The sequence below is a fragment of the Streptacidiphilus neutrinimicus genome (assembly GCF_000787815.1).
GTDB classification, from domain to species: domain Bacteria; phylum Actinomycetota; class Actinomycetes; order Streptomycetales; family Streptomycetaceae; genus Streptacidiphilus; species Streptacidiphilus neutrinimicus.
The window spans coordinates 52,747-108,832 of sequence record NZ_BBPO01000017.1; the positions used below are offsets into that span (position 1 = coordinate 52,747).

Annotated in this window: 54 protein-coding genes and 1 pseudogene (1 of these 55 cut by a window edge); 20 read left to right on the forward strand and 35 right to left on the reverse strand. The window is 71.7% G+C overall.

The features are described from left to right. Window positions 1-613, reverse strand: a 613-nt coding sequence (locus TR48_RS13795) for an AfsR/SARP family transcriptional regulator (protein ID WP_042366637.1), incomplete at its 3' end; no start/stop codon positions are given. Between the two features lie 90 nt (window positions 614-703). Here TR48_RS13795 and TR48_RS13800 point away from each other — a divergent pair. Next, window positions 704-1,507: an HAD family hydrolase gene (locus tag TR48_RS13800; protein WP_236652134.1), complete on the forward strand. Its 804-nt coding sequence runs from the start codon at window positions 704-706 to the stop codon at window positions 1,505-1,507. Between the two features lie 39 nt (window positions 1,508-1,546). On the opposite strand, the gene TR48_RS43200 is transcribed toward TR48_RS13800, so the two are convergent. Next, window positions 1,547-2,167: a hypothetical protein gene (locus TR48_RS43200; protein ID WP_042366642.1), complete on the reverse strand. Its 621-nt coding sequence runs from the start codon at window positions 2,165-2,167 to the stop codon at window positions 1,547-1,549. Window positions 2,168-2,277: 110 nt separating this feature from the next. Next, complete coding sequence (locus tag TR48_RS13810) at window positions 2,278-4,020, reverse strand: sensor histidine kinase (RefSeq protein ID WP_052442657.1); 1,743 nt, start codon at window positions 4,018-4,020, stop codon at window positions 2,278-2,280. A 138-nt stretch (window positions 4,021-4,158) separates the two neighbouring features. Here TR48_RS13810 and TR48_RS45495 point away from each other — a divergent pair. Together TR48_RS45495 and TR48_RS13815 are read left to right on the forward strand one after the other, a co-directional pair. Beyond that, a pseudogene (locus TR48_RS45495) lies at window positions 4,159-4,440 on the forward strand (BRO family protein); the annotation flags it as partial. Window positions 4,441-4,449: 9 nt separating this feature from the next. Beyond that, complete coding sequence (locus TR48_RS13815; protein WP_052442658.1) at window positions 4,450-5,001, forward strand: hypothetical protein; 552 nt, start codon at window positions 4,450-4,452, stop codon at window positions 4,999-5,001. Here TR48_RS13815 and cydD read toward each other — a convergent pair. The 9 genes from cydD to TR48_RS46340 form a co-directional block, all read right to left on the reverse strand. Then, window positions 4,988-8,482, reverse strand: a complete 3,495-nt coding sequence (cydD, locus tag TR48_RS13820; protein WP_042366646.1) for a thiol reductant ABC exporter subunit CydD — start codon at window positions 8,480-8,482, stop codon at window positions 4,988-4,990. The two genes, TR48_RS13815 and cydD, sit on opposite strands and share 14 nt — an antisense overlap. 19 nt (window positions 8,483-8,501) lie before the next feature. Beyond that, window positions 8,502-9,497, reverse strand: coding sequence for a cytochrome d ubiquinol oxidase subunit II (gene cydB / locus TR48_RS13825; protein WP_042366648.1), 996 nt, complete (start codon window positions 9,495-9,497; stop codon window positions 8,502-8,504). A gap of 13 nt (window positions 9,498-9,510) precedes the next feature. Beyond that, complete coding sequence (locus TR48_RS13830) at window positions 9,511-11,052, reverse strand: cytochrome ubiquinol oxidase subunit I (RefSeq protein ID WP_042366649.1); 1,542 nt, start codon at window positions 11,050-11,052, stop codon at window positions 9,511-9,513. 354 nt (window positions 11,053-11,406) lie between these two features. After that, window positions 11,407-12,852, reverse strand: coding sequence for a sensor histidine kinase (locus TR48_RS13835; protein WP_369405577.1), 1,446 nt, complete (start codon window positions 12,850-12,852; stop codon window positions 11,407-11,409). A 73-nt stretch (window positions 12,853-12,925) separates the two neighbouring features. Then, window positions 12,926-13,633, reverse strand: a complete 708-nt coding sequence (locus TR48_RS13840) for a response regulator (protein ID WP_042366651.1) — start codon at window positions 13,631-13,633, stop codon at window positions 12,926-12,928. A 109-nt stretch (window positions 13,634-13,742) separates the two neighbouring features. Continuing rightward, window positions 13,743-14,330: a hypothetical protein gene (locus TR48_RS43205; protein WP_161789825.1), complete on the reverse strand. Its 588-nt coding sequence runs from the start codon at window positions 14,328-14,330 to the stop codon at window positions 13,743-13,745. Next, window positions 14,323-15,537 (reverse strand): ABC transporter permease, encoded by a 1,215-nt coding sequence (locus TR48_RS13850; RefSeq protein WP_042366655.1) that lies wholly within the window; start codon window positions 15,535-15,537, stop codon window positions 14,323-14,325. Before TR48_RS13850 ends, TR48_RS43205 begins: the two co-directional genes overlap by 8 nt. Next, window positions 15,534-16,283, reverse strand: coding sequence for an ABC transporter ATP-binding protein (locus TR48_RS13855; protein WP_042366657.1), 750 nt, complete (start codon window positions 16,281-16,283; stop codon window positions 15,534-15,536). The genes TR48_RS13850 and TR48_RS13855 overlap by 4 nt, the downstream gene beginning before the upstream one ends. Beyond that, entirely contained in the window at window positions 16,280-17,629 is a 1,350-nt protein-coding gene (locus TR48_RS46340) for an efflux RND transporter periplasmic adaptor subunit (protein WP_052442659.1), read from the reverse strand. Before TR48_RS46340 ends, TR48_RS13855 begins: the two co-directional genes overlap by 4 nt. Window positions 17,630-17,821: 192 nt before the next feature. Between TR48_RS46340 and TR48_RS41915 the strand changes: the two genes are divergently transcribed. After that, on the forward strand, window positions 17,822-18,382 hold the full coding sequence (locus tag TR48_RS41915) for a hypothetical protein (protein WP_042366658.1): 561 nt from the start codon (window positions 17,822-17,824) through the stop codon (window positions 18,380-18,382). 189 nt (window positions 18,383-18,571) lie between these two features. On the opposite strand, the gene hisC is transcribed toward TR48_RS41915, so the two are convergent. After that, complete coding sequence (hisC, locus tag TR48_RS13870) at window positions 18,572-19,663, reverse strand: histidinol-phosphate transaminase (RefSeq protein WP_042366660.1); 1,092 nt, start codon at window positions 19,661-19,663, stop codon at window positions 18,572-18,574. Window positions 19,664-19,993: 330 nt separating this feature from the next. Here hisC and TR48_RS13875 point away from each other — a divergent pair, with 330 nt between their 5' ends. The 3 genes from TR48_RS13875 (at window position 19,994) to TR48_RS13885 (ending at window position 23,756) form a co-directional block, all read left to right on the forward strand. Then, window positions 19,994-21,193, forward strand: coding sequence for a LacI family DNA-binding transcriptional regulator (locus TR48_RS13875; RefSeq protein WP_063770982.1), 1,200 nt, complete (start codon window positions 19,994-19,996; stop codon window positions 21,191-21,193). A gap of 293 nt (window positions 21,194-21,486) precedes the next feature. After that, window positions 21,487-22,626: a metallophosphoesterase gene (locus TR48_RS13880; protein ID WP_084729383.1), complete on the forward strand. Its 1,140-nt coding sequence runs from the start codon at window positions 21,487-21,489 to the stop codon at window positions 22,624-22,626. A 221-nt stretch (window positions 22,627-22,847) separates the two neighbouring features. Next, a complete protein-coding gene (locus TR48_RS13885) occupies window positions 22,848-23,756 on the forward strand; it encodes a hypothetical protein (RefSeq protein ID WP_042366663.1) in 909 nt (302 codons plus the stop codon). Window positions 23,757-23,845: 89 nt separating this feature from the next. Here the strand turns inward: TR48_RS13885 and TR48_RS13890 are convergent, their stop codons facing one another. Together TR48_RS13890 and thiC are read right to left on the reverse strand one after the other, a co-directional pair. Further along, complete coding sequence (locus TR48_RS13890; protein WP_042366665.1) at window positions 23,846-24,874, reverse strand: aspartate-semialdehyde dehydrogenase; 1,029 nt, start codon at window positions 24,872-24,874, stop codon at window positions 23,846-23,848. 751 nt (window positions 24,875-25,625) lie between these two features. After that, window positions 25,626-27,467 (reverse strand): phosphomethylpyrimidine synthase ThiC, encoded by a 1,842-nt coding sequence (thiC, locus tag TR48_RS13895; protein WP_042366748.1) that lies wholly within the window; start codon window positions 27,465-27,467, stop codon window positions 25,626-25,628. Window positions 27,468-27,683: 216 nt separating this feature from the next. On the opposite strand from thiC, the gene TR48_RS13900 reads away from it, so the two are divergent. Continuing rightward, entirely contained in the window at window positions 27,684-29,075 is a 1,392-nt protein-coding gene (locus TR48_RS13900) for a YibE/F family protein (protein ID WP_236652136.1), read from the forward strand. 111 nt (window positions 29,076-29,186) lie between these two features. On the opposite strand, the gene TR48_RS13905 is transcribed toward TR48_RS13900, so the two are convergent. Continuing rightward, on the reverse strand, window positions 29,187-29,387 hold the full coding sequence (locus TR48_RS13905; RefSeq protein WP_042366667.1) for a hypothetical protein: 201 nt from the start codon (window positions 29,385-29,387) through the stop codon (window positions 29,187-29,189). A gap of 147 nt (window positions 29,388-29,534) precedes the next feature. After that, entirely contained in the window at window positions 29,535-29,852 is a 318-nt protein-coding gene (locus TR48_RS13910) for a cupin domain-containing protein (RefSeq protein ID WP_042366753.1), read from the reverse strand. Between the two features lie 62 nt (window positions 29,853-29,914). Between TR48_RS13910 and TR48_RS13915 the strand changes: the two genes are divergently transcribed. Beyond that, entirely contained in the window at window positions 29,915-30,292 is a 378-nt protein-coding gene (locus tag TR48_RS13915) for a phage holin family protein (protein WP_042366669.1), read from the forward strand. A gap of 14 nt (window positions 30,293-30,306) precedes the next feature. Here the strand turns inward: TR48_RS13915 and TR48_RS13920 are convergent, their stop codons facing one another. Then, window positions 30,307-30,723 (reverse strand): SsgA family sporulation/cell division regulator, encoded by a 417-nt coding sequence (locus tag TR48_RS13920; protein WP_042366755.1) that lies wholly within the window; start codon window positions 30,721-30,723, stop codon window positions 30,307-30,309. A gap of 101 nt (window positions 30,724-30,824) precedes the next feature. Further along, entirely contained in the window at window positions 30,825-31,583 is a 759-nt protein-coding gene (locus tag TR48_RS13925) for an IclR family transcriptional regulator (protein WP_052442660.1), read from the reverse strand. A 229-nt stretch (window positions 31,584-31,812) separates the two neighbouring features. On the opposite strand from TR48_RS13925, the gene TR48_RS13930 reads away from it, so the two are divergent. After that, a complete protein-coding gene (locus TR48_RS13930) occupies window positions 31,813-32,307 on the forward strand; it encodes an NUDIX hydrolase (protein WP_236652137.1) in 495 nt (164 codons plus the stop codon). A gap of 33 nt (window positions 32,308-32,340) precedes the next feature. Here TR48_RS13930 and TR48_RS40410 read toward each other — a convergent pair whose 3' ends face one another. Continuing rightward, entirely contained in the window at window positions 32,341-33,477 is a 1,137-nt protein-coding gene (locus TR48_RS40410) for a globin domain-containing protein (protein WP_161789826.1), read from the reverse strand. A 1-nt stretch (window position 33,478) separates the two neighbouring features. Here TR48_RS40410 and TR48_RS43210 point away from each other — a divergent pair, with 1 nt between their 5' ends. Both TR48_RS43210 and TR48_RS41920 read left to right on the forward strand, forming a co-directional pair. Beyond that, complete coding sequence (locus TR48_RS43210) at window positions 33,479-33,727, forward strand: hypothetical protein (protein WP_161789827.1); 249 nt, start codon at window positions 33,479-33,481, stop codon at window positions 33,725-33,727. A 75-nt stretch (window positions 33,728-33,802) separates the two neighbouring features. Then, on the forward strand, window positions 33,803-34,042 hold the full coding sequence (locus TR48_RS41920) for a hypothetical protein (protein WP_042366672.1): 240 nt from the start codon (window positions 33,803-33,805) through the stop codon (window positions 34,040-34,042). Window positions 34,043-34,410: 368 nt separating this feature from the next. Here the strand turns inward: TR48_RS41920 and TR48_RS13945 are convergent, their stop codons facing one another. From TR48_RS13945 to TR48_RS13970, 6 genes are all read right to left on the reverse strand, one after another. Further along, entirely contained in the window at window positions 34,411-34,782 is a 372-nt protein-coding gene (locus tag TR48_RS13945; RefSeq protein WP_042366674.1) for a thioredoxin family protein, read from the reverse strand. Further along, on the reverse strand, window positions 34,766-35,218 hold the full coding sequence (locus TR48_RS13950) for a MerR family transcriptional regulator (RefSeq protein WP_084729373.1): 453 nt from the start codon (window positions 35,216-35,218) through the stop codon (window positions 34,766-34,768). The genes TR48_RS13945 and TR48_RS13950 overlap by 17 nt, the downstream gene beginning before the upstream one ends. Window positions 35,219-35,328: 110 nt before the next feature. Next, window positions 35,329-36,336 (reverse strand): MBL fold metallo-hydrolase, encoded by a 1,008-nt coding sequence (locus TR48_RS13955; RefSeq protein WP_042366676.1) that lies wholly within the window; start codon window positions 36,334-36,336, stop codon window positions 35,329-35,331. A 158-nt stretch (window positions 36,337-36,494) separates the two neighbouring features. Further along, the gene (locus tag TR48_RS13960) at window positions 36,495-37,859 is read right to left on the reverse strand and encodes a serine hydrolase domain-containing protein (protein WP_042366763.1); all 1,365 of its coding nucleotides are present in this window, start codon (window positions 37,857-37,859) and stop codon (window positions 36,495-36,497) included. 161 nt (window positions 37,860-38,020) lie between these two features. Continuing rightward, the gene (locus TR48_RS13965; RefSeq protein ID WP_042366678.1) at window positions 38,021-38,302 is read right to left on the reverse strand and encodes a hypothetical protein; all 282 of its coding nucleotides are present in this window, start codon (window positions 38,300-38,302) and stop codon (window positions 38,021-38,023) included. 206 nt (window positions 38,303-38,508) lie between these two features. Next, entirely contained in the window at window positions 38,509-38,970 is a 462-nt protein-coding gene (locus tag TR48_RS13970; RefSeq protein WP_236652138.1) for a GatB/YqeY domain-containing protein, read from the reverse strand. A gap of 448 nt (window positions 38,971-39,418) precedes the next feature. Between TR48_RS13970 and TR48_RS13975 the strand changes: the two genes are divergently transcribed. Both TR48_RS13975 and TR48_RS13980 read left to right on the forward strand, forming a co-directional pair. Continuing rightward, a complete protein-coding gene (locus TR48_RS13975; RefSeq protein ID WP_052442661.1) occupies window positions 39,419-40,006 on the forward strand; it encodes an SsgA family sporulation/cell division regulator in 588 nt (195 codons plus the stop codon). 185 nt (window positions 40,007-40,191) lie between these two features. Beyond that, window positions 40,192-40,923 (forward strand): helix-turn-helix domain-containing protein, encoded by a 732-nt coding sequence (locus TR48_RS13980; RefSeq protein WP_042366680.1) that lies wholly within the window; start codon window positions 40,192-40,194, stop codon window positions 40,921-40,923. Here the strand turns inward: TR48_RS13980 and TR48_RS13985 are convergent. The 3 genes from TR48_RS13985 to dnaB are packed head-to-tail and all read right to left on the reverse strand — an operon-like array spanning window position 40,894 to window position 43,589. Then, window positions 40,894-41,346 carry a VOC family protein gene (locus TR48_RS13985; protein ID WP_042366682.1) on the reverse strand — a complete coding sequence of 151 codons (453 nt, stop codon included), beginning with the start codon at window positions 41,344-41,346 and terminating at the stop codon, window positions 40,894-40,896. The genes TR48_RS13980 and TR48_RS13985 overlap by 30 nt on opposite strands. A 51-nt stretch (window positions 41,347-41,397) precedes the next feature. Continuing rightward, window positions 41,398-42,018 (reverse strand): HD domain-containing protein, encoded by a 621-nt coding sequence (locus tag TR48_RS13990; RefSeq protein WP_042366684.1) that lies wholly within the window; start codon window positions 42,016-42,018, stop codon window positions 41,398-41,400. Window positions 42,019-42,041: 23 nt separating this feature from the next. Further along, complete coding sequence (gene dnaB, locus TR48_RS13995; RefSeq protein WP_042366686.1) at window positions 42,042-43,589, reverse strand: replicative DNA helicase; 1,548 nt, start codon at window positions 43,587-43,589, stop codon at window positions 42,042-42,044. Between the two features lie 358 nt (window positions 43,590-43,947). On the opposite strand from dnaB, the gene TR48_RS14000 reads away from it, so the two are divergent. Continuing rightward, entirely contained in the window at window positions 43,948-45,282 is a 1,335-nt protein-coding gene (locus tag TR48_RS14000) for an MATE family efflux transporter (protein WP_042366688.1), read from the forward strand. Between the two features lie 108 nt (window positions 45,283-45,390). Here the strand turns inward: TR48_RS14000 and rplI are convergent, their stop codons facing one another. The 4 genes from rplI to rpsF form a co-directional block, all read right to left on the reverse strand. Further along, the gene (rplI, locus tag TR48_RS14005) at window positions 45,391-45,837 is read right to left on the reverse strand and encodes a 50S ribosomal protein L9 (RefSeq protein WP_042366690.1); all 447 of its coding nucleotides are present in this window, start codon (window positions 45,835-45,837) and stop codon (window positions 45,391-45,393) included. 19 nt (window positions 45,838-45,856) lie between these two features. Then, complete coding sequence (gene rpsR / locus TR48_RS14010) at window positions 45,857-46,093, reverse strand: 30S ribosomal protein S18 (protein ID WP_030254746.1); 237 nt, start codon at window positions 46,091-46,093, stop codon at window positions 45,857-45,859. 83 nt (window positions 46,094-46,176) lie between these two features. Further along, window positions 46,177-46,755 (reverse strand): single-stranded DNA-binding protein, encoded by a 579-nt coding sequence (locus TR48_RS14015; RefSeq protein WP_042366694.1) that lies wholly within the window; start codon window positions 46,753-46,755, stop codon window positions 46,177-46,179. A gap of 130 nt (window positions 46,756-46,885) precedes the next feature. After that, entirely contained in the window at window positions 46,886-47,176 is a 291-nt protein-coding gene (rpsF, locus tag TR48_RS14020) for a 30S ribosomal protein S6 (RefSeq protein WP_042366696.1), read from the reverse strand. Between the two features lie 266 nt (window positions 47,177-47,442). Here rpsF and TR48_RS14025 point away from each other — a divergent pair, with 266 nt between their 5' ends. The 3 genes from TR48_RS14025 (at window position 47,443) to TR48_RS14035 (ending at window position 50,144) form a co-directional block, all read left to right on the forward strand. Beyond that, window positions 47,443-47,772, forward strand: coding sequence for a hypothetical protein (locus TR48_RS14025; RefSeq protein WP_042366698.1), 330 nt, complete (start codon window positions 47,443-47,445; stop codon window positions 47,770-47,772). 141 nt (window positions 47,773-47,913) lie between these two features. Continuing rightward, on the forward strand, window positions 47,914-49,032 hold the full coding sequence (locus tag TR48_RS14030) for a lipid II:glycine glycyltransferase FemX (protein ID WP_042366700.1): 1,119 nt from the start codon (window positions 47,914-47,916) through the stop codon (window positions 49,030-49,032). A 77-nt stretch (window positions 49,033-49,109) separates the two neighbouring features. Next, entirely contained in the window at window positions 49,110-50,144 is a 1,035-nt protein-coding gene (locus TR48_RS14035; RefSeq protein ID WP_042366702.1) for an alanine racemase, read from the forward strand. A gap of 75 nt (window positions 50,145-50,219) precedes the next feature. On the opposite strand, the gene TR48_RS14040 is transcribed toward TR48_RS14035, so the two are convergent. Continuing rightward, window positions 50,220-51,845: a glycosyltransferase family 87 protein gene (locus TR48_RS14040; RefSeq protein WP_052442662.1), complete on the reverse strand. Its 1,626-nt coding sequence runs from the start codon at window positions 51,843-51,845 to the stop codon at window positions 50,220-50,222. A gap of 140 nt (window positions 51,846-51,985) precedes the next feature. Beyond that, entirely contained in the window at window positions 51,986-54,616 is a 2,631-nt protein-coding gene (locus tag TR48_RS14045) for a transglycosylase domain-containing protein (protein ID WP_052442663.1), read from the reverse strand. A gap of 499 nt (window positions 54,617-55,115) precedes the next feature. Between TR48_RS14045 and TR48_RS14050 the strand changes: the two genes are divergently transcribed. Both TR48_RS14050 and TR48_RS14055 read left to right on the forward strand, forming a co-directional pair. Further along, window positions 55,116-55,724, forward strand: coding sequence for a PadR family transcriptional regulator (locus TR48_RS14050; RefSeq protein WP_042366703.1), 609 nt, complete (start codon window positions 55,116-55,118; stop codon window positions 55,722-55,724). A 131-nt stretch (window positions 55,725-55,855) separates the two neighbouring features. Further along, window positions 55,856-56,086, forward strand: the beginning of a protein-coding gene (locus TR48_RS14055) for an inositol-3-phosphate synthase (protein WP_042366706.1). The gene runs 852 nt beyond the window's last position; 231 of the gene's 1,083 nt are visible here — the first part of the coding sequence; it begins with the start codon at window positions 55,856-55,858; its stop codon lies beyond the right edge, outside the window.

The window sequence follows — 56,086 nt, forward strand, 5'->3', positions numbered from 1 at the left end:
CGGCGCAGAGGGCACGCATGAGCAGCGCGGTCAACGGTTCGCGCAGAGGCTCCTCCGCGACCGCCGCGCGCAGTTCCGCGATCAACTCTCGGGCGCGCCCGAGCGCCAGGCCGGCCTCCGCGCGGGCCTCGATCGCGGCCAGGCGCAGCTCCGCCAGCCGGACGACCTGGCCCGCCGCGAACGGCGCGCCGCCGACGTCCGAGAGCGGCTCGCCGCGCCACAGGCCGAGCGCGGCGGTCAGCGCGGTGAAGGCCTGCGCCGCCTCGCCCCGGGCCAGCCCGGCCTCTCCGTCCGCGGCCAGCCGCGCGAAGGCGTGCGCGTCCACCTCGTCGGGCGCGGTCAGCACCCGGTAGCCGCCTGGGCCGCCGTCGATGCCGACACCCACCGGACGCAGCGCGCCGCGCAGCCGGGAGACCTGCGACTGCAGCGCGTTGCCGACGTTGCCGGGCGGGTCCTCACCGTACAGGCCGTCGATCAGGCGCTCGGTCGTGACCGTCCGGCCGGCGTCCAGGAGCAGCAGCGCCAGCAGCGCGCGACGTCCGGGGCCGCCGAGCGCCAGCTCGGCCCCGTCGTCGTTCCAGGCCTGGGTGGTGCCGAGGATGCCGAATCTCACCCGGTGATTCTGTCGCATCACCGCTCTCCGGTGCGGGCGATACGGACCGCGGTGCGAGGCATGGCCGACCGGGGGTGTGAGGATGTACCCGTGATCCCCTCCCTCATCGCCACCGACCTCGACGGCACGCTGCTGCGCGGCGACGGCACCGTCTCCGCCCGTACCGAGGCCGCACTGCGCCGGGCCGAGGACGCGGGCGTGTGCATCGTCTTCGTCACCGGCCGCCCGCCGCGCTGGATGGGCGGGGTCACCAAGGCGATCGGCCCGCACGGGATCGCGATCTGCTCCAACGGCGGCGCGCTCTACGACGTGAGGCACCAGGAACTGCTGGAGACGCACCCGATGCTCGGTGAGGACGCCCTCGCCACGGTGACGGGGCTGCGCACCGGGCTGCCCGAGGTCACCTTCGCCTTCGAGTACCCGGGCGGCTTCGCCCACGAGCCCGGCTACCCGCGCACCCTGTGGGACATGGACGCAGCCGACCAGGTGGCCCCGGCCGAGGAGATCCTCGAGGGCGCGGCGGGCCACCAGATCTTCAAGCTGCTGGCCAAGCACCCGACCATGGACCCGGACGCGTTCCTGCGCCTGGGGCGCGAACTGGTCGGCGGCTTCGGCGAGGTGACCCGCTCGGCGTCGGTCGCGATGCTGGAGATCAGCGCGCGGGGCGTCAGCAAGGCCAGCGCCCTGGCCCGCTGGTGTGCGGAGCGCGACATCCCGGCCGAACGCGTCGTCGCCATCGGCGACATGCCCAACGACCTGCCCATGCTGGAGTGGGCGGGCACCGCCTACGCCGTCGCCAACGCCCACCCGGAGGTGCTGGCGGCGACGGTCCGGCACACCGCCAGCCACGAGGACGACGGCGTGGCGCAGGTCATCGAGGCCCTGCTGGGCTGACTCCCGAAGGGGCCGGCCCGAAGGCGTCCGCCCGAGGGCTCACCCCTGCCGGCCCGGCTGACAGCCGCCCCAGAGCTCGGCGAGCGCCTGCGGGATCTGCGCGAGGCAGCCGCCGTTGTCGGGGAAGACGGCGCTGCCGATCAGCGTCCAGGTGCCGTTCGCGCCCAGGGAGAAGTACTTGCGGGTGCTGCCGTCGTCCTGGCCCGCGACCTGGTCGGAGAAGGTCGCCCCGGGTGTGAGGTCGAACGCCGTGGCCGCGTAGGCGGCGCCGCCGCACTGCCCGTAGAGGAACTGGTGCGCGCGGGGCGTGATGTGGCCCCGGTGCGCCTCGGTCCCGTAGTCGCGGGTGACCGCCGCCTTCACCGCGTCGCTGGCGACCAGGTTGCGGCAGGCGGCGTCGACCGCCGCAGTCGTGCCCGAGGGCGACGCGCCGACGCCCGTCGCGACCGCGGTCGGCGACGCGGTCGAACCGCCCGGAGCCGTAGCGGTCGGCGACGCGGTGACCGAGGCGGTGATGGTCGAGGACGCGGTGACGGGACCAGGGGTCGGGGCGGACCCGGTCGCCGAACCGCCGCCGGACGAGCCGCACGCACTGAGCGCCAGCGCGCCGGACAGGACGAGCGCGGCCGAGGCGGCGGCGCGGCGCGTGGTGGAGCGCATGGGATTCCCCCCGAAGGACAAGACCGTCAGAACGCTTCGCACTGTAGTGAGGCCCCTGCAACGCTCCGCCCGCCATTGCGCAACAGCCTCGCTACAGCCCTGACCTGGTCCTACAGCGCGGCCGTCCAGAAGACCCGGGTGCCGCCACCGCTCACGCCCGGCCCGAACCAGGCAGCACCGCCGAGGTTGCGGGCCCGTTCGGCGAGGTTGCGCAGACCGCTGCGCCGGCCTCCCTCGGGGATGCCCACGCCGTCGTCGGTGACGGACAGCACGACGGCGGGACGGCCCTTGCCCGTGGTGAGGCGGCCCTCCGCGTCGATGCGCGCGCTGCCGTCCACCACCACGTCGACCCGCGACGCGGCGGCGTGCCGGGCCGCGTTGGACAGGATCTCCCGCAGGGCCGCCACGAGTTGACGGCCGATGACCTCGCCGGTCATCGTCTCGACCGGGCCCGCGAAGGTGACCGCGGGTCTGAAGCCGAGCGGCCCGGCGGCCTGCGCGCACTCGCGCAGCACCTGGCTGCGCAGGTCCCCGTCGCCCTCCGGGGTGTCCTCGTGCTGCAGGGCGTAGATGGTGGTGCGCACCTCCGCGATGGTCGCGTCGAGTTCGTCGACGGCCTTGGAGATCCGCGTCTTCACCTCCGGCAGCTCGGCGAGCCGGGCGGCGCTCTCCATCATCATCCCGGTGGCGAAGATGCGTTGGATGACCAGGTCGTGCAGGTCCCGGGCGATCCGGTCACGGTCCTGGTAGACGGCCAGGCGCTGCTGGTTCCGCTGACCCTCCACCAGCCGCAGCGCGAGCGCCGCCTGCGCGGCGAAACCCTCGGCGAGAGCCCGCTCGTCCTCGGTGAACGGCGGGGTGTCCCGGCCCCGCCACACGACGACGGCGCCCAGCACCCGGCCGGAGCTCTTCAGCGGCAGCGCCATGCTGGGCCCGAAGGACGCGCGGATGTCCGCGCGCAGGTCGGAGTCGGTGTTCATGTCCCTGATGGTGACGGTGTCGCCCGCCAGCAGCCGCCGCACCCGCTCGGTGGGCGGGACCGGCTCCCCGATCAACAGGTCCGCGGCCTCGCCGGAGGCGTGGGAGACGCGCAGCCCGCCGTCCTCGGTCGGCAACAGGATCATCCCGAGGGCGGCCCCGGCCAGGTCGCGCAAGAGCTCCGCGGTGGTGGTGAGCGCGACGACGGCGTCCTCGGCCGTCAGCATCACGTTGGTGACCTCACGCGAGGCGGCGATCCAGCGTTCGCGCCGACGGCCCTCCTCGTACAGGCGGGCGTTCTCGATCGCGACTCCGGCGGCCGCCGCCAGCGCCTCGACGACCTGCTGGTCGGCCGCGGTGAACTGGCGACCGTGGTGCTTCTCGGTGAGGTAGAGGGTGCCGAAGAAGTCGTTGCGGACCCGGACCGGCACGCTGAGGAAGGTGCGCATCGCCGGGTGCCCGTGCGGGAAGCCGGTCGCGCTCGGGTGCCGGGTGAGATCCTCCAGCCGCAGCGGCTCGTGGTGCTCGGTGACGTACCCGAGCAGCCCGAGACCGCAGGGCAGGCCGCCGATCTCCAGCTCCTGCTCGGAGGTGATGCCGATCTGGATGAAGTCGGACAGCCCGTGGGTGTGCGGCGCGAGCACCCCGACGGCGGCGTACTCGGCGTCGACGAGATCGGCCGCCGCACTGGCGATCCGCTGCAGCGTCGCGTGCAGGTCCAGGCCGGAGCTGACGGCCACGACCGCCTCGAGCAGCTCCCGCATCCGGTCGTTCACGGCGGCCACCGCGTGCAGCCGCTCGGCGACCTCGCTGACCAGGTCGTCGACCTCCAGGGAACCGAGGTCGGGAATGAAGTGCGCGTCGCCGGTGGCCATGCAAGCGAGCGTAGTTTGTCCGTATTTTGCGCGACAGCGGACGCGCGTTCGCCCTCCGTCCCGTGGGGGTGAACTCCCGGTGATCCAGTGACCGACGGAGTCCCGCGTGCTTACGGTGCGCAACGGAGGGGGTGCGCGATGACGGACGCGATCGACATCAACGACTTCGTTCACGCGGCGACGGGAGCGCGCGTGCGAAGGGTGACCCTGGCGGACGGGAACCACTGGTTCCCGGCGGCGGACCTGTGCCGGGAGCTCGGGTACGCGAACCCGAGCGACGCGCTGCGCAGACACGTCCCCGAGACGATGCGATCCGTAGCCGCAACCCTAGTTCCACGCGAGGGTTGGCTACTCATTGCAGGTCAGGGCATCAAAAAATCATCGGTGATGGTTAGTCTCCGGGGGCTTCTGAGGCTCGTGAACGGGTGCGTGAAGCCCCAGTGCGAGCCATTCAAGAACTGGGTCACCGAGGTGTTGCTGGCGGTCCAGCAGCAGGGTTCGTACCGCCTGGAGCAGGGCGAGGCAGCCGTCGTGCTGCCACGGTCGGTCATGGAGGTCATCGTCCGGCTGGAGGAGCGCAACCTCCAGCTCGACGCCGCGTTCGCGGCGACGCAGCGTGAGCAGCAGCGGTTGCTCCACGAGCTCGTCGCCGGAGTGAACCGCGTCGCCCGGGCACTGGAAGGACCGGCCGCCCCGAGTGTGCCGGTCCAACGCTCCCGCCGGACCACCGAGGACGTCCTCGCCGAGTGGCGCGGCCGGCTGACCGTCACCGAGGACGTGTGGTCGGTGGCCGCCCACCTCGTCCCGATCATGCTGGCGCACGGCACCGCGGCGCGCAGCGTCGAGTCCGTCGCCACGCTCACCGGGCTCACCCAGGAGCGCGTCCGGGACTGCCTGCGGTTCCTCCAGAAGCGCGCCTGCATCCGCCAGGTCGGGACCGAGTCCGACGGGACGCCGCGCTACCGGCTCAGCGGGTGCTGACCATCTCGGCCTCCCGCGCGCCCGGCTGCTCGCCCCGCTGGTCGCGTGCCCACAGCTCGCGGAACAGCCCGTCCTCGGCCATCAGCTCGGGCCACGTGCCGCGCTGCACGACCCGGCCGCCGTCGAGCACGACGATCTCGTCGACCGCGTCCAGGCCGGTCAGCCGATGGGTGATCAGGACGGTCGCCCGGTCCTGGGTGGCGGCCAGCAGGTCCGTCGTCAGGGCGTCGGCCGTCGGGAGGTCGAGGTGCTCCGCCGGCTCGTCAAGCACCAGCACCGGAAAGCCGGCGAGCAACGCCCGCGCCAGGGCCAGGCGCTGGCGCTGCCCGCCGGAGAGCGAGGCGCCGTGCTCGCCGACCATCGTGTCCAACCCGTCCGGCAGGGCGCGCACGAAGTCGGCGAGACGCGCGGCCTCCAGGGCCGCCAGCAGCTCCGCGTCGGTCGCCGAGGGGCGGGCCAGACGCAGGTTCTCCCGGAGGTTGCTGTCGAAGACGTGAGCGTCCTGGGCGCAGAGCCCCACGGCGCGGCGGACGTCGTCGCCCGCCAGGGTGCGGGTGTCGACCCCGGCGAGGGTGACGCTGCCGGAGGCCGGGTCCACGAACCGCAGCAGGGCGTGGGCCAGCGTCGTCTTGCCGGAGCCGCTCGGGCCGACGACCGCGATGCGGCGGCCGGAGGTGAGGTCGAGCGAGACGTCCCGCAGCGCCGGCTTCGCCCGGCCGGGCCAGACGACGGTGAGGTCGCGGACGCGCAGCGGCAGCGGCTCTCCGGGCGCCTCGGCGGGCGAGGCGGGCTCGGCCACCGGCTCCGGCGCCTCCGCGAGCTCCGCCAGCCGTGCCGCCGAGCGCAGTCCGCGCTGGCGAGCCTGCGCGGCGGCGGTCAGACCGCTCACGCCCTCGAACGCGGCCAGCGGCGTCAGCAGCAGCACCGCGAGCCAGACGCCGTGCAGGCGACCGCCCGTCACCGCCGTGATGCCGACGGCCGCGCAGGCCACAGCGGTCAGGCCGGTGAGTGCGGTGGTCAGGCCGGTACCGAGGCCGAGGCCCGCGGCCGAGCGGCGCTGCAGCCCGGTCAGCTCGGCGTCGATCGCACGCAGCGCGCCCAACCGGGCGGGCAGCGCTCCGCTGACGGTCAGTTCGGCCGCGCCGTCGAGCAGCCCGACGACCTCGCCGGTCAGCCGTCCGCGCGTCTCCGCCTGGGCGCGCTCGGCGCGGATCGACAGCCGCACCGCCAGCAGCGGGACCAGCACACCGGCCAGGAGCAGACCGATCGCCAGCAGCAGCCCTGCGGCGGGCAGCAGCCAGGAGACGACGCCCACGGTGACGGCCCCGGCCAGCCCGGTCGCGGCCAGCGGGAGGCGGTAGCGCAGGTAGTGGTCCTGCATCGCGTCCACGTCGGCGACCATGCGGGCGAGCAGGTCCCCGCGCCGGAAGGTCGCACCGAGGCCCGCCGGGGCGAGGCGCTCGAGCCGCGCGTAGACGGCGGTGCGCAGCGCGCCCAGGCTGCGCAGCACGGAGTCGTGGCTGACCAGCCGCTCGGCGTAGCGGAGCACGGAGCGGCCGATGCCGAACGCGCGCGTGGCCGTGACGGCGACCATCAGGTAGAGCACCGGCGGCTGCTGCGAGGCTCGGGAGATCAGCCAACCCGAGGTCCCCATCAGCGCGGTGGCGCAGACCAGGGCCAGGGCGCCGAGCACGATCGCGGGCGCGAGCCGGGGCCTCGGCCAGGTCGACCAGCCCGCGCCCGTCGTGCCGCCCGAGGCGACCGACCGGATCTCGACGTCGGGCGCGGCGGACGATTCCCCGGCGAGCCCTGCCGGGACGGCCGGGTCGTCAAGGACGGCCACGGGTGCGGGTTCCCCGGCGGAGGCGACCGCGCCCGGCAACGCCACGCGACGGTCGGCGAGGGCGAGCAGCGCGGGCCGGTGCGAGGTGAGGACCACCGTCCGGTCCGCCGCCAGCTCACCGATGGCCGCGACGACCGCCGCCTCGTTCTCGTTGTCCAGCCCGGCGGTCGGCTCGTCCAGCAGCACCAGCTCGCGGTCGGCGAGGAAGGCGCGGGCGAGCGCGACGCGACGGCGCTGCCCGGCCGAGAGGCCCGCGCCCGCCTCACCGATCCGGGTCAGCGCGCCCTGCGGCAGCCCGGCGACGAACTCCCAGGCCTGCGCGGCGACCAGGGCCTCCCGCAACTGCTCGTCCGAGGCGTCCGGACGCGCCAGGCGGACGTTGTCGGCGACGGTCCCGGCGAACAGGTAGGGGTGCTGCGGCACCCAGGCGATCCGCTCGTGGGCGGGCGCGGTGACGGAGCCCCCGGCGACCGGCGCGAACCCGAGCAGCGCCGCCAGCAGCGTCGACTTGCCCGCGCCCGACGGGCCGGTGACGGCGACGGTCTCCCCCGGCGCGACGTGCAGCGAGAAGTCCTCCAGCGCGGGTCGCTCGCGGCCCTCGTAGCGGACGGTCAGCCCGTCGACCCGCACGTCGCCGCCCGCCGCCGACGACGTCGCCGACGGCGTGACGGGGGAGTCGGCCACCAACGTCTCCAGCACGGCGAAGATCTGCTCCGCCGCCGCCAGGCCCTCGACGCTGGCGTGGTAGTGGGTGCCGACCTGGCGGATCGGCAGGTACGCCTCCGGGGCCAGGACCAGGACGAGCAGCCCGGTGTAGAGGTCGAGGCCGCCGTCCACCAGGCGCATGCCGATGCTGACCGCGACCAGCGCCACCGACAGCGTCGACAGCAGCTCCAGCGCGAAGGAGGACACGAAGGCGACGCGCAGCGTGCGCAGCGTGGCCCGGCGGTACTGGTCGGTGATCCGGCGGATCGACTCGGTCTGCGCCTTGACCCGGCCGAAGACCTTCAGCGTCGGCAGACCCGCGACGACGTCGAGGAAGTGGTGCGAGAGCCGGCCGAGGCTGCGCCACTGACGGTCCATCCGGCTCTGGGTGGCCATCCCGATGAGGACCATGAAGACCGGGATCAGCGGCAGCGTCGCGACGATGATCGCGGCCGAGACCCAGTCGGCCAGGACGATCCGGCCCAGCACGGCCAGCGGCACGATCACCGACAGCGCCAACTGCGGCACGTAACGGGCGAAGTACTCGTCCAGCGCGTCGACGCCGCGGGTCGCCAGGGTGGTCAGCTCGCCGCTGCGCTGCCGGGCGAGCCAGCCCGGGCCGAGCTCGACGGCCCGGCCCAGCAGCTGCTCGCGCAGCTGGGACTTGACCTTCGCCGAGGCCCGGTGGGCGACGGCCTCCGTCGCCCAGGCGACGGCGCCGCGGCCGAGCGAGACCGCCGCCAGCGCGGCCAGGGGCCCGGCCAGCCGGCCGAGCCCCTCCCCGTGCTGGAAGCAGCCGACGACGATCTGCGCCACCAGCATCGCCTGCGCGATGACCAGCCCGGCGCCGAGCGCGCCGAGCGCCACCGAGGCCAGCAGGAACATCCGGGTCGCTCGGGCGTACCGCAGCAGACGCGGGTCGACGGGCTTCACTTCCGGCTCCTCCAGCCGATCAGGCGGGCATGTTCTGCACACCGATGCGGCGGCGGAACACCCAGTAGGTCCAGCCCTGGTAGACGAGCACCACGGGCGTCATGAAGCCCGCCACCCAGGTCATGATCCCCAGCGTGTACGAGGACGCCGAGGCGTTGCTGACGGTCAGCGACCAGGCCGGGTTCAGCGAGGACGGCATCACGTCGGGGAAGAGGGACAGGAAGAGCATCGCCACGGCCGCGACGACGGTCACGCCCGAGAGGATGAACGCCCAGCCCTCGCGGCCGATCTGGTTCATGCCGATGGCGCCGACCAGGGCGAGCACCGCGACCACCATCGCCGCGAACGACCAGCTGTCGCCGTGGTGCAGCTGGGTCCAGATCAGGAAGGCCAGCGCTGCCAGAGCCGTGACCACTCCGGCCTTCAGCGCCAGGGCCCGGGCCCGCTCGCGGATCTCGCCGTTGGTCTTCAGCGCGGTGAAGACGGCCCCGTGGAAGGTGAACAGGGTCAGCGTCACCACGCCGCCGAGGATCGAGTAGGCGTTCAGCAGGTCCCAGAAACTGCCCACGTACTCCATGTGAGCGTCGATCTTGGTGCCGTGGACGATGTTGCCGAAGGCGACGCCCCACAGGAATGCCGGGAGCAGGGAGCACCAGAAGATGGCGTGGTCCCAGTTGCGCTTCCACTGCGCGTCGTCGCGCTTGGCCCGGTACTCGAAGGCGACCCCGCGGATGATCAGGCAGACCAGGATGAGCAGCAGCGCCAGGTAGAAGCCGCTGAACAAGGTGGCGTACCAGTCGGGGAAGGCGGCGAAGGTCGCGCCGCCGGCCGTGAGCAGCCAGACCTCGTTGCCGTCCCACACCGGGCCGATGGTGTTGATCAGGACCCGGCGCTCGCGCTCGTCCCTGGCCAGGATCCTGGTGAGGATCCCGACCCCGAAGTCGAAGCCTTCCAGGAAGAAGTAGCCGATCCAGAGGACCGCGATCAGCACGAACCAGACGTCGTGAAGGTGCATGGCGTCCGTCTCCTCAGTACGCGAAGGCGAAGGGCTTGTCGGCGTCCTCGGACCCCGCCGGGGGACCGCCGAGCGTCGGGTCCTTCGTCGGCGGCTGCTCGTCGGTGGGTCCGGCCTTGGCGTACTTGACCATCAGCTTGACCTCGACGACCGCGAGGATCCCGTAGAGCAGGGTGAGGACGATGAGCGAGGTCCACTGCTCACCGATGGAGACGCCGGGGGAGACCGCGTCCGCGGTGGTCATCAACCCGTAGACGACCCACGGCTGGCGGCCCATCTCGGTGAAGATCCAGCCCCAGGAGCAGGCGATCAGCGGGAAGGCCAGGGTCCAGATCGCGCCGCGCCAGGCCCACTTGGTCAGCGTGGGGCCGAGTTCGCGGGTCCTGGTGAGCATGAAGAGCGGCACCTCGTCGCCGGCCCGCCGGAACTCGGGGGCGAGCCAGAAGCGTCGGCGGGTCAACCAGAGGCCGACGGCGGCGATCACAAAGGATGTCATGCCGAAGCCGATCATCCAGCGGAAGGCCCAGAAGGTGGTGGGGATGTTCGGCTCGTAGTTCGGGGCCTTGTCGCCGAACTTGGCCTTCTCCGCGGCGTTGGTGTTGTTGATGCCGGGCACCGGGGAGGTGAGGTCGCCCTTGGCCAGGAAGGAGAGCAGACCGGGGACGGTGATCTCGACGGTGTTGTGGCCCTTGGCGACGTCGCCGTAGGCGAAGACCGAGAAGGGCGCGGGGGACTCGGTGTCCCACAGGGCCTCGGCGGCGGCCATCTTCATCGGCTGCTGCTCGAACATGACCTTGCCGAGCGCGTCGCCGCTGATCGCGGTGCCGAGGCCGGCCAGCAGGCAGACCACCAGACCGAGCCGCAGCGAGGTCTTCATGGAGGCGACCTTGACCGGCTCGCGGTCCTCGGCGGCGAGGCGGGACGCCCTGCGCAGCTGGTAGGCCGCGATGCCGATCATGAACGCGCCGCCGACCAGGAATGCCGCGGTGATGGTGTGGAAGACGACGACCAGGGTGGTGTTCTGGAACAGCACCTTGGGGAAGTCGGTCAGTTGGGCGCGCCCGTTCTTGAGCTCGTAGCCGACCGGGTGCTGCATCCAGGAGTTGGCCGCCAGGATGAAGTAGGCGGACAGGACGGTGCCGATGGAGACCATCCATATGGACAGCAGGTGCAGCTTCTTGGGCAGCCGGTCCCAACCGAAGATCCAGAGCCCGATGAAGGTGGACTCGAAGAAGAAGGCGATCAGCGCCTCGAAGGCGAGCGGGGCGCCGAAGATGTCACCGACGAAGCGGGAGTAGTTCGACCAGCTCATGCCGAACTGGAACTCCTGCACGATGCCGGTGACCACGCCCATCGCGATGTTGATCAGGAAGAGCTTGCCCCAGAACTTCGTGGCCTTGAAGTACTTCTCCCGGCCCGTGCGCACCCAGGCCGTCTGCAGGCCGGCGACGAGCGCGGACAGGGAGATCGTCAGGGGCACGAAGAGGAAGTGGTAGACGGTGGTGATGCCGAACTGCCATCGCGCCATCGTCTCGTGAGCGAGCGCGAGCTCCACGGGTTCCCTCCTCATAGGGCGGCCATTCGGTCCATAAACGCACCATTTGTCCCACTTGTGTGGGACATGCGAGTTGAACACGAAATGATCGTGCGCTTGTGAACGTGAACACGATCACAAGCTAATTATCACCATGTCGGTCCAGAGAGACTGACAGGGGGGTGGGGTGGGTCGACAGCGCCCATCAGGCACACTCTGACCAGGGCAGATCGACACTTCGTCGATTGCCCCGGGGCCCGTCTCAGACGGGTGTCAGGTGGTGGGCGTGGCGCGCGTCACGTCGGCCGCCCGAGTGATCACGACCACACCTGGGCGGGTACGCACGAATCGTGCGGGGATCGTCCGGCGCCGGGGTCAGGCGCTCGTCAGGGCCGCGGCCGGGAGGAAGATCCGGAAGACGGCGCCGGCGCCCGGCGCGGTCTCCAGCTCGACCCGGCCGCCGTGGGCCTGGGTCAGCGCGGAGACGATGGCGAGGCCCAGCCCCGCTCCCCCGCCGTCGCGCCGGCTGCGCGAGGCGTCGACGCGGTAGAAGCGCTCGAACACCCGGGCCGCCTGCTCGGGGCTCAACCCGGGGCCCTCGTCGGCGACCTCGATCACGCCCTCGCCGTTCACGGTGCCGACGCCGATCCGCACCGAGGTGCCGACCGGGGTGTGCTTGACCGCGTTGCCGACCAGGTTGGTCACCACCTGCCGCAGCCGCGCCTCGTCACCCAGGACGAGGGCCGCGCCCGGCGTCGCCGCCCCGGCGGCGCCGGACAGGCTGACCGCCCGGGTGGGGTCGAGCGCGGTGGTGTCGTGCAGCGCGTCCGCGGCGAGCGTGCGCAGGTCCATCGGCGCGAGCTGCAACGGCCGCTGCTCGTCGAGCCGGGCCAGCGTCAGCAGGTCCTCGACCAGCCCGCTCATCCGCACCGCTTCGCTCTCGATGCGGCTCATCGTGCGCTTGACGTCGGCCTCGTCCGGCAGCGCGCCCATCCGGTACAGCTCGGCGAAGCCGCGGATGCCGGACAGGGGCGTGCGCAGTTCGTGACTGGCGTCGGCGACGAAGGCGCGCATGCGCTCCTCGGAGCGGGTGCGCGCGGCGAAGCCCGCCTCGATCTGCTCCAGCATGGAGTTGAGCGAGCGCGCGAGGCTGCCCACCTCCGTCCGCGGGTCCGCCTCGGCGTCCGGCACGCGGTGCGTGGGCGGCTGCCCGGCCGCGGTCTGCTCGGCGATCTGGTGCGCGGCCTGCTCGATCCGCCGCAGCGGACCGAGCCCGGCCCGCACCGCGAAGAACCCGGCGACGGCGAGCACCAGCAGCACTCCACCGCCGATCGCGAGGAACCCGTTGTTGAGCTTGGCCAGCATCGCGTCGGTGTCGTCGAGCGACGCCGCGACGACCACCCCCGCGCCCGGCTGGTCCGCGATCGGACGGATCAGCACCCGCCAGCTGCCGCCGCCGTGGTCGGCCGGCACCGTGAAGGCGCGGTCCATCCGCGCCGCGAGCTGGGCGGCGTCGAGCGTCGGGAGCGAGGGCAGCGGGTCACCCTGCTCGACCGGCTGGGTGAGCAGCGAGCTGTAGTGCCCGTTCGCGTCGATCTGGGTGACCACGTACTGGCTTGGCAGCCAGGCGCGGCGGACTCCGCCGGCCGGCGGCAACGGGCGCTTGGGGCTCGCGACGCGGTGCACCGCGGTGTCGCCGAAGCGCTGCAGCTGACTGTCCACACGCTGCACGAGCTCGTTGCGGACGCTGCCGAGGACGAGCGTGTCGCTCACCACGAGGCCGAGGGCCACCAGGGCGATCGCGAGAGCGAGCAGGCGCACGCGCAGGGAGATCCGCCCCCGCACCTTGGGAGGTCGGGGAAGGCCCCTGGGCGTGCGCCCACGGCGCACCTGGTCACGCAGCCGGTCGGCGAAGGACATAACCGACCCCGCGCACCGTGTGGATCAGCTTCGGCGCCCCCTCGGCCCCCGAGTCCATCTTGCGGCGCAGGTAGGAGATGTAGGACTCGACGATGCTGAGGTCTCCACCGAAGTCGTAGGCCCAGACGTGGTCGAGGATCTGCATCTTGGAGACGACCCGGCCGGTGTTGGTCATCAGGTACTCGAGCAACTTGAACTCGGTCGGCGAGAGCGAGACCGGCCGCCCGGACCGGTGCACCTGGTGGCCGACGAGGTCCAGCTCCAGGTCGGCGACGACCAGTCGGCCGTCGTCGGCGGGACCGCCGGTGCGGCGGAGGATCGCCCGGATCCGGGCGATCAGCTCCTCCAGGCTGAACGGCTTGGTCACGTAGTCGTCGCCGCCCGCGGTCAGGCCGCTGATCTTGTCCTCGACGCCGTCCTTCGCGGTGAGGAAGATCACCGGGATCTTGCCCCGGTCGCTGTCGTCCCGCAGCCGCTTCACCAGGGTGAAGCCGTCGGCGTCGGGCAGCATCACGTCCAGCACCACGAGGTCGGGGCGGGACCGCTGCACGGCGGCGACGGCTTCGGCCCCGGTCGCCGCGGAGGCGACCCGGAAACCGGCGAAGCGGAGCGAGGCGGAGAGCAGCTCGCGGATGTTCGGCTCGTCGTCCACGACGAGCAGGCTGGCCTCGGCGGTGTCCATGGGCGCCCCCGGTGGTTGCTGGTCTGGCTGGGCCGGTCGTGCCGGAGATGCCGGCAGCGGCAGGCTAACGGCCGTTGATGAGGAGTGCATGAGTGAACGCTGTGCGAGTTCAGCCGCCCACCTGCGTCACGGTGGTCGCCGCCACGTCGCCGCTGGAGTCCGCGGCGCCCCGCACGGTGACCGTCGCACCGGGCTTGAGCTGGCTGACCTTGCCGGACTGGGCGATGCTCACCTTGGTCGAACCGCCGGTGGTGACCTTGACGATGTTGCCGGAGGTGTCGGTGACGTAGATGGTCGAGCCGTCGACGAGCTTCACGGTGCCGATGGTCGTGCCGCCACCGGCGGAACTGCCGCCGAAGCCGCCTCCCCCGAAACCGCCGCCACCGAAACCGCCGCCACCGCCCGTGCCGGTGCGGCCGGACGCGCTGAAGTTGCGGCCCGAGGCGCCGAACGAGGAGGTCGGCGTCTGGTTCTTCTCGACCAGCACCCCGCCGACGAAGCCGGCGCCCGCGACCAGGCCGCCGCAGAGCAGCAGCGTCAGCCAGGGCAGCTTCCGGCGCGGCGGGGCGGCCAGCTCCGCGGTGATGTCCAGCGCGTCCGGCGGCTCCGCGAGAATGTCCTCCGGTGATTCCACCGGCTCGGACTGAGCCAGTTCGAGGTCCACGGTTTCCTCCTGGGTCGGGAAAAGATCACTCATGACGCAGCGCCTCGATCGGACGCAGGCCGGCCGCCCGGCTGGCCGGGTAGCTGCCGAAGAAGAGGCCGATCGCCACCGCGATCCCGAACGAACCCCACACGGAGGCCGGGATCACCACCGGCTTGATGCCGACGATGGTGAAGTGCGCGCCGACCAGCGCCGCCAGCACGCCGAGCCCCGCGCCGACCAGTGAGAGCAGCGTCGACTCGGCCAGGAACTGGCTGAGGATGGCGCCCCTGGGCGCGCCGATCGCCTTGCGGATACCGATCTCCCGGGTCCGCTCGGTGACCGTGACCAGCATGATGTTGGTGATGCCGATCCCGCCGACCAGCAGCGAGATCGCCGCGACCGCGCCGAGCAGCACGGTGAAGGTCTGCGTGGTGGAGCTGCGGGTGGACAGCAGCGTGGTCTGGCTGCTGACGCGGAAGTCGACCGCCGAGGGGTCCTTGATGCCGTGCGTGCCCATCAGGACCGTGGTGATCTCGTTCTGCGCCTGGGCGGTGGTGTCGGCGGAGTTCGCCTCGACCAGGACCTGGCTGAGCGAGCCGAAGCCGGTGTAGGCGTTCTGGACCGTCGGCAGCGGCGCGATGATCACGTCGTCCGGGTCCTGGAAGCCGGTGCCGCTGCCCTTGGTGGCCAGCTCGCCGACGACCGTGAGCGGGGTGCCGCCCAGGACGATCTTCTTGCCGATCGGCGAGTCCGTGCCGAACAGGTCGGTCGCCGTGGTCGAGCCGATCACCGCGACCTTGCGCGAGGCCAGCACGTCGTCGTTGCTGAAGTAGTCGCCCTTGACGACCTTGCTGTTGGAGGCCTCGAAGTAGGCCGGGTAGGTGCCGATGACGGAGGTGACCGTGTGCGAGGTGCCCTGGTACAGGGCGGTCTGCGAGGTCTGCACCTCGGGCGCGACGCCCTTGATGTCCGGCGCCTTGCTCGGGTCGGCGAGCGCCTGGGCGTCGGCGAGGGTGAGCGGCTTGGTGCTGGTCGCCGTCGACTGCGCGCCGAAGCCGGCCCCGGAGCTGACGGTCAGCGCGTTGGTGCCCAGCGCGTCGATGGAGTCCTTGACCGCCTGCGAGGAGCCGTTGCCGACCGCGAGCAGCAGGATGACGGCGGCGACGCCGATCAGGATGCCGAGCATGGTCAGCCCGGACCGGACCTTGTTGGCGGCCAGCCCCAGCACCGCGAAGCGCAGCGTCTCGAGCGGGTTCATCGCACGCCTCCCTGGGTGAGCGTGCCGGCCAGCGCGGGCGGCGGGCCCTCGACGGGCGCCTGCCGCACGTCGCTGATGATCAGGCCGTCGACAAGACGGATCACGCGCTTGGCGTGGTGCGCGACCTCGTCCTCGTGCGTGATCAGCACGACCGTGCGGCCGGACGCGTTGAGCCGGTCCACGATGCCGAGGACCTCCTTGGTGCTGTGGCTGTCCAGGTTGCCGGTCGGCTCGTCCGCCAGCAGCATCGCCGGTGAGGTCACCAGCGCGCGGGCGACCGCGACACGCTGCTGCTGGCCGCCGGAGAGCTCGTTGGGTTTGTGCTCGGCCCGCTCGGCCAGCCCGACCATGGTCAGCGCGGCCATCGCGCGGCGTCGCCGCTCGGCCGCCTTGACGCCCGCGTAGGCGAGCGGCAGCTCGACCTGGGCGAGCGCGCTGGTGCGCGGAACCAGGTTGAAGGACTGGAAGATGAAGCCGATCTTGCGGTTGCGGACCAGCGACAGCTGCCGCTCGTCCAGCCCGCCGACGTCGATGCCGTCGAGCAGGTAGCGGCCGGTGGTCGGCACGTCCAGGCAGCCGAGGATGTTCATCAGCGTCGACTTGCCGGAGCCGGAACTTCCCATGATGGCCACGTAGTCGCCCTGGTGGACCGTCAGGTCGACGCCGGCCAGTGCGTGGACGACCGCGTCGCCCATGCCGTAGGTCTTGACGAGCCGGCGCGCCGCGATGACGGGCGTCGGGTTCATCCCCTGCCTCCGCCGCCACCGCCATTGCCGCCACCGCCGCCGCGGGTGCCGCGACCGCCGCCGAAGCCGCCGCCACCACCGCCGAAGCCGCCGGGGAAGCCGGTGCTCGGGAAGCCGTTGGAGCCGGACGTCGACACGACGGTGATCTGGACCTTCTGGCCGTCGGTCACGCCGGAGACGATCTGGTCGTCGGTGTCGCCCTGCACGCCGAGGGTGACCGGGGTGCGCTTGGTCGTGCCGTCCGACTGGACCACGTTGACGCTGGCGTTGGCGCCGGTGCCGTTGATCGCCGAGGTCGGCAGGTAGAGCGCGCCGGAGGCCTCGCCGGTCACCACCTGCACGCTGGCGCTGAGGCCGGTGCGCAGGTTCGAGGTGTCGCCGGAGATCGCCAGGAGCGTGGCGTACTGGACGGCCCCGCTGGAGGAGCTGCCGCCGCCGCTGCCGGAGCTGCTCACGGGGAGCGAGCTGATCGAGACGACCTTGGCGTTGAGCACCTGCGAGGTGTCGGCGTTCAGCGTCACCGTGGCCGCCTGACCCGCCTTGAGCTTCAGCGCGTCGCTCTCGGAGAAGTCCGCGCTGACCTCCATCCCGGACGGGTTGGTGATCACGACGAAGCCGGACAGGGTGCTGGAGGAGCTCGACGAGGAGCCGCCCGAGCCGGAGCCGGAGCCGCTGCTGCCAGAGCCACCGCTGCCGGAGACGGAGTCGCCGACCTTGCCCGCGACGGAGGCGACCGTGCCCGAGACCGGGGCCTTCAGCACCGTCCCGTCGACGGCGCGCTGGGCGGCGGCGACGGAGTTCTCCGCGGAGGTGACCTGCTGCTCGGCGTTGGCGAGCTGGGACTGGTTGACGGTCGGCGTCGGAGCGGGCGTCGGCGTCGTGGCGGTGGAGCCGCGTCCGCCGGAGCCGGATCCCGAGCCGCCGCTGCCGGAGCCGGAGCTCGTGGCCGGGGTCTGGCCGGCCTCAACCTGGGTGAGGTTGGCCTGCGCGGCGTTGAGCTGGGCCTGCGCGTTGCTGAGGGTCTCGTCGGCCGAGGTCGCGTCGACCTTGGCGAGGACCTGGCCGGCCGAGACCTTCTGTCCGGCCGTGACGTCGACTTCGGTGAGCGTGCCGCCGGTGGTGAAGTTCACCCCGGCGTCCGACGGGGAGGTCAGTGTGCCCGACCCGGAGACCGTCGCGAGGACCGTGCCGCGCTGGACGGTCGCGGTACGCGTGGTGGCGGTGGAGCTGGTGCTGCTGGAGCCCTGCGCCACGGTCGCCCACGCGACGCCGCCGACAGCCAGCAGCGCCGTGGCGAGCACGGAGTTCAACAGGACGGCCTTGCGCCGTCGTGGGAGCACCTTCATGGCGGACACCTTGACGGGGCGGGCCCAGCGGGCTCTGGGAGGAAACTGGGAGTTCCCCGTGTGCCGATAGCTGGCAGAGCGCTGTATTTCGGACTTAAGCCCCTTCGGGCACCTTCCCGGAGGCACCCGCTCCCAGGGGATTCGAAGCATGCGCCCAGCAGGTCACCATGGCTGTGCGGTTCCTTCGAGTCCATGACGAATCACCGCACTCGCGTTCGGGCCGCAGCGGCAGCCGGGCTGCTCGGGCTCAGCACCCTGCTGTTGTCCGCCTGCGGCTCCAGCTCCTCGGGGGCGACGGCCGCAGGTTCCACCCCCGCCGCATCCGCGTCCACGCGCGGCGCGGCGATGCAGGCCTACCGCAGCTGCCTCAGCCAGCACGGCGTGACCATGCCGACGGGCCGCCCGAGCGGCCGCCCGAGCGGTGGCTACGGCGGCGGGGGCGGCTTCGGAGGCTTCGGCGGCGGCGCGTTCGGCGGCTCCTCGCCCAACCCGACCATGCAGGCCGCGATGCAAGCCTGCGCCTCGCTGCGCCCCAAGGGCGGCTTCGGCGGCGGTCGCGGCGGCTTCAACTCCTCCGCGATGGCCGCGTTCACCAGCTGCCTCAAGGACCACGGCGTCACCCTCCCGACGAAGGGCGGCTTCCGCGCGCTCAACACCGCGGACCCGAAGACGGCTGCGGCGTACAACACCTGCAAGCCTCTCCTGCCCACCCGTTCCCCGGGCGCCTCCCCCTCCGCCTCGGCCACCGCGTAACGCGACCGCTTCGACGCGCTCCCGCAGGAAGTTGCACACGTCAGGGGCGCGAGGAACTGCGCGACAAGCCACCGTGAGTGGTGAATCGCCGAGCGAACAGGGCCACCCTCACCGGGTGGTTGCTCGCGCAGTTCCCCGCGCCCCTGACGTGTCGCTCGTTCAGCCGCCCGCGCCCCTGAGGCGGTGCGGCTACAGCGACTTGCGGAAGAGCTCCGCCGTCTGCAGGAAGAGGTCGTTGGCCTCGGTCTCGCCGATGGTGATGCGCGCGCCCTCGCCGGCGAAGGGGCGGACCACGACGCCCGCCGACTCGCAGGCCGCCGCGAAGTCGGCCGTGCGCTCGCCCAGGCGGAGCCAGACGAAGTTCGCCTGCGTCGTCGCGACCGTCCAGCCCTGGGCGACCAGCGCGGAGACGACCCGCTCGCGCTCCGCGACCAGCGCGGAGACCCGCTCCAGCAGTGCCTCCTCCGACCGCAGGGAGGCGATCGCCGCATCCTGCGCGAGCTGGCTGACGCCGAACGGCACGGCCGTCTGCCGCAGCGCCTGGGCGACGGGCTCGTGGGCGATGGCGAAGCCGACCCGCAGACCGGCCAGACCGTAGGCCTTGGAGAAGGTGCGCAGCACGCAGACGTTCGGGCGGTCGCGGTAGATCTCGACGCCGTCCGGGACCTCCTCGTCACGGACGAACTCGTTGTAGGCCTCGTCCAGGACGATCAGGACGTCGCTCGGCACCGCGTCGAGGAAGCGCTCCAGTTCCTCGCGGTGCACCACCGTGCCCGTCGGGTTGTTCGGGTTGCAGACGAAGATCAGGCGGGTCCGCGGCGTGACCGCGGCGAGCATCGCGTCGAGGTCGTGCGTCTCGTCCGCCCTCAGCGGGACCCGCACGGACGTGGCGCCGCTGATCTGGGTGATGATCGGGTAGGCCTCGAACGAGCGCCAGGCGAAGATCACCTCGTCGCCCGGACCAGAGGTCGCCTGGAGCAGCGACTGGGCGACGCCCACCGAGCCGGTGCCGGTGGCTACGTGCGTCTCGGGCACGCCGAAGCGCTGCGCCAGCTCGGCGATCAGGCCCGCGCACGCCATGTCGGGGTAGCGGTTGAAGCTGCCCGCGGCGGCGGTCGCCGCCTCCAGGACGCCCGGGAGCGGCGGGTAGGGGTTCTCGTTGGAGGAGAGCTTGAAGGCGGGGGCGCCCTCGGCGCCCTGCGCCGGCTTGCCGGGCTTGTAGGCGGGGATGCCCTTGAGGGCCTCGCGCAGGCGCGGGCCGGGGGTGGTTTCGCTGCTCACCGTGGTCTTCCTCCAGAGAATCGCGAGGGGGCCGCGCCCCGCAGGATCACTGCTCGCGCGGCGCCTTCGCCGTAACCGGTCGAGATCACCATACGAGCCGACCGGGTGAACCTCACCCATGCGAGTGACATGTGCCGATACGGGCCCGCGAAGACTCGGTGGGCGACACCGTGAGTGCATGACCAAAACGCAGGCGATCGGGGGCGAAACGGTCGTTGGTGCAAGGAGAAATGGCGCGAATGTTCATGGAGAAACGTATCTCCGTCATCCGTGATGTTTCCGGACAGACCAGCCCCTTCTGAGAGTTCCGCGCCTTACGATCGGCCAGACATGACAGCAGCAGCGAATCACCACGGCCGGCGGACCACCACCCGCACCCGCCGCCTGGAGCGTGCCGGGATCAGGGACGTGGCGGCGGCCGCCGGGGTCTCGATCACCACCGTCTCCGACGCTCTCAACGGCAAGGGCCGGCTGCCCGACGAGACCCGGACCAAGGTCCGCGAGGTCGCCGAGCGGCTGGGGTACCGCCCCTCCGCCGCCGCGCGCACCCTGCGCACCGGCCGCTCCGGCCTGATCGGCCTGACGGTCACGACCTACGGCCAGGAGCCCTTCACCTTCACGGAGTTCGCCTACTTCGCGGAGATGGCGCGGGCGGCCACCTCGGCGGCGCTCAACCGCGGCTACGCGCTGGTCGTGCTCCCGGCGTCCTCCCGGCACGACGTGTGGAGCAACGTCGCGCTGGACGGCACGGTGGTGATCGACCCCTCCGACCACGACCCGATGGTGGCCGACCTGTACCGGCAGGGCCTGCCGGTGGTCAGCGACGGCAAGCCGGGCAACTGCCCCGTCACGGCCTGGGTCGACAACGACCACCACGCCGCCGTCCTCGGCATCCTGGACCACCTGGCCCAGGCGGGGGCCCGTCGGATCGGGCTGCTGACGGGCACCAGCACCGACACCTACACCCGGCTCAGCACCGAGGCGTACCTCGGCTGGTGCCGGTCCGTGGGCCAGGAGCCGCTGTACGAGGCGTATCCCGCGCACGACCCGTGCGCCGGGGCCGTCGCCGCCGACCGACTGCTGGCCCGACCCGACCGGCCGGACGCCGTCTACGGCCTCTTCGACCCGAACGGCACCGACCTGCTCGCCGCCGCGCGCCGCTACCATCTGCGCGTCCCCGACGATCTGTTGCTGGTCTGCTGCAGTGAGAGCGCCGTCTACGCCGCCACCGAGCCGCCGATCACAACGCTGTCGCTCAAGCCCCGCCGGATCGGCACGACGGTGGTGAACCTGCTGATCGACGCGATCGAGGGCCAGAGCTCGAGCGACCGGCCCTCGGTCGGCCAAGCCTCGATCGGCCCTGGCTCGGAGGACGAGAGCTCGGACGACCCGTCCGCGACCGACCGGGCGGACGGCGGCCCGAACGTCTCGGGCCAGTTGATGCCGACCGAGCTGATCGTCCGGCGCTCCTCCCAGCGCCGCAGCCCGCGCACCACGGTCTCGGCCCCGCGGCCGCCCGGGGAGACGTGAGGCGGGGGGATGCCACGGGGGTCGTCGCGCGGGTCGTCGGCGGAGCGCTCGCGGGAGCGGTTGCGCGAGCGGTTGCGGGAGCGGTTGCGGGAGCGGTTGCGGGAGCTGCCACAGGAGTTGCCGTGGCAGGCGTCTCGGCGGGTGTCGCGGGAATCACCCTCGCCGCGCCCGACTGACCTGCCCTTTTTGCCCACTGTTGCTCCGCGTTGCCCCTTCGATCGATGAACGAATTCGCCGGGCTGATCCCTCCCAGGTGCGGACGCCGGGAAGGACGGCTTTATACGATGGGCGTCATGACACCCGTGGACCGTCCCGCCTGGCCTGACCAGCCGGACCCAGGCCCGCACGCCGCGCAGGCAGCGGACGGGTCCACGTTCGACTTCTTCGCTCCTCCCGGTCCTCCCGTTCCGCCCGTTCCGCCGGCCCCCGCGGCTGCGGCCGTCCCGGTCGGCTTCGGCGCGCCCACTGTCCCGGCCAACCCGGCCGTCGCGCCGCCGATGCCCACGGTCCCGCCGCAGGACCCGCCGACGCTGGAGCTGGGCGCGCCCATCGTCGAGCAGCCGGCCGTCCCCGCGCCCGCGCCGGCGCCCGCGCTCGACTCGCTACCCGGCGGCCCGGACAGCCCGCTCTACGTCATCGGCGACGTCCACGGCTATCTGCAGGACCTGCTGGACGGCCTGCACGAGCAGGGGCTCATCGACGCCGAGGGCCACTGGAGCGCCGGCCGCTCCCGGATCTGGTTCCTCGGAGACTTCACCGACCGCGGCCCCGACGGCATCGGCGTGATCGACCTGGTGATGCGCCTGGCCGCCGAGGCGGCCGCGGACGGCGGCTACTGCCGAGCCCTGATGGGCAATCACGAGCTGTTGCTGCTGGGCGCCGACCGCTACGGCGAGGAGCCCGTCCACTCCAGCGCCGGCACCGCCTCCTTCCTCGCCGCGTGGCGGCTCAACGGCGGCCAGCCGCACGACATGGAGCGCCTGGAGGACCACCACGTCGCCTGGCTCTCCCGGCTGCCCGCGATGACGATCGAGGACGACCACCTGCTCGTCCACTCCGACACCACCGCCTACCTGGAGTACGGCGACTCGGTGGTCGCGGTCAACGACGCGATCCGCGAGGTGCTCAACCAGGGTGACCCGGAAGAATGGTGGGACTGCTTCCGGCGGATGACGAAGCGCTTCGCGTTCCGCGGCGAGTCCGGCCCGGAGGCGGCGCGCGAACTGCTGGCGGTCTTCGGCGGCCGCCGCATCGTCCACGGCCACAGCCCGATCCCGTACCTGCTGGGCGAGGCCCCCACCGAGGACGGCCACTCGGGCGTCCAGGTCACCGGGCCGCATGTCTACGCGGACGACCTGGCGGTGGCCATGGACGGCGGCGTCACCATGGAGGGCGAGGGCAAGCTGCTCATCGCCCGCCTGCCACTGGCCTGAGCGACGCCGTTCGAATTGCGCCGGGTTGCTTTCGCATTGCTTTCGAGTTGACTTCGAGTTGCTTCGGGCAATTGCCAGAAGCAACTCGGGCCACTCCTGACGCGGAAATTCGCGAAACCGACTGTCGATCTGTCAGCTCTCGCCCCTAGCATGTCCGTTAACAGCCCATAACCCCCGGCTGAGCCATGAACGGCCGTCACTTCCACGGGGGGAGCAGAACCATGGACACCGCCTCGCAGCTACTCGCCGAGGACAAGCCCGACTACGTGCGGATCCTGGACGAGGCCCTGCAGGCCTCGCACATCCGCGACGCGGTGCGCGCCACGCGTGGCGCCATCACGACCCAGCAGTTGCACGACCGCGCCATGCGCGAGCTGCCCGAGGTCGCGGCCCAGGCCGCGCCCGAGTACGCGCACCTGCTCGCGCTGCGCCAGCAGGCCGCCCAGATCGGCGCGGGCCCCGACACCGACCGCCTCGGCAGCACGGACCCGGCCCAGTGGGTCGAGCCCGGTACGCCGTTGGACGCGGGCCGCCGCGCGGGCCTCGGCCCCATGGCCGCGGTGCTCGCGCCGGTCCTCGCCTGGACCAGTGCGCTGGCCCTCTGGCTCATCGGCCTGGCCGTCCGGGCCGGCTCGCCCTCGCTCCCCCTCGGCCGCCAACTCTTCACCGCGGCGGGTGCACTGGCGGCGGTCGGCGCTGCGGCGTTGGGCGTCGCGACGGTCGCCCTCGTGCTCACCGCCAAGCGCGACGGGGCGGTCGCGCCCGAAGTCCCACAGCCAGAGCTGGCGGCCGAGGTCGCCAAGGCGCGGGAGGTCTGGCGCGCGGCGCTGCGTGCTCGCGGCGTCCTCCCCTTCCTGGAGGCGGAGCTCGCCACCCGCGCCGCGGCGATAGCCACGGAGGCGGCGCAGCGCCACACCCGCGTCGACCTCGTCCGGCACAGCCCCAAGCTCGGCTTCACCAGCCCGGGCTTCACCAGCCCGGGGGTGGAGGGCATCACCGACGGCCACGGCCAGGAGAAGCCCGAGGAGGAACGGGAGGAGGAGGTCTACTTCACCTCGCCCGGCTTCTCCTCCCCCGACTTCACCAGCCCCGGCCCGACGGGCCGCTTCCTCCCCAACGCGGACGACTAGCGCGGGCGGAACAGGGCGGAAGGCTGCGCAACAGGGCGGGACAGGGCAAGTCGGGGCGGAGCCGTTCGTGCGGCTCCGCCCCGAGAGGGTCAGCGGCCGAGTTCGGCGGCGACCAGCTCGGCGATCTGCACCGCATTCAGCGCGGCGCCCTTGCGCAGGTTGTCGTTGGAGACGAAGAGCGCGAGGCCGTTGTCGACGGTCTCGTCGTTGCGGATGCGGCCCACGAAGGAGGGGTCCTTGCCCGCCGCCTCCAGCGGGGTCGGCACCTCGGAGACGGCGACGCCCGGAGCGTCGGCCAGCAGCTGGTACGCGCGCGCGGGCGAGATCGGACGCGCGAACCGCGCGTTGATCTGCAGGCTGTGACCGGTGAAGACGGGGACGCGCACACAGGTGCCGGAGACCTTGAGCTCGGGGATCTCGAGGATCTTCCGGCTCTCCTTGCGGAGCTTCTGCTCCTCGTCGGTCTCGTTGGAGCCGTCGTCCTGCACCGAGCCGGCCAGCGGCAGCACGTTGAACGCGATCGGCTTGGCGAACTTCTGCGGCTCGGGGTACTCGACCGCCTCGCCGTCGAAGGCCAGCTGGTCGGCGGCCTCGGCGACCTTGCACGCCTGCTCGTACAGCTCGGCGACACCGGCGAGCCCGCCACCCGACACGGCCTGGTACGTGGCGACGACGAGCGCCTCCAGCCCGGCCTCCTGGTGCAACGGCCTGAGCACCGGCATGGCCGCCATCGTGGTGCAGTTCGGGTTGGCGATGATGCCCTTCGGGCGGTTCGCCACCGCGTGCGGGTTGACCTCGGAGACGACCAGCGGCACCTCCGGGTCGCCGCGCCAGGCCGAGGAGTTGTCGATCACGACGGCCCCGGCTGCGGCGACCTTCTCCGCCAGCGCCTTGGACGTCGAACCGCCCGCCGAGAAGAGCACGATGTCGAGCCCGCTCCAGTCCGCCGTGGTGGCGTCCTCGACGACGATCTGGCCGCCCTTCCAGGGCAGCGTGGACCCGGCCGAGCGCGCCGAGGCGAAGAGCCGCAGCTCCGTCACCGGAAAGTCGCGCTCCTCCAGAATCCGGCGCATGACGCCGCCGACCTGACCAGTGGCACCCACGATTCCAATCCTCATGCCCCCTACAGTAAGCGCCCGCACCGGGAAAGCGAGCGCTTATCCAACCGTCGGACACCTCCCCGCCAGGGCTCTGAAGTGCGCAAACGGGAAGGCTTCCGGCGCACCCGGGGGAGCGGCGGAAAGGCCTTCGGAACGGCGAACCCCGCCCCGCCGGAATTCTCCGGCGGCACGGGGTCCGGCGATCCTGCTCACACCCGCGGCTGGACCACGGCTGTACATCAGCCAGCCGACACCGATCTGGTCGCCCTCGGTCCGCCGGCGGGCGCCGCCCCTGCCGCGTTCGACCTCGCCCCAGACCGGGCCCCGTTCGATCGGCGGCGCGTCGTCGATCGGGTCGTAGGCGACGTCGGGGCGCGGGAGTGGCGACGGGAGTGCTCGCCGACCGGCAGCACCCCTCGGCCCAACGCGACCAGGCTCAGCATCTCCGAGAAGGTCGAGCCGACAGGCCCCTTCGGCGCCGGCCGCCCGGACGGCGTGCGCTCGGGGGTGCGGTCTACCTCCAGGACCCGGACGGCAACACGATCGAACTGCGCTGGTGCCTGCAGGACGCGAAGTGAGCACCACCGGAACGACGATCAGAAAATGCACGCTTTGGGCGTAACCATCGGCCCCGGACGAGCTTTGATCCGGGTGCTCGCAGGCAACCAGGGTGAGTCGACTGATCAGCAGGGTTCAAGCGGCGGCAGCGCGACCGGAGAGGACCGGCCCGGGGACCCGCCACGCAAGCGCAGGCCGGTCCCCGGCGGTGTCAGTCCACCACCGGCAGGTACACCTTGTGGCCCTGGGCGGCGAACTCCTCGGACTTGGCCTTCATCCCCGCCACGACGGTCGCGTCGTCGCCGTTCAGGGCCGCGTCGTCGCCGGCGAACATGTCCATCACCGTTTTGCTGATCTTCATCGAACAGAACTTCGGCCCGCACATCGAGCAGAAGTGGGCCGTCTTGGCCGGGGCCGCAGGCAGCGTCTCGTCGTGGAAGTCGCGGGCGGTCTCCGGGTCGAGGGCCAGGTTGAACTGGTCCTCCCAGCGGAACTCGAAGCGGGCGTCGGAGAGGGCGTCGTCCCAGGCCTGCGCGGAGGGGTGGCCCTTGGCCACGTCCGCGGCGTGGGCGGCGATCTTGTAGGTGATCACGCCCGTCTTGACGTCGTCGCGGTTGGGCAGGCCCAGGTGCTCCTTCGGCGTGACGTAGCAGAGCATCGCCGTGCCCCACCAGGCGATCATCGCCGCGCCGATGCCCGAGGTGATGTGGTCGTAGCCGGGCGCCACGTCCGTGGTCAGCGGGCCCAGGGTGTAGAAGGGGGCCTCGTCGCAGATCTCCTTCTGGAGATCCATGTTCTCCTTGATCTTGTGCATCGGGACGTGGCCCGGGCCCTCGATCATCACCTGGACGTCGTGCGAGCGCGCGACCCTGCCGAGCTCACCCAGGGTGGTCAACTCGGCGAACTGTGCCTCGTCGTTCGCGTCCGCGATCGAGCCGGGCCGCAGCCCGTCGCCGAGCGAGTACGTGACGTCGTAGGCGCGCAGGATCTCGCAGAGCTCCTCGAAGTGCGTGTAGAGGAAGTTCTCCTGGTGGTGCGCCAGGCACCAGGCCGCCATGATCGAGCCGCCGCGCGAGACGATGCCCGTCTTGCGGCGGGCCGTCAGCGGCACATAGCGCAGCAGCACGCCCGCGTGGACGGTCATGTAGTCGACGCCCTGCTCGCACTGCTCGATCACGGTGTCGCGGTAGACGTCCCAACTGAGCTCCTCCGCCCGGCCGTCGACCTTCTCCAGTGCCTGGTACAGCGGCACCGTGCCGATCGGGACGGGAGAGTTGCGCAGGATCCACTCGCGCGTGGTGTGGATGTTGCGGCCGGTGGAGAGGTCCATGACGGTGTCCGCGCCCCATCGCGTGGCCCAGGACATCTTCTCCACCTCCTCCTCGATGGAGGAGGTGACGGCCGAGTTGCCGATGTTGGCGTTTATTTTCACGAGGAACCGCGAGCCGATGATCATCGGCTCCGACTCCGGGTGGTTCACGTTCGCCGGCAGTACCGCCCGGCCCGCGGCGATCTCCTCGCGGACGGCGTCAGGGGCCATCTGCTCGCGCAGCGCCACGAACTCCATCTCGGGCGTGACGATCCCACGCCGCGCGTAGGCGAGTTGGGTGACGGCGCCGCCGTCGCGTCCGCGTCGCGGGCGGCGCGGACGGCCGGGGAAGACCGCGTCGAGGTTGTCGAGCGTCGATCCCGTGGTGAGGGCGACGCCGCGCGGGGCAGTGTGCTTGAGGCCGTCGTCCTCCGGGCGCGGCTCGCGCCCGTGGTAGTCCTCGACGTCCCCGCGCTGGCTGATCCAGGCGTCGCGCAGCGGCGGCAGACCGCGGCGAACGTCCGGCTCGAAGGCGGGATCGGTGTACGGACCGGAGGTGTCGTACAGCGGCACGGTGCCGCCCGTGCTCAGCAGCACCTCGCGGTACGGGACGCGCAGATCGGGCCGGGAGCCCTGGTGGTACGCCTTGCGCCAGGCCGGGGTCGGATATCCGCCCTGGGTGCTGGAGGCCGTGGCGGCCTGCTCGGAGACAGACTTCTGCTGCGTGTCGTCGTGCGTGGTCATCAGACCCACTACTCCCTACGCCGGCATTACCCGGTCAGGTTCCTGCGGTCGACGCAGCATGCGACGTTCCCCGTGTCGGGGACGGCCGGTCAGCGTCCTCTCAGCCCGGTGCTCCGAGCTCCCGCGTCTACAGATGAGATGGTGAACACGGTAGCGAGGAGTGGCGGAGCTTGGCCAGGGCTGTGTTGCGCAGTGGACAGGCGGTACCGTTCGCGCGTGGCAGAGCACCACGTGGCGGAACACCCCCCTCCGCACCAGCACCCCCACGGTCACTCGCACGACCACGGCCCGGCGAGCCCGGCGTCCGCGAGGCTGCGCGTGCTGCTGGCGGCGGTGCTGGTGCCGTTCACGCTGGCGGTGCTGTCCGGGCTGTGGCTGCTGTGGCCCGCCCCGCTGCCCGCGCACGCCCCCACCGGGACCGGCTTCGACCAGACCACCGTGAGCGGGACCGTGACGGCCACCCGCTCCGTGCCCTGTGGAGGATCCGGGCCTGGGTCCGCGGCCGGGTCCGGGTCCGTAGCCGGGTCCGGGTCCGTAGCCGGGTCCGGGTCCGTAGCCGGGTCCGGGTCCGGGTCGGTGGCCGCGTCCGGCCAGAGCGCCACGACCAGCTCGAACTCCGGGACCTGTACGGCCGTCACCTTCCAGCTGACCAGCGGCAAGGACGTCGGCCGCAGCGTCACGCAGACGCTCACCCCCGACCAGACCGCGGTCTACTCGGCGGGCGAGAAGATCGTCGTGGACTACTCGCCGAGCGCCCCCGCAGCGCTCCAGTACACCGTCGAGGACGCCGACCGCAGCTTCCCCGTCGCCCTGCTCGCGGGCGTCTTCGCCCTCGCCGTGGTGCTCGTCGGACGCCTGCGCGGCCTGGCCGCGCTGGTCGCGCTGGCGATCAGCTTCGTGGTGCTCGCCCTCTTCGTTCTGCCGGCCATCCTCGGCGGCGAACCGCCGCTCGCCGTCGCCGTCGTGGGCGGCGGGCTCATCATGCTGCTGGCCCTCTACCTCTGCCACGGCTTCTCCGCCCGCACCTCGGTCGCCGTGCTCGGCACCGTGGCCTCGCTGGCCCTGATCGGCGCGCTCGGCCAGGCCTTCATCGGGCTCGCCCGCCTCACCGGCAACACCTCCGACGAGACGGCGTTCGTCCACTCCCTCTTCCCCGGCATCCAACTGCCGGGCCTGCTGCTGGCCGGCGTCATCATCGGCTCGCTCGGCGTGCTCAACGACGTGACCGTCACCCAGTCGAGCAGCGTCTGGGAGCTCCACGCCGCCAACCCGTCCCTCGGCGCCCGCTCGCTCTACCGGGCGGCGATCCGCATCGGCCGCGACCACATCGCGTCCACCGTCAACACCCTGGTCATGGCCTATGCGGGGGCAGCCCTGCCGCTGATGCTGCTCTTCTCGCTCTCGCACCGGGGAGCCTGGCAAGTCGCGACCAGCGAGATCGTCGCCGAGGAGGTCGTGCGCACCCTCGTCGGCAGCATCGGTCTGATCGCATCGGTCCCGCTGACGACCGCCCTGGCCGCCCTCGTCGCCTCCCGGGACCTCCCGGACGAGCCCGAAAGCCAGGACGCACCGGCGCGCGGCAGGGTGTCCCACCGCAGGCGTCGGTGACGGCGGAGGGGCCGACCGCCACCGCAGCCGGCCCCTCGCCGTGACGTCGCATCAGACGCCGTAACAGTCGTCGCGTCAGACGTCGCGTCAGAGACGTCGCATCAGCTCACGTCAACTCTTGGACGCCTTCTTCACCAGGATCACGACCACCGCGCCCAGCGCGACCACCACGAGCAGCTTGATGATCATGCCGAGCAGCCCGAAGAAGATGCCGACCAGCGCCGACAGCACCCACCAGGCGATGATGATCGCCGCGATCGGGACCACGATGTTCCGCACCCAACCCGGGAGTGCCTTCCACAGTTCAGTCATGATGTCCGTCCTCCCCCTCGGGTGTCCTGGCTTACGTCTTCGATCGTACGGGCGCGACAAGCCGCGACGAAGGGTTCCTGCCCCTGAGAAGACCCGGATAAGACCCTGATCAGGACAGTCGGGGGAACCCTCACAACGCCCCTCGGATCAGCCCTCCGGCGGGGAGAAGACCACCAGAACCCGCAGGTCCTCGCTGATGTGGTGGAAGCGGTGCGGCACCCCCGCGGGGACGAAGACGACGCTGCCCCGGGCCACCATCGCGCTCTCCTCGCCCACCGTGATCGACCCGCGTCCGCTGACCACGACGTACAGCTCGTCCTGCGCGTGTGAACCCTGGGTGTCCAGTTCCCCGGCGTTCAGTGCGTACAGTCCCGCGGACATGGTGTGTTCCCGCAGAAAGCGCAGGTAAGCGCCCTCGTTCGCGGACCGCTCAGCGTCGAGGTCGTCCATCCGGAAGAGCTTCATGTGCGCCATTCAACCAGCCTTCGGTACTACCGCTGGCGGTCACCGGCTGCGACGATCACGGCATGATGAAGTTCGTACTCAAGACCCTGATCAATGCCGCGGCCATCGGCGTGGCGGCCTGGCTCATCAAAGGCATCGACCTGACCGCGAGCGACTGGCAGCACAAGGCACTGACTTTGGTGCTCGTCGCCCTGGTCTTCGGCGTGGTGAACTTCTTCGTCAAGCCGCTCGTCAAACTCTTCTCGCTGCCGCTGTTCATCCTCACCCTGGGCCTGATCACCTTCGTGATCAACGCGCTGATGCTGTGGCTGACCTCCTGGGCCTCGGGCAGGCTCAGCCTGGACTTCCACGTCGAGGGCTTCCTGCCGGCCCTGCTGGGCTCGCTGCTCATCAGCATCGTGGCCTGGGCGCTGCACCTGGTCGTCCGCGACGAGGACTGACCGCGCGGCGACGGCTACCGCCCCAGGATGGCTTCCAGCTCGCGGTCGAGGTCGACGGTCGTGTGCTCCTGCCCCATCGGGAGCGCGCGATCGGTCCGGCCGAGGAAGGAGATCAACGGCACGGCGGGGGAGCGGAGCACCGCGGCGCCCTCCGTGGAGCGCAGCTCGATGCACACGTCCATGAAGTCCTCGTCCAGGCCCGCGACGGGCCAGACCCTGACGTCGCCCTCCCCGCTCGGTCGGGTGATCCCGTCCAGCAGCAGCTCCCGGCCGAAAATCCAGCTGACCGGCGGGTCTCCCGGCAGGTGGAAGGTGAGGCGGATCGCCAGCGGGTCGCCGGGATCGTAGGCGAGCTCCACGCCGGTGTCGAAGGCCAGTTCGTCGGAGACCAGAAGGCTCATCACCAGATGGCCTTTGACCAGGCTCTGCATCTTCATTGCGGTACCTCTCGATCCCCGTCGTGAGTTCGGTACTGCGTAGCGTGCGCGACCATCGTCGCTTTTGTCCGCTCTCCGCCCCAAGAGCGAAGTTTTCAAATGCTGAAAGAGAGCCGTTCCAGCACCGATCCGACCCGTGCCGCCAGCCGGTCCGCGGCCGCCGGGAGGCGGTGGGCCTGAGCGACCGGCAGGGAGAGCGCCACGGTGCAGACGGCCGTGCCGATCAGGATCGGGACCGCGGCGCAGACGACGCCCGGCATGTACTCCTGGTGCTCCAGCACCGGCCGCCCGTGCGGGCGGCCCTCCAGGCGGCGCAGCAGGACGTTCTGGTCGGTCACCGTGCGCCGCGTCAGCGACTGCGGACGGTGCCGCGAGAGGTAGTCAAGGCGTCCTTCCCGGTCGAGTTGGCCGAGCAGGCACTGTCCGATCGCGTGCGCGTGGCCGGTGGCCCGGAAGTCGGCCCACTCCTCCACGGCCTCCATGCCCGGCGCGTCGCAGACCTCGACCACGTCGAGCTCGCCGTCCCGGTAGGTGGCGAAGTACGTCGCCGCACCCAGCTCGTCGCGCAGCAGCGCGAGCGCGGCGCCGATCGCCGCGCGTCCCTCGCGCACCTCGCGGTGGCGGCCGAGAGCGCCGATCGCCTCGCCGTAGACGTACAGGCCGTCGAGGCGTTGCAGATATCCCTCGTGGGTGAGCGTGCGCAGGAGGTGGTACGTGGTGCCGAGCGGCAGTCCCGCCTGGCGGGCGAGCTGCTTGGCGGTCGCGCCGTCGCGGTGCGCGCCGACGGCCTCGAGCAGCCGCAGAGCCCGCTGGACCGAGCCGATCAGGGTCGGCGCGGCCTTCTCCGTGGCCATCTCAACTCCCTGGGCATATGCCATATGGACGCAACTCCTCCACATCATGCCCACTGCGAGGACGGGATGTCTGCCTCTCCGGTGTACTCCTCACCCGGGCGCCCCCGGCGGTTCTGCGCCACGGCGTGTTGTCGCATCGGGTTTCACTCCACGCCCCCCGCGGCACACTCCCAACGTGGTGGCACAACCCGCGACTCGCACAGCAGCCCGACACGCCCCGCGTCCGGTGGTGAAGCGCACGGCACGCGCGATCCTTCTGGACGACGGCCCCGACGGCCCCGAGCTCGTCATGATCAAGCGGACCAAACCCGGCCGCCCTCCGTACTGGATCACCCCCGGCGGCGGCATGGAGCCGAGTGACGCCACCGTCGTCGACGCCCTCCACCGGGAGCTCTCCGAAGAGCTCGGCGGCAAGGCGACGGACATCGTCCCCGCGTTCGTCGACACGGTCTCCCACACCCATCACGAGGACGGAACCGAACTGCACCCGCACGGGGTGAAGGTGCAGCACTTCTTCGTCTGCAGGCTCAGCTCGATGGACCTCGCCCGTCGGCACGGCCCCGAGGTGGACGCGCCGGTGGGCGAGTACGAGGTGGTCCGCCTCCCGTTCACCCGCGAGGGCGTGACGGCGGTGAACGTCGTCCCTCCGTCGCTGCGGGCCTACCTGGCGGCGAACATCGAGGGCGTCAGGGCGCTGCTCGCCGACGATCTCGGCGCGACCTAGGCGCGCGCCGCCGTCGGCGCCTGGAGGACGGCCCTACAGCTGGCCGTCCTCCAGGTCGTACAGCACGTGGTCCGCCGGCACACCCGCGTCGAGCAGCACCGCGCGGGTGCGCCGGATCATGGCCGAGGGCCCGCTCAGACAGGCCCGGTAGCCGTCCCAGGGGCCGCTTCGGGCGATGACCTCGGAGAGGGCGCCGCGCTCCGTGCCGGGCACTGGCTGCACGCCCGGGGACGGTTCCGCGACCGCGCTGTGCACGGACAGCCACGACAGCCGCCGGTCCAGCTCCCGCAGCGCCGGGAGCGCGTACAGCTCCTCCGCGCGGCGCACGCCGTAGTGGAGTTCGACCGTGCGCCGCGCGCCCGACAGCGCCAGCTCCTCGACGATCGCGAGCAGCGGCGCGATCCCCGTGCCGCCGCCGACCAGCAGCAGCGGGTCGCGCTCGAGCGGGTCCACGACCATGCGGCCCTGCGGGGGACCGAGTCGGACGACGTCGCCGGGCTGCGCCCGGTGCACCAGCGCGTTGCTGACCCAGCCCGCCGGCACGGCCTTCACGTGCAACCGGAGCAGGCCGTCCGCGCCCGGCCGCGCGGGCACGGCCGAGGGGGAGGCGAGCGAGTAACTGCGCCACACGCGCGGCCACCACGGCACCTCGATGCCGACGTACTGACCGGCGCGGTAGGGGTACGGGTGGTCCGTCCGCAGCGTCACCACCGCGATGTCGCGGGCAACCGGCTCGACCGACTGCACCTCCCCCTGCCACCAGGCCGGCGAGGCCTGCGCGTCGCGCGCCGCCGCGGCCATCATGACCTGCGCGATCACCCCGAAGACCCGGCTCCAGGCCTGCGCGGTCTCCTCGCTCCACTCCCGACCGCAGTATCGTTCCAGCGCCGCGCACAGGGCCGCGCCGACCGGCGCGTAGTGCTCGTCCCGCACGCCGTAGCGGCGGTGACCGCGCGCTAGCTTCTCCAGGTACGCGACCAGCGTGGGCGGATCATCGGCGGCCCGACCGGCGGCGAGCAGCGCGCGGAACAGCTTGTCCCGCTGGACGTCCATCGCCGCCGGGAAGAGCGCGCGCAGCTCGGGACGGGAGAGGAAGAGCACGGCGTAGAAGTGCGCCGTCGCCCGGTCCGCGACCGGCTCGACCGCGGCCAGGCTGCGCCGGATCAGCACGATGTCCTGCGGCGTCGGCCCGACCGACCCGCCGTCCCCGGTCGGCGCGGCCGCGGACGACGCCGTCGCGGACGTCGCAACCCGGGAGGACCCGGAACTGGAGGACCCGACCAGGGAGGATGCGGCCGGGGAGGTCGCGGCCGACGTCGACATCGGCGTCGACGCGTGCTGCGGCGGCACGACAGACTGCTGCGGCGGCGCGGCGGGCTGCGTCGACACGGGCGGTTTCCGCACGGAGGAGGCTTTCTGACGGGAGGACAGCGGAACGACCGCCACCACCGAGCCGGGCAGCGGCATCGGCGGAGGAGGCAACGGCACGGCTGGGATGCCCTGCGGTATCGGCGGGGGCGCGGACTGGATCGGCAGCGGAGCCGACGGCTCGACCGGCGTGGTCGGCACGGCCCACGCGCGCGTCCACGCGTCGTCCGGGCCCACCCAGTTCAGCGCGGGCGCGTTGGCGATCATGGGGGTGAAGGGGGTGAACCCGGACGGCCGCGGCGCGACCTCCTGGCCCGGCGCGGCCCCGCCCGGCGCGCCCGGCCCGTACGGTGCCGACGGCCCGTAGGGTGCGGGCTGCCCGTAGGGGGCGGGCGCGGTCGGCCCGAACGCGGTCTGCGGTTCCGGCTGCGCCTGAGACTGGGGCGGTTCCGGCTGTTCAGGTGGTTCGGGAGGCTCCTCAGGGGCCGCCATCACCGACGCGTCGAGCTCTTCCGGCTCCGCCGGCTCCTCGACGACCTCGGCGGACGCTCCCGCCTTCCCGTTCCGTCGGTCCGCTCCGCGCGTGCGGGAGCGGCTGTTTCGATTGAGAGCGCTTCCGATCGACACCTTGGAGCTTCATCTCCCGTCGGGTCCGTACCTGCCTGGAGCCTGGCACGGGGTGACGGGTTCTCCTGCCAATAGCGTGAAGTACGGGGCGCACGGACCGACGACGCGCTACGCTGACGCGCCCCCACCCGGAACTCCACAGCGCTCCAGCGCCTCGGTGACCTCCTGGCCCAGACGTCGCTTGGCCCGCGCGCCCACCGCCGTCCACACCGGTTCACCGGAGCGGAACAGCATGAGCGTCGGCATGGACAGCACCCCGTAGCGACCCTGCGTCCCCGGGTTGGTGTCGACGTCCAGCGCGAACACGCGCAGGTCGGCGGCGCGCTCGGCGGCCAGCTCGGCCAGGACCGGGGCCATCATCCGGCACGGCGGGCACCAGTCGGCGGTGAACTCCACCAGCACCGGCAGCTCGCTCGCCAGCACCCGTGCGTCGAAGTCCGCGTCCGTCACCGCCGCGACGTGCTCACTCGACTGCGTCATCGTCCGGTCCCCTCTCCTGCTCCCGGCGCCCGCTCGGGGCCTGTGTCAGTTCGCACCGCGGCGCGGGCGGCTGCTGCGCCGACGCCTCGAGCTCCGCCCGGGCCAGCTGCGCGCCCATCTGCTCGCGCACCTGCCGCAGCCGCTCGATCACCGCGTCGAGCTCGTCGAGCTTGCGCCGGTAGACGTCGAGCGAGGCCGGGCAGGAGTCGCCGCTGGGATGGCCCGCGCGCAGGCAGTCGACGAAGGGACGGGTCTCCTCCAGCTCGAAGCCGAAGTCCTGCAGCAGCCGGATCTGGTGCAGCAGCCGCAGGTCCTCCTCGTCGTAGCGGCGGTAGCCGTTCTCGCCGCGGCGGGCGGGCAGCAGCCCGCGCGCCTCGTAGTAGCGGAGCGTCCGCGTGGTCGTGCCCGCCTTCCGGGCCAGCTCGCCGATGCGCATGCCCCGACCGTAGACCTTGACCCCGACGTCAACGCCAGCGCGCGGGCGCGCAGGCCCGCGCAGGCCCCGGGTGCGCAGGCGACGACCTGCGGCCGAGGCTTCGCGCGCGGTCAGCGGGAGGTGTTGGCGTGGACGCCGGTGTGCAGCATGCCGGGGAGGGTCAGCTCGCCGTAGGTCTCGTTGACGGCGGCCATCACGGCGTCCGGGTCGCCCGGGTGCTCGCTCAGGTGCGCGTCGAACTCGCGCAGGTAGTCGCCGGTGAAGGCGAGAACGCGGGCCGCGTCGTCGTCCTGACCTGGCGCGCGATGGCCCGCGACCACGCGCACCGGGTCCAGGCCGCGCACGGTCTCCAGGCTGGCCAGCCAGTCCGCGCGCTGCGCGCGCGTGGTGTCCGCGGTCCACAGGTGGGTGCCGTTGAAGGCGACGTCCCCGCTGATCACCGTGCGCGCGTCCGGGACGTGCACGACGGTGGACGTCGCGCAGTCGCCCTGGCCGACCGCGAGCATGTGCACCGGAGAACCGTCGATCAGCATGGTGTCGGTGGGCAGCGGCCCGGGGACGATCGGCCCGGAGGTGACGTCGTCCCCGAAGACCTGCTGCCACTGCACGACCTTGGCCAGCCCCGTGCGGGTGATTTCCTCGATCACGCCCGCGTCGGCGTAGACCGGAGTGCCGGGGAAGAGCCGCAGCACCTCCTCGGTGCCGAAGTAGTGGTCCGGGTGCGGGTGCGTGATCACGATCGCGGCCAGCGTACGGGCTCTGCCGGCCACCCACTCCGCCAGCTCGCGTCCGGCGCTGCGGGTCAGCTGGGTGTCGACCAGGAGCGCGTGCCGCGGGCCGAGGACCAGGGCGGAGGTGGCGAAGAAGGCGGACTCGGGCCCGGTGAAGACGTCCACCTCGAGCCGCGCGCGCTCCGGCCCCGCGCTCCCGCGGCCACCGGCCGGGCCGCTGGGCGTCTCCCCCTCCGCCGCGCGGGCGTGCGCCCGGCTGCTCTGCGTCGCACCTGTGTCGGCCGCGTCCGGCCGGGCGGTCGGCCGCGGCTCCTCGCCCTGCCCGCTCGGAACCGTCGGTTCGGACTGCGCCGGAGTGCCGGCGGCCCGGCCGCGCCTTCTCGCCATCGCTCGCCTCTTCCGCTCTTCCGCGTCGCAGCGATCCGTACCGATCCGTACCGATCCATACGATCCGGGCGCTCACGACCGATACGTGCGATCCGTCGTCCCTGTTCGTCGCCCGCTCTCTCCAGATGATGGCAAATTGCGCCCCTTCGCCAGGGATCTCACCATTTCTCGGCGCGCCAGCCCGAGGAGTCCACCCCGCCGGGGACCGGGCCGTCCAACGGGTAGGGCTGCCGGGTGAGCACGAAGGTGCCCAGGTCCAGATGGGTGACCTCGCCGCTCGCGTCGCGCACGACGTGCAGCGGCTCGCCGTGCCAGTAACCGCCCTCGGCGATCCAGGTCTCCCCGTCGTCCGCGCGGTGCAGCCGCGCCTCGCGGTTGCCGGCGCCGGTCAGCGGGGCCAGCTCCAGTTCGTCTTCGCCCACCAGGCGCAGTCCGTAGCCGGCCGGCCCCCAGTACCAGGGCCCGGTCAGCGCCAGCACCTCCGGGTCGCGGGACGTCAGCGGCCGCCACGGCTCCGGGATCCGAGGTTCGCGCTCGGCGACGATCCGCAGCAGGTCCGTGGCCAGCTCACCGAAGGCCGGGCCGGGGCTCGCGGTCGCGTTGGCCAGCACGACGACGCCGAGCCGCTCCTCGGGAGCGATCCACAGCATCGCCAGGAACCCCGGCAGCGAGCCGGTGTGGCCGGCCAAGGAGAGGCCGCCCGCCTGACGCAGCGCCAGCCCGAGCCCGTACCGCTCCTCGCCGTCCGCCTGGCACTCGCGCATCTCCGCCACCGATCCGGCGGACAGCACCCGCTCGTCCCCCGACGCGAGGAAGGCCGCCCAGCGGCTCAGGTCGTCGGCCGTGGACCACAGCTCTCCGGCCGGGGCCATCCGCCCGGTCCGCTGCAGCGGCTCGGAGAGGATCACGTCCGCCCACGGGTGCACCGCCCAGCCGCCCGCGTGCGGAGCCTCCGGCAGCGCCGTGGTACGACGCATCCCCAGCGGCCGCAGCACCTCGCGGTGCAGCACGGTGTACCAGTCGTCCCCGCGCAGTTGCTCGACCAGCGCGCCCAGCAGCGCGAAGCCGACATTGGAGTAGTGGAAGAGCCGTCCCGGCTCGTGCCGCAGCGGCGGCTGCTGCAACAGGTCGGCGAGCTCGGGGCGCAGCGCTCCGTCGGTCCGCTCCCACCACGGGCCGGGCGGCTCGTTGGTGAGCCCGGAGGTGTGCGACAACAGCTGGCGGACCGTCACCTCGCCGACGGCCGGGCCGACGACGGGCAGATGCTGCCCGAGCCGGTCCGAGAGGTTCAGCAGCCCCTCGTCGCGCAGCCGCATCACCTGCACGGCGACGAAGGTCTTGGTGATCGAGCCGATCCGGAACTGCGTGTCCGGGTCGGGCGCGTGCCCGTCCACCATGCTGCGCGAGCCCCACCACCGCCTCTCGCCTTCCCGCAGCACCGTGGCCACGACGGCGGGCAGCCGCCCGTCGCGCTGCGCGACCGCGAGCCGGTGCGCGAGGGCCCGCCGCGTCTCCGGCAGCATCTCGGTGAAGTCGTCGTCGCCGATGGTGGTCGTGCGGCCGGGTACGCCGGATCCAGGGTTCGCCATGGCTCGAACGCTAATCCCCCTGCTCGGGCGCGGCGAGGCGATTTCCGGGGTGTCCCCGGGAATCGCCCGGCGCCCGGCGCCCGGCGGGCCGCCGGTCAGACGGTGACGTCGAGGGGCGTGGCGGCGGGGGGCGTGGCGGCGGGGGCGGCGGCAGTGCTGGTGACCGCGGTGGTGCCCGCCGGAAGGATCTGCGTGATCTCACCGGTCTCGCTCGGTCCACCGACCGCGCTCAGCCGGCCGGTCTCGCCCAGCAGACCGGTCGCAGAGGCCGCACCGGTGGCGACGGGCTTCGCGGGCGCCTTCGGTGGGCGATGTCCCGTCACGGCGACCAGGAGCACAGCGAAGCGCGCCGACAGCAGATCCTCGTGGGCGCCCACCGCTTCTTCTCCGCCAACGGCTTCCACGCGACGTCCATGCAGGACCTGTTGAACGAGATCGGCCTGTCGGCCGGGGCGTTCTACCGCTACTTCCCCGGCAAGGAGGAGCTGATCCGCACCATCGCCACGGACTGCCTCGACGACGTCACGAACGCCTGGCCCGGAGCATGCGGCCGCCCCGAGCCACCCGGCGCGCGCCGGCGTGACTACAGCCGCAGGAACGCGGCCAAGACCTCGATCTCCTCCTGGAGCCGCTCGGCCTGCTCGGGACGCCCGGCGCGGCGACAGGTGCCGGCGGCCGCCTCCCGCTCGGCGAGCTCCGCCCGCACGATCGCGTGCACGTCGTCCTCGGTCAGCACGCGCCGCGCGACCTCGGCCGCACCGACGCCGACGGGGCTCTGCTCGATGGCGAGCGAGCCGGGTCGGGTCACTCCGGAAGCCGTCTCCGTCGGCACCGCCTCCGCGTTCTCGATCTCACCCAGGGTCGCGCGGAGCACGGAGGTCGAGAGGCGGTCGCGGGCCTTGATCGCGACGGCGAGGGCGTCGCGCAGGCGGTCGCGCAGCGGCATCGGCCGGCTCGTGGGCTCGCTCACGGGCTCGGTCACGGACTGGGTCACGGACTCGGGCATGGACTCTGTCGTGGGCTCGGCTGTGGGCTGGCTCGTCATGGCAAGGACGATATGCGCTCGCACTCGGTGCTTTCGACCCGTTTTCGCCCATCTTCCTGGCGTGACGGGCCCGCTAATTCCTCTCCTCCAGGAGTGAGAACGGGTCGCGACAGTTGCCCCGGGCCGTCCACGTCGTTGGTCCAGGCATGACGGCAGACTCGTTGAGCCCCTCTCCGCCAACGGAAGAAACGTTTCGGCAGCCCCCTCGGCAGCAGCAGGCGCCGACGCCGACGCATCCGCGCCAGAGCGCCCGGCAACAGCAGCAGGAGGAGCCCATTTACGCGCGCCTGGCCAAGGCCTGGCACCGCGAGGGTCGCACCGTCCCCGGCGAGCCGGATCTGGAGTGGCGCCGCCTGACCAAGGGCCTGCGGGCCGCACCGCTTCCGACGCCGCGTGACGGCCGCCCCCTGCCCGGCAAGCACCGCAGAGACCCCGAAGGGCACGAGCAATGACGTCTCCTCAGGCTTCCGCCCCACAGCCCCCCGCCGACCGTGCCCCGTCGGCCAGGCCGCCCAGGCCGCACCCCCGGGCCGAGCCGGGATCCGAGCGCGGACACGCCCCCGCCCCGACCGCCGACCACGCCCCGACCGCCGAGGGCGACTCTGCCGCCCGCGTCGCCTGCGGCGCCGAGATCCGGCTGCACCTCGTCACCGGGCCGGGCACCGAGATCCCCTTCCCCGCGCGGCTGACCTACACCCAGGCCGACCCCTACGCCGTCCGTCTGCAGTGCCGAACCGGTCCGGCCGCCACGGTGACCTGGGTGCTCTCCCGCGACACACTCCGCCACGGCCTCGACCGGCCCAGCGGCCTCGGGGACGTGCGCATCCGGCCCGCACCCTCGTCGGGACCGGGAGCGCACGGCCAGGAGTCCGTACTGATCACCCTCGGCAGCGGGCGGGACGCGGCGCTGCTGCGCGGCGAGACCGCCCAGCTCCAGCGCTTCCTCGAGCTGTCCGCCGCCGTCGTTCCGCCCGGCACCGAGCACCGCCACCTGGACATCGACGCGCTCATCTCCCGTCTGCGCAGCGAACCTTGAAGCGCCCGCGACGCGCACCGACCCCGCGCGGTGCGCGCGCGTGCGCGTCCGGGGTCTGAGCGGCGCGCGGTGTGCGGTGCGCGCGCGTGCGCGTCCGGGGTCTGAGCGGCGCGCGGTGTGCGGTGTGCGCGTCCGGGGTCCCGCCCGTCGATGCCGCGCGGCCTCCGGAGACGTAGCCTCGTGGTGTGCCCAGCACCGAGAACTCCCGGTACGCCGAGTACGCCGAGCGGCCGTCACGGATCCCTGACGCGGTGGTGTGGACGCGCGGCCGCGTCCCGGTGGCACCCGGCACGGCGTCGGTGCTGCCGGACGGCTGCATGGACCTGCTGTGGACCGAGGGCCGCCTCCTCGTCGCCGGGCCCGACACCCACGCCTACCGGTCAGGACCGGGCCTGGCCGGCCCCTGGGCCGGCGTCCGCTTCCACCCCGGCACCGCGCCCGCGCTGCTCGGCATCCCCGCCCACGCCCTGCGGGACCTCCGCGTCGACCTCGCCGACCTGCGGCTGCTCCCGGCCGCCGAGGTGCGCGAGATCACCGAACGCGTCGACGCCGCGCCCGATCCGGCAGCCGCGCTGGAGGACCTCGCGCTGCGGCTCGCCGCCCGCGCGCCCGCGCCGGACCCACTGCTGCGCGCCGTCGTCGCCTCCCTCGCGGCGGGCCGATCCGTCACCGCGACCGCCGACACCGTCGGTCTCGGCGCCCGTCGGCTCCACCGCCGTTCGCTCGACGCCTTCGGTTACGGACCCAAGACGCTGGCCCGCATCCTGCGCCTCCAGCGCGCGCTCGCCCTGGCCCGCACCGGCGTGCCCCTCGCCGCCACCGCGAGCCGCACCGGCTACGCCGACCAGGCCCACTTCGCCCGCGACGTCCGCGAGTTCACCGGCTCCTCACTGACCGCCCTGCTCGGCCGCCGCTGACGACGCCGACGACTCGAGCGGTGCCAGCAGGTCCACGCCGTTTCCGTCCGGGTCGTGCACTGTCGCGTACCGCTGCCCCCAGAACGCGTCCCACGGCTTCAACTGCCCGTGATACCCGGCCTCGACCAGTTCCTCGTACACGGCGTCCACCTGCTCCGGCCCCTCGCACCGGAACGCGATCCCCACCCGGCCGCCGGCCGCGGGCGCGCGCCACTCCGGGTGGAACGACCGGACCGTCTCCTCGGTGTCCAACACCAGCAGCAGCCCTTCGGGCAGGGTGGCCTCGACGTGCGGCTGTTCCTCCGCCCCCTCGGGGAAGCCCAACCCCAACCGCCGGTAGAAGGCCACCGACGCGGCCATGTCCGAGACGACCAGCCCGACGAAGGCGAACTGCGGCGCGGATGTCCTCTTCGAGTTCTCCATGCCGACGAGCCTAGGTCGGCGGTCGCGCCCGGGTCTTGAAGGAAACGGACGTCACCGGGCGGCGTGCGGGGAGTACGCCGCCCGGTACGCCAGTCGCGCCTCGGCGCCGTCCGCGACCTGGGCGAGGAACGCGTCGAGCAGCAGGAACTCCTCCCACGCCGCCCGGCCGCTCGCGGCGCGCAGCTCCGCCACCACGCAGTCCTCAAGGTCCGGGACGCGCTTGCCCTTCCACACCTTGTCGGCCAGGCTCACCAGCAGATCCTCGACCCCGACCGGCACGGACCCCCAGACGGCGTGCGTCCCGGCGAAGCGCGCCAGCGCGTCCGGCACGCCATGCGCCCGCAGCAGCTCCCGCCCGCGCTCCTCGTGACAGGAGCCCGGCCCGGTCAGCTCCTCGGGGTGCAGCGTCTTCCCGATGTCATGGGTGGCAACCCCGAACAGCACGGCCTCACGGTCGAGGACCAGCGCGGGGCAGTGCCGTTCGACCCACGCGACGAGCTGCGCCGCGACGTCGTGCACCAGCCGCAGATGCGCGACGAGCCGCAACGGCGCGGCCAGCCGGTCCAGCAGCTCCGCGACCCCCGGCGGCAGGGGCCGCAACGGCGGTTCGCCCTCGGCACCCGTGGCGGTGGCCGGGGCGGTGGCGGTCGTAAGAACGTCGGGGGTGGCCATCGCGCCAGGGTAGGGCGACCGGCTCAGCTCTGGGCCATGTCCACGAAACGCGAGTAGTGGCCCTGGAAGGCCACGGTGATCGTCGCCGTCGGGCCGTTACGGTGCTTGGCCACGATCAGGTCGGCCTCGCCCGCGCGGGGGGACTCCTTCTCGTAGGCGTCCTCGCGGTGGAGCAGGATGACCATGTCGGCGTCCTGCTCGATCGAGCCGGACTCACGGAGGTCGGAGACCATCGGCCGCTTGTCGGTGCGCTGTTCGGGGCCACGGTTCAGCTGGGAGAGCGCGATGACCGGCAGCTCCAGCTCCTTGGCCAGCAGCTTGAGGTTTCGGGACATCTCCGAGACCTCCTGCTGGCGGCTCTCGGCCCGGCGCGAACCGCCGTTCTGCATCAGCTGGAGGTAGTCGATGACGACCAGCCGCAGGTCGTTGCGCTGCTTGAGGCGGCGGCACTTGGCGCGGATCTCCATCATCGACAGGTTCGGGGAGTCGTCGATGTAGAGGGGGGAGTCGTTGAGGTCCTGCATGCGGCGGGCGAGACGGGTCCAGTCCTCGTCCGTCATCGCCCCGGTGCGCATGTGGTGCAGCGCGACGCGCGCCTCCGCCGACAGCAGACGCATGGCGATCTCGTTGCGCCCCATTTCCAGGGAGAAGAAGACGCTCGGAATCTTGTGCTTGATCGAGCAGGAACGGGCGAAGTCGAGCGCCAGCGTGGACTTACCCATGGCGGGACGAGCCGCGACGACGATCATCTGGCCCGGGTGGAGGCCGTTAGTTAGAGAGTCGAGGTCGGCGAAGCCGGTGGGGACGCCGGACATCTGGCCGCTGCGGGAGCCGATGGACTCGATCTCGTCGAGCGCGCCCTCCATGATGTCGGCGAGCGGGGCGTAGTCCTCGTTGGTGCGCTGCTCGGTGACGGCGTAGATCTCCGCCTGGGCGCGGTTGACGATCTCGTCGACGTCGCCCTCGGCGGCGTAACCGAGGCCGGCGATGCGGGTGCCGGCCTCGACGAGGCGGCGCAGCACGGCGCGCTCGTGGACGATCTCCGCGTAGTACTCGGCGTTGGCCGCGGTGGGGACCGAGTTGACCAGGGTGTGCAGGTAGGAGGGCCCCCCGACGCGGGTGATCTCGCCGCGCTTGACCAGCTCGCTCGCGACAGTGATCGGGTCCGCCGGCTCGCCGCGGGCGTAGAGGTCGAGGATGGCGCTGTAGATGAGCTCGTGGGCCGGACGGTAGTAGTCGCCCGGCTTGAGGACCTCGACCACGTCGGCGATGGCGTCCTTGGAGAGGAGCATGCCGCCGAGAACGGACTGCTCGGCCGCGAGGTCCTGCGGCGGAACGCGCTCGAAACCGGCGTCGGAGCCGGAGCCGTCCGCAGAACCGTTACCGCGCTCCCCGCCACCACGCCGCTCGCCGCGGTCGCCGCCTCGCTCGCCACCGCCGTCGCGGCGGCGCGAGAACGGCAGACGGTCGCCGGGGCCGTCCCCGGCCTGGCCGCCCGGGGCGGGCCACTCGTCCTCCGGCGGCGGGGGAACGTCCTCGAACCCGCCGTCGTCGTACGGTGCCCCGCTCATCGGTCCCGCCCTTCCCTGCCGTGCCGCCCTACCGTGCCGTAGCGGTCCATTCAACGGCACGGCTCCGACAATGGCCAAGATGGTTATCCACAGGGGGTGTGGATGACTGCTCCCTACCTGTGGAGAACTGCCCCCAGGCTGTGCACGACGCGGGGGACAACCTGTGGACAAGCTCACGCCGCCGCCGAAATGGTCGCTCTGACCTGCGAAGACACCCGTCTCCGCAGCATCGCGAGAAAAAGTTCACAATGCGGCTGAAGATCATGACAAGCGGTGCACGAGCAACTCCGACACCGAGCCATACGTAATGACCAACTAGCAGTTGCGCCCATTACCTGTGGATGACTACCGTAGGACCATGAGACTGCGCCAGCGCCCCCTCGACCGCGAGATCCTCGCGCTCGCCCTCCCCGCCTTCGGCGCACTCATCGCCGAGCCGCTGTTCCTGATGGCGGACTCCGCCATCGTGGGCCACCTGGGCACCGCGCAGCTCGCCGGGCTCGGCGTCTCCGCCGCGCTGCTGGCGACGCTGGTCAACGTCTTCGTCTTCCTCGCCTACGCCACCACCGCGGCCGTCGCCCGGCGCATCGGCTCCGGCGACCGGCAGGCCGCGCTCAAGCAGGGCGTCGACGGCATCTGGCTGGCGCTGCTGATCTCCGTCGTGGTCGTCGCGGTCGCCGTTCCCGTCGCACCCGCCGTGGTCCGCCTGTTCGGGGCCTCGTCCACCGCCGCACCCTATGCCGTGGACTACCTGCGGATCAGCTGTGCGGGCATTCCCGCGATGCTGATCGTGCTCGCGGCCACCGGCGTCCTGCGCGGCCTGCAGGACACCCGCACCCCCCTCGTCGTCGCCGTCGCCGGCTTCTCCTCGAACCTGCTGCTCAACCTGGCCCTGGTCTACGGCGCCGGCCTCGGCATCTCCGGCTCCGCGCTCGGCACCGTCATCGCGCAGTGGGGCATGGCCGCCGCCTACCTCACCGTGGTGGTCAGAGGCATCCGCGTCAACCACTCCGGCGAGGGGAGCTGGTGGAGCGTCCTGCGCCCGGACCTGCCCGGCATCCGCGCCGGCGCGACGGCCGGCGTCCCGCTGCTGGTCCGCACGCTGAGCCTGCGCGCGATCCTGCTCATCGCGACGGCCGTAGCCGCCCGCCTGGGCAACACCTCCATCGCCGCGCACCAGATCGCGATGTCGCTGTGGAGCTTCCTCGCGTTCGCGCTCGACGCCATCGCCATCGCCGGGCAGGCGCTGATCGGGCGAGCGCTGGGCGCGGGCGACGCGGCGGGCGCGCGGGCCGCGACGCGGCGGATGGTCGAGTGGGGCGTCGGGTCGGGCGTGGTCCTCGGGGCACTGCTGATCGCCGGGCACGCGCTGTACCTGCCCCTGTTCACCAGCGATCCCGCGGTGCAGCGGCAGCTGCTGCCGGTGCTCGTGGTCGCCGGGGCGATGCAGCCGGTGTGCGGGGTGGTCTTCGTCCTGGACGGCGTCCTCATGGGCGCGGGCGACGGACCCTACCTGGCCTGGGCGATGCTGGCGACGCTGCTGCTCTACGCACCGGTGGCGCTGTGGTTCGGCGGCCAGGGGCTGACCGGGCTCTGGGCCGCGATCGGCTTCGCCATGGTGGTCCGCGGAGTCTCGATGGCGCTGCGCGCCCGCACCGGCGCCTGGCTGGTGACGGGAGCCGTCCGGGCGTAGCCCGGCTGCGCTCCCCGGGGCACCGCATGACACAGCCACCCGGGGCACCGCATGGCAAAGGGGCGCGGGATGAATCCCGCGCCCCTTCTCAGCTCAGTCGAGCGATCGTCAGGCGGCGACGACGTTGACGCTGAGGGCAGCGGCAACCTCGGGGTGCAGCTTGACGGTGACCTGGTGGGCACCGGTGGTCTTGATCGGGGAGCCGATCTCGACGCGGCGCTTGTCGACCAGCGGGCCGTCGACGGCCTTGATGGCCTCGACGACGTCGCCCGGGGTCACCGAGCCGAACAGACGACCGGAGTCGCCCGCACGGACGGCAAGCTTGACGCTGAGCGCCTCCAGCTTGGCCTTGACCTCGTTGGCCTGCTCCAGGGTCTGGATCTCGTGGATCTTGCGGGCGCGACGGATCGCGTCCACGTCCTTCTGACCGCCCTTGGTCCAGCGGATGGCGAAGCCACGCGGGACCAGGTAGTTGCGGGCGTACCCGTCCTTGACCTCGACGATGTCACCGGCGGTGCCGAGACCCGAGACCTCGTTAGTGAGGATGATCTTCATGATTCGGTCACCCTCCTATTCAGCGAGCGGTCGAGGTGTAGGGCAGCAGAGCGACCTCGCGGCTGTTCTTCACAGCCGTGGCCACGTCGCGCTGGTGCTGGGTGCAGTTGCCGGTGACCCGGCGGGCGCGGATCTTCCCACGGTCGGAGATGAACTTGCGAAGCAGGTTCGTGTCCTTGTAGTCGACGTAGGTGATCTTGTCCTTGCAGAAGACGCAAACCTTCTTCTTAGGCTTGCGCACGGGCGGCTTCGCCATCGTGTACTCCAGTGTTCGTGATCAAGTCTTGTGTTGACCGCCAGACGCGGTCAGACCGCTGAGCGCGGTCGCCGAGCCGCCGTCTAGAACGGGGGCTCGTCCGAGTAACCACCGCCGGCCGGGGCGCCCCAGCCGCCTCCGCCACCCTGCTGGCCGCCACCGGCCGGGGCGCTGGACGCCCACGGGTCCTCGGACGGACCGGACTGGGAGCCACCGCCCCAGCCGCCGCCCTGCTGGCCGCCGCCGTAACCGCCGCCCTGCTGGCCGCCGCCGAAGCCGCCGCCGGGACCACCGGAGCGCTGGGCCCGGGTGACCTTGGCGGTCGCCGAGCGCAGGCTCGGACCGACCTCGTCGACCTCGACCTCGAAGACGGTCCGCTTCTCGCCTTCCTTGGTCTCGTAGGAGCGCTGACGCAAGCGGCCCTGCACGATGACGCGCATGCCGCGCTGCAGCGACTCGGCCACGTTCTCCGCGGGCTGCCGCCAGACGTTGCACGTGAGGAAGAGGCTCTCGCCGTCCTTCCACTCGTTGGTCTGACGGTCGAAGGTGCGGGGGGTCGACGCGATGCGGAACTTCGCGACGGCCGCACCCGACGGGGTGAACCGCAGCTCAGGGTCGTCGACAAGGTTGCCGACAAGGGTGATGACGGTCTCGCCTGCCATGTTCGACCTCTCGGGAGAAGACGTGCGGGATGAGCTGGATTGCGGGGTGCCGCTGACGCGCCGAAGCACGGTCAGCCGCGGGTTGCTCGGATGCTCTGCCCGGCGGGTCGCCGAGCGGGAGCGGCAGTGCTCAGTGGGTGTCCGGGCGCAGGACCTTGGTGCGCAGCACCTGCTCGCTCAGGTTGAGCTGACGGTCCAGCTCCTTGACGACAGCAGGCTCAGCCTTGATGTCGAGCACGGAGTAGATGCCCTCGGACTGCTTCTTGATCTCGTACGCCAGACGACGACGACCCCAGGTGTCGATCTTCTCGACGGAACCGCCGCCAGTCTTGACGACATTGGCGAAGTTCTCGATCAGCGGGGCGACAGCGCGCTCCTCGACGGACGGGTCGAGGATCACCATGACCTCGTAGTGACGCATTGCGGAACCCACCTCCTCTGGACTCAGGCGGCCACGGTCTCTCCGTGGCAGGAGGGTCTTCAATACACGTCGGCAACGGTAGCGACCGCCACTGACAACGTCGGAGACGACGATGCCGGACGGGAGCACACCGCTGCAGACGGTCCAGCCTACAGGCACCCGATCGGGGGCTTGAAATCCACCCTCGTACCGCCGCAATCTGTACACATCGGGTACGAGGCGCACTACGGTGCGTCATCGCTTGACCTCCCTAAGGAGGCGGTCCCATGGCTCAGTCAGCCCCGCCGGTCCGTGCTGCCGGCCAGGCCCCCCGCCGCAATCCGCTGGCGGCCCTGTTCAACACCGACGGCAAACCGCACCCCCTGGAGAACACGCTCACCGCCGTCACCGCGGTCCTCGGCATCATCGCGATCGCCACCTGCGCCTTCCACAGCCTGCACATCCTGGCCTCCTGGACTGGCCTGGCCGGGGTGATCACCGCTGCCTTCGCGCAGTACAGGTCCGCAACGACGGCCGAACGCTTCGTCATCGTGGTGACCGGCGGTATGGCCGCGGTCGGCCTCGGCATCGGTCTCGCCCACGGCGGGCTGATCTGACCCGGTCGGCGGGCTGACCCGGCCCCCCGATCCGACCGGCCGCGCGGGAGGTCCCCGCGCGGCACGTCACCTCTATGGGGTGCTCCGCCAGGGCAGTAGGCTGCGCACTTGACGCGATCCACGCCCGAGGAGCACCCCCACATGAGCCTGCGCCTGAGGACCATCAGCCGCGAGGAGCACCTGGCCTTCATCCGGAGCCTGCCGTCCGCGAGCCACATGCAGGTGCCCTCCTGGGCGGACGTCAAGGCCGAGTGGCGCAACGAGTCGATCGGCTGGTTCGACGAGCGCGACCAGATCGTGGGCGCCGGCCTGGTGCTCTACCGGCAACTGCCCAAGGTCAAGCGGTACCTGGCCTACCTCCCCGAAGGCCCGGTCATCGACTGGTTCGACCCGAATCTCGAGGGCTGGCTGCGCCCGATGCTGGACCACCTGAAGGGCCAGGGCGCCTTCACGGTGAAGATGGGCCCGCCGGTGATCATCCGTCGCTGGCAGGCGGAGACCATCAAGAACGCCATCGCCGGCGGCGAGGCCAAGCGCCTGCGCGACATCGAGGCGGACTGGTACGAGCCGCGCGCGATCGACACCGCGGACCGGCTGCGCCGGATGGGCTGGCAGCAGGGCGAGGACGGGGGCGCCGGCTTCGGCGACGTTCAGCCGCGCTACGTCTTCCAGGTGCCGCTGGCCAACCGCTCCCTCGACGACATCCTCAAGGGCTTCAACCAGCTGTGGCGCCGTAACATCAAGAAGGCCGAGAAGTCGGGCGTCGAGATCGTCCAGGGCGGCTACGACGACCTGCCCGTCTTCCACCAGCTCTACCTGGAGACGGCGGAGCGCGACAAGTTCATCCCGCGCCCGCTGTCGTACTTCCAGCGCCAGTGGCGCGCGCTGACCGCCGAGGACCCCAACCGGATGCGCCTGTACCTGGCGTACCACGAGGGGGACCCGCTGGCGGGCACCACCATGATCACCGTGGGCCAGCACGTCTGGTACTCCTACGGCGCCTCCACCGTGCACAAGCGCGAGGTCCAGCCGAACAACGCCATCCAGTGGCGGATGATGCGTGACGCCTACGCGCTCGGCGCGACGGTCTACGACCTGCGCGGCATCAGCGACACCCTGGACGAGACCGACCACCTCTTCGGCCTGATCCGGTTCAAGGTGGGCACCGGCGGCCAGGCGGCCGAGTACCTGGGCGAATGGGACTTCCCGCTCAACAAGCTGCTGCACAAGGCCCTCGACATGTACATGCAGCGTCGCTGAACTCACGTCCGTGTACGTGGCGGGCGGCCCGTCCGCGTACGCTTCAACGACCGACACCGGAACGCGGAAGGCCTCCCATGGCGCTCAGTATGTACGTGGACACCCCTCGCTGGCGTGACCACCAGCGCAAGGTGCTGGGGGCCTTCCCCGGCCTGGTGCCGGTCGCCAAGGGCAACGGCTACGGCTTCCGCAACACGCGGCTCGCCGAGGAGGCCACCCGCCTCGGCGCCGACATGCTGGCCGTGGGCACCGCCTACGAGGCCGCCGAGCTCAAGGACTTCTTCGGCCGCGACCTGATCGTGCTCACCCCTTACCGCATCGGCGAGGACCCGGTCCCGCTGCCGCACCGGGTGATCCGCACGGTCGGCTCCGTCGACGGCGTGCGCGCCCTGGTGGGCGGCCGGGTGGTCGTGGAGTGCATGACCGGCATGCGCCGGCACGGGGTCACCCCCGAGGACCTGCCGAAGCTGCGCATGGCCGTCGAGGACGTGCGGCTGGAGGGCTTCGCCGTCCACCTGCCCATGGACCGCCCCGACGGCGTCGACCCGCTCGGCGAGACCGCCCGCTGGGTCGACCAGCTGCGCACCGCCGGCCTGCCGGTGCGCACCATGTTCGTCAGCCACCTCTCCGCCTCGGAGATGGAGCAGTTGCAGGGCTGGTACCCCGACGTGCGCTTCCGCGCCCGCATCGGCACCCAGCTGTGGCTCGGCGACCACGAGGCGATCGAGTGCCGCGGCACCGTCATGGACGTGCACCGCATGGCCAAGGGCGACCGCTTCGGCTACCGCCAGCACCGCGTCTCCGGCGACGGGCACCTGCTCGTCGTGGCCGGCGGCACGGCCCACGGCGTCGGCCTGGAGGCCCCGAAGAACATGTCGGGCCTGACGCCCCGCGCCAAGAACCTCGCCCGCGCGGGCCTGGCCACCCTCGGCCGCAACACCAGCCCGTTCAGCTGGAGCGGCGCCAAGCTCGGCTTCGCCGAGCCCCCGCACATGCAGGTCTCCCTGCTGTGGGTCCCGGGCGAGGTCGCCCCGCCCACCGTCGGCGAGGAGCTCCGCGCCACCCTGCGGCACACCACCACGCTCTTCGACCGCATCGTCGACCGGCACTGAACAGGCGAACGGCTGAGGGGGCGACGCGTCACGCGTCGCCCCCTCAGCCGTTGTTCACGTCCTCAGCCGTACTCCTCAGCCGTCCAGGTGGGCGCTGCCGACGGCGTAGCTGGTGGTGCCGCTGGGGCGGGTGGCGTCGGTCGGGGCCGCCTGCACGCGGACGCCGGAGAGGGTGAAGACGTCCGCCGCGCCGTCCAGGACGCCTCCGGAGGGGTCGTCGCTGCCGTCCGCGCGGACGGGGTCGGCTGCGGGAGCGAGGATGTCGCGGACGATCACCACGACCAGGTAGAGCGTCCCCAGGATGTGCACCGCGATCGCGGCGTGGTACCAGTCCGGCGGCAGGCCCCGCTGGTTGGGGGACGCGCTGTAGGCCAGGTAGTACCAGACTCCGAGGAAGTACAGCACCTCGCACGCCTGCCAGATCAGGAAGTCGCGCCAGCGCGGCCGCGCCAGCACCGCCAGCGGCAGCAGCCACAGCACGTACTGCGGCGAGTAGACCTTGTTGGTCAGCGTGAACGCCGCGACCACCAGGAAGGCCAGCTGCGCGAAGCGCGGCCTGCGGTGCGCCGCCAGCGCCAGCCAGCCGATCCCGAGGAAGCACAGCACCAGGAGGATCGCGATGATCGTGTTGATGGTGTTGGTCGAGGCGTTCAGCCAGCCGTTCTGGGTCAGGATCAACCAGAACGAACCGAAGTCCACCCCGCGCGACTCGCTGAACGTGTAGAACGTCGCCCAGCCGGAGAAGTTGGCGATCATGAACGGGATGTCGACCAGCAGCCAGGCGACCGCCGCCCCGGCGAAGGCCTGGCCGAACTCGCGCATCCGGCCCGCCCGCAGGCACAGCACCAGCAGCGGGCCCAGCAGGAAGACGGGGTAGAGCTTGGCCGCCGTCGCGAGACCGATCAGCACGCCCGCCCAGACGGGGTAGCGCCGCGCCCACAGGGCCATGCCCACGGCGGCAAGCGCGACCGCCAGCATGTCCCAGTTGATCGTCCCGTCCAGCGCCAACACCGGGGCCAGCGCGAACAGCAGCGCGTCCCACGGCCGACGGCGATGCGTGCGCGACACCGCGACCACGGCCACGACCGCGCAGATCAGCAGCATCCCGGCGTTGACCAGGTAGAAGATCTGCTCCCGGTAGACGTCCCCGCCGCCGGTCGGCGTCAGCTGCGCCGCGCCCCACACGAAGAGCCCGGTGAGCACCGGGTACTCCAGGTACTGCATGGTGGGGTCGGTGGAGCCGGGGATCTTGTCGACGTAGGGAATGTTGCCGGGCAGGTTGAAGCCGCGCAGCGTGAACAGGTGCGGGATGTCGCTGTAGCAGGCGTGGTCGTACTGCGCCGAGGCCCCGTAGAACCAGCCGCTGTCGTAGCAGGGCACCTTCTGCACCATCCCGAGCGCCCAGACCACCACGGTGATCACCGCGAGCACCCGGGCCGCTGTCCACCAGCTGACGCCGAGCAGCGCGTGCCGGCCGGGAGCGCCCCCGATCAGCTCGCTGGCGGCCGCGGAGACCGGGTCCTCGTCCGCGGGCACGACGACGGTGTCCTCCGGGGGTGGCACGGGCAGCGCCGGGCCCGGCGCGGGCGGGAAAGCGTCGTGCGCGCCGTCCACGTCGGCCTCCTCCGGGTCCGCCCAGGGGCGCGGCGCCGGCTCGTCTCCCCGACCGGCGTCGCCAGCCTGCTGGTCACTCGACGTCATACCGCTCATCCTGCCGCACGATCCTTTCCAGGCGTTGTGGACAACGCGATGCACCGCGGCACCGACGACGCCACGCGGCCCCCACCCAATCCGGGTCGGGGCCGCGTGGCACTACTTCACTGGGCTGCGCGGGAGGCCAGCTACTGGCCGCCGTTGACCCCTGCCGCCGGGGGCGTGGTGTCCGTAGGACCACCCCCGGGTCCGCCGGCGGCACCCCCACCGCGCTTCTTCGTGCTGGACGCCGACGGGCAGGGCCCCATCAGGCCGAGCGGATCACCACAGGTCGGACCACCCGCAGCGCCGCTCGGGCTGGACTGGCTCGCACTCGGCGAGGGCGACGTCGAAGCCGACGGGCTGGAGCTCGCGCTCGCCGAGGCGGAGGCGCTCGCCGAAGCGCTGGGCGCCGCGGTCGGCGCGCCGGACTCGTTGCCGCCCTTGGGCAGCGGCGTGGGCACCGGGAAGTTCGCGACCGACTGACCCTGCAGGGCGGCCGTCATGTAGTCGACCCAGACCTGCGTCGGCATCACGGCGCCGAAGACCTTCGGGAAGCCACCGACGCCGGCCATGGTCTGCAGGCCCTGGTTGTTCGGGTCCTCCTTGAACATGACCACCGAGGTGGACAGCTGCGGCGTGAAGCCGATGAACCAGGCCGACTTGTAGTCGTCGGTGGTACCGGTCTTGCCGGCCGCGGGACGCTGCAGGTCCTGGGCGTTGGTGCCCGTACCGTTCTGGACGACGCTCTGGAGCACGTTGGTCACCGTGTTGGCGATGTTCGGCTGCAGCGCGAGCTTCGTCTGGGGCTTGAGGGACCAGGGCTGCGCAATGCCGTCGAAGGTGACCTTGGAGACCGAGTACGGGTCGTGGTAGTTGCCCTGGGCGGCGAAGGTCGCGTAGACGTTGGCCATCCGGATCGCACTGGGCGTCGAGGTGCCGATGTAGAAGCCGGCCGTGTCCTTCTGCAGCGACGAGCGCTCCAGCCCCAGGTTCAGCGCCATGTTCTCGACGTTGTCGTAGCCGACGTCCTCACCGAGCTGCACGTACGGCGTGTTGATGGAGTTCTCCATCGCGAAGCGCAGCGACCGGTAGCCGTACATGGTGGTGGAGTCGTTCGCCTGGTGGAGCAGACCGTCCGGCTCCGGGCAGGCGGAGTTGCCGGAGTTGTCCTGCAGGAAGTTGCCCTGCTGGTCGTGGATCTTGAGGCAGTCGTCCGCGTTGTACTTGCTGTCCGGCGTGATCGGCGTGCGGACCGAGGATCCCGGCGAGGTGACCGCGCCGTTGGTGAGCGCGGCTGCCAGGTCGATCGGCTTGAAGGTCGAACCGACCGGAACACCCAGAGTGTTGGCGTTGTCGGTGTAGTGGCCCTTGTCGGTGCCCGCGCCACCGTAGATGGCCACGATGGCGCCCGTGCTCGGGTCCACCGAAGCCGCACCGACCTGGACGTTGCTGTCGGCCTTGTGCTTCTTCGGGTCGATGTTCTTCGACTCCATCTTGGCGACGGCGGAGCTCAGCTCGTTGACCTTCTTCTGGTTGAAGGTCGTGACGATGCTGTAGCCGCCCTGCGCCAGCTTGGCGTCGTTCAGGTTGCCGCCCGAGTGCTGCTCCGCGTAGTTCTGCGCCAGGTCGACCAGGTAGCCGACCTGGCCCTTGAGCGCCTGGTTCGGAGTCCACTGCTTGGGTGTCGGGAAGCCGGTGGCGAAGGCCGCGTCGTGGTCCGCCTGCGTCATCCACTTGTTGACGACCATGCGGTTCAGCACGTACTGCCAGCGGCCGATGGCCCGTTGCTTGGCGGCCGCGTCGGTGTCCACGTTCTGCATGGTGCTGGGCTCGTTCACCGTGGCCGCGATGAAGGCGCCCTCACTGAGCGTCAGCTGTGAGGCGTGCACGCCGTAGTACGCCTCGGCCGCCGCCTCGATGCCGTAGGCGCCGCGGCCGTAGTAGTTGGTGTTGAGGTAGCCGTCGAGGACCTGGGCCTTCGTCATGCCGCCGTTGGCGATCTTTATCGAGATCAGGATCTCGCTGAGCTTGCGCGTGGCGGTCTGGGCGCTGTTCAGGTAGACGTTCTTGACGAACTGCTGGGTGATCGTCGAGCCCGACTGCACGCTGCCGCCGGTCGCCATGTTCTTGACGGCACGGAGGATCGACATGGGGTCGACGCCGCTGTTCGTCTGGAACGTCTCGTCCTCGGCCGCCATGAAGTCGTGCTGGACCGGGACCGGGACGTCCGCGAGCTGGACGTTCTGCCGGTTGAAGCCGGTGCGGGCCATGACGGTCTTGCCGTCGTCCCAGTAGAAGATGTTGCCCTGCTTCAGGCTGTCCGCGTTCGCGTTCGGGATGCCCACGTGCGCGTACGCGTAGCCGACCAGCGCCGTCATGGCGCCGAAGATGAAGAGGAAGCAGCTGGTGACCAGCTTCCACGAGGGCAGCCAGCGACGGACGCCGCTCTTGCCCCAGCGCGGGTAGTCGATGAAGCGCCTCGGCCTCGGCCCCGTCGGAGGCTGCTTGCCTCCGCCGCCCCCCTTGCTCTGGGCGGCCCGGCGCATCTCGGCGCGGGTCATCCGCGGCTGGCCCGCGGCGCCGCCGCCGGCCGGCCCCATGCCGTGGGAGGCGGGGACGCCGCCCGGCTGAGGCCGGGCGGTGCGGCGCGGCGGCATGCCGTCGCCCGGGCGGGCGCCGCCGCTCGGGCCGTGACCCGACGAACTCGGGCCCGCGGGGCGGCGGCCGCCGTTCTGCGGCTGCTGCGACTGCGGCGTTCTACGCCGGTGTTCGCTCATGCTGCTTCCAGCTGTTCCTCGGACTGAAGGCTGCGCTGCGGCTGCCTGAAGGCGGTCATCCTGATCCCCCATGGCGACGCGGGCCGAAGAGGCCAGAGTCCGCCAGGGACGGGGACGCCACTGGGGCATCCGTGGTTCCCGTTTTTCCTGACGGCTTTCTGCATAGGCGACAGATTACGCAGGCTGGGAAGGGCCTTAATCGGGCGTCAACTCTCATTTGGGACATATCGACAACAGATCCTTATGAAAGGTCAGCCAAACTCCCGTTCGGGGACCACACAACCGTCACGTCCGGGGCGCGCCACCGGCTCTCCTTATACGGAACCGACAACTGTGAGGCCCGCCACCACCCGCCCTGTCGACCCCCTCTTGCCCGCCGCCGCAGCGGCGTCATATCGTCTCGATGTATCGGTTCGATACATCGCGGTGGCATACTCGTGGTGACGACAGCGGGACCGGTTCGACGCGGCACACAGGACGAAGGAGGCGAAGCCAGATCATGAGCAGGCGCTCGGGCATCCTGGAGTTCGCCGTCCTCGGCCTGCTGCACGACTCGCCCATGCACGGTTACGAGCTGCGCAAGCGGCTCAACGTGCTGCTCGGCTCGTTCCGTGCCTTCTCCTACGGCACGCTCTACCCCTGCCTCAAGAGCCTCGTCGCTCAGGGCTACCTGGTCGAGGACAACCCCGACGCCGAGTACATCCCCGCAACCGCCCTGAACGGCAAGCGATCGAAGATCGTCTACCGGCTGACCGGCGAGGGCAAGCAGCGCTTCGAGGAGCTGCTCGCCGACTCCGGTCCCGACGCCTGGGAGGACGAGCACTTCGGCGTGCACTTCGCCTTCTTCGGCCAGACCGACAAAGCCGTGCGCATGCGCGTGCTGGAGGGTCGCCGGAACCGGCTGGAGGAGCGCCTGGAGAGGATGCGGGCCTCACTCGCCCGCACCCGCGAGCGCTTGGACGCCTACACCCTCGAACTGCAGCGTCACGGCCTGGAGTCGGTCGAGCGCGAGGTCCGCTGGCTCAACGAGCTGATCGAGACCGAGCGCGCGAACCGCGGCGGCCGCGGACACGCCACCTCCCCCCCGGGCGGCGGCGAGCAGCAGTAGCAGCATGCGGGCGGCCGGGGGAGCGCCGGTGATCGGCAGCGACCTACCGCATGACCTATGACGTACCGCATTGACGAAGGCAGAGACTCGCGCCGCATCGCGAGTCTCACGAGCAACAAGGAGCAACCGGAATGAGTTCGGTTCGCGTAGCCATCGTGGGAGTCGGCAACTGCGCCGCTTCCCTGGTGCAGGGTGTCGAGTACTACAAGGACGCCGACCCGAACAGCCGCGTGCCGGGCCTCATGCACGTGCAGTTCGGTGACTACCACGTCCGTGACGTGGAGTTCGTGGCCGCGTTCGACGTGGACGCCAAGAAGGTCGGCCTCGACCTGGCGGACGCGATCGGCGCCTCCGAGAACAAC

Coding starts and splice junctions, on each gene's coding strand:
- TR48_RS43200 (WP_042366642.1), bottom strand. CDS start 2,167: ATGCGCTCCACCACGCGCCGCGCCGCCGCCTCGGCCGCGCTCGTCCTG.
- TR48_RS13810 (WP_052442657.1), bottom strand. CDS start 4,020: ATGGCCACCGGCGACGCGCACTTCATTCCCGACCTCGGTTCCCTGGAG.
- cydB (WP_042366648.1), bottom strand. CDS start 9,497: ATGCACCTTCACGACGTCTGGTTCGTGCTGATCGCGGTCCTCTGGATC.
- TR48_RS13840 (WP_042366651.1), bottom strand. CDS start 13,633: ATGGACACCGCCGAGGCCAGCCTGCTCGTCGTGGACGACGAGCCGAAC.
- TR48_RS43205 (WP_161789825.1), bottom strand. CDS start 14,330: ATGAGTGATCTTTTCCCGACCCAGGAGGAAACCGTGGACCTCGAACTG.
- TR48_RS13850 (WP_042366655.1), bottom strand. CDS start 15,537: ATGAACCCGCTCGAGACGCTGCGCTTCGCGGTGCTGGGGCTGGCCGCC.
- TR48_RS13855 (WP_042366657.1), bottom strand. CDS start 16,283: ATGAACCCGACGCCCGTCATCGCGGCGCGCCGGCTCGTCAAGACCTAC.
- TR48_RS46340 (WP_052442659.1), bottom strand. CDS start 17,629: ATGAAGGTGCTCCCACGACGGCGCAAGGCCGTCCTGTTGAACTCCGTG.
- TR48_RS41915 (WP_042366658.1), top strand. CDS start 17,822: ATGACGAATCACCGCACTCGCGTTCGGGCCGCAGCGGCAGCCGGGCTG.
- TR48_RS13875 (WP_063770982.1), top strand. CDS start 19,994: ATGACAGCAGCAGCGAATCACCACGGCCGGCGGACCACCACCCGCACC.
- TR48_RS13880 (WP_084729383.1), top strand. CDS start 21,487: ATGACACCCGTGGACCGTCCCGCCTGGCCTGACCAGCCGGACCCAGGC.
- TR48_RS13885 (WP_042366663.1), top strand. CDS start 22,848: ATGGACACCGCCTCGCAGCTACTCGCCGAGGACAAGCCCGACTACGTG.
- TR48_RS13890 (WP_042366665.1), bottom strand. CDS start 24,874: ATGAGGATTGGAATCGTGGGTGCCACTGGTCAGGTCGGCGGCGTCATG.
- thiC (WP_042366748.1), bottom strand. CDS start 27,467: ATGACCACGCACGACGACACGCAGCAGAAGTCTGTCTCCGAGCAGGCC.
- TR48_RS13905 (WP_042366667.1), bottom strand. CDS start 29,387: ATGACTGAACTGTGGAAGGCACTCCCGGGTTGGGTGCGGAACATCGTG.
- TR48_RS13910 (WP_042366753.1), bottom strand. CDS start 29,852: ATGAAGCTCTTCCGGATGGACGACCTCGACGCTGAGCGGTCCGCGAAC.
- TR48_RS13915 (WP_042366669.1), top strand. CDS start 29,915: ATGATGAAGTTCGTACTCAAGACCCTGATCAATGCCGCGGCCATCGGC.
- TR48_RS13920 (WP_042366755.1), bottom strand. CDS start 30,723: ATGCAGAGCCTGGTCAAAGGCCATCTGGTGATGAGCCTTCTGGTCTCC.
- TR48_RS13925 (WP_052442660.1), bottom strand. CDS start 31,583: ATGGCCACGGAGAAGGCCGCGCCGACCCTGATCGGCTCGGTCCAGCGG.
- TR48_RS43210 (WP_161789827.1), top strand. CDS start 33,479: ATGTCCTGCGGCGTCGGCCCGACCGACCCGCCGTCCCCGGTCGGCGCG.
- TR48_RS41920 (WP_042366672.1), top strand. CDS start 33,803: ATGCCCTGCGGTATCGGCGGGGGCGCGGACTGGATCGGCAGCGGAGCC.
- TR48_RS13945 (WP_042366674.1), bottom strand. CDS start 34,782: ATGACGCAGTCGAGTGAGCACGTCGCGGCGGTGACGGACGCGGACTTC.
- TR48_RS13950 (WP_084729373.1), bottom strand. CDS start 35,218: ATGCGCATCGGCGAGCTGGCCCGGAAGGCGGGCACGACCACGCGGACG.
- TR48_RS13955 (WP_042366676.1), bottom strand. CDS start 36,336: ATGGCGAGAAGGCGCGGCCGGGCCGCCGGCACTCCGGCGCAGTCCGAA.
- TR48_RS13960 (WP_042366763.1), bottom strand. CDS start 37,859: ATGCTGCCGGAGACGCGGCGGGCCCTCGCGCACCGGCTCGCGGTCGCG.
- TR48_RS13970 (WP_236652138.1), bottom strand. CDS start 38,970: ATGACGAGCCAGCCCACAGCCGAGCCCACGACAGAGTCCATGCCCGAG.
- TR48_RS13975 (WP_052442661.1), top strand. CDS start 39,419: ATGACGTCTCCTCAGGCTTCCGCCCCACAGCCCCCCGCCGACCGTGCC.
- TR48_RS13985 (WP_042366682.1), bottom strand. CDS start 41,346: ATGGAGAACTCGAAGAGGACATCCGCGCCGCAGTTCGCCTTCGTCGGG.
- TR48_RS13990 (WP_042366684.1), bottom strand. CDS start 42,018: ATGGCCACCCCCGACGTTCTTACGACCGCCACCGCCCCGGCCACCGCC.
- dnaB (WP_042366686.1), bottom strand. CDS start 43,589: ATGAGCGGGGCACCGTACGACGACGGCGGGTTCGAGGACGTTCCCCCG.
- TR48_RS14000 (WP_042366688.1), top strand. CDS start 43,948: ATGAGACTGCGCCAGCGCCCCCTCGACCGCGAGATCCTCGCGCTCGCC.
- rplI (WP_042366690.1), bottom strand. CDS start 45,837: ATGAAGATCATCCTCACTAACGAGGTCTCGGGTCTCGGCACCGCCGGT.
- rpsR (WP_030254746.1), bottom strand. CDS start 46,093: ATGGCGAAGCCGCCCGTGCGCAAGCCTAAGAAGAAGGTTTGCGTCTTC.
- TR48_RS14015 (WP_042366694.1), bottom strand. CDS start 46,755: ATGGCAGGCGAGACCGTCATCACCCTTGTCGGCAACCTTGTCGACGAC.
- rpsF (WP_042366696.1), bottom strand. CDS start 47,176: ATGCGTCACTACGAGGTCATGGTGATCCTCGACCCGTCCGTCGAGGAG.
- TR48_RS14025 (WP_042366698.1), top strand. CDS start 47,443: ATGGCTCAGTCAGCCCCGCCGGTCCGTGCTGCCGGCCAGGCCCCCCGC.
- TR48_RS14030 (WP_042366700.1), top strand. CDS start 47,914: ATGAGCCTGCGCCTGAGGACCATCAGCCGCGAGGAGCACCTGGCCTTC.
- TR48_RS14035 (WP_042366702.1), top strand. CDS start 49,110: ATGGCGCTCAGTATGTACGTGGACACCCCTCGCTGGCGTGACCACCAG.
- TR48_RS14040 (WP_052442662.1), bottom strand. CDS start 51,845: ATGACGTCGAGTGACCAGCAGGCTGGCGACGCCGGTCGGGGAGACGAG.
- TR48_RS14045 (WP_052442663.1), bottom strand. CDS start 54,616: ATGAGCGAACACCGGCGTAGAACGCCGCAGTCGCAGCAGCCGCAGAAC.
- TR48_RS14050 (WP_042366703.1), top strand. CDS start 55,116: ATGAGCAGGCGCTCGGGCATCCTGGAGTTCGCCGTCCTCGGCCTGCTG.